Annotated in this window: 55 protein-coding genes, 4 pseudogenes and 1 riboswitch (2 of these 60 only partly in view); of the genes and pseudogenes, 20 read left to right on the forward strand and 39 right to left on the reverse strand. The window is 60.3% G+C overall.

Annotated features, from left to right (window positions below):
• The 6 genes from QA639_RS34570 to QA639_RS34595 form a co-directional block, all read right to left on the reverse strand.
• Positions 1–357 carry the 5' portion of a c-type cytochrome gene (locus QA639_RS34570; protein ID WP_283088333.1) on the reverse strand. Its footprint begins 33 nt before the window's first position, so the window shows 357 of its 390 coding nt (coding positions 1–357); its start codon is at positions 355–357; its stop codon lies off the left edge, out of view.
• Between the two features lie 416 nt (positions 358–773).
• Positions 774–2,363 (reverse strand): IS66 family transposase, encoded by a 1,590-nt coding sequence (gene tnpC, locus QA639_RS34575; protein WP_283088334.1) that lies wholly within the window; start codon positions 2,361–2,363, stop codon positions 774–776.
• Positions 2,364–2,432: 69 nt separating this feature from the next.
• Complete coding sequence (gene tnpB, locus QA639_RS34580) at positions 2,433–2,786, reverse strand: IS66 family insertion sequence element accessory protein TnpB (protein WP_283088335.1); 354 nt, start codon at positions 2,784–2,786, stop codon at positions 2,433–2,435.
• The gene (gene tnpA, locus QA639_RS34585) at positions 2,783–3,205 is read right to left on the reverse strand and encodes an IS66-like element accessory protein TnpA (RefSeq protein WP_283088336.1); all 423 of its coding nucleotides are present in this window, start codon (positions 3,203–3,205) and stop codon (positions 2,783–2,785) included. Before tnpA ends, tnpB begins: the two co-directional genes overlap by 4 nt.
• Before the next feature lie 559 nt (positions 3,206–3,764).
• Positions 3,765–5,843 carry a hypothetical protein gene (locus tag QA639_RS34590; protein WP_283088337.1) on the reverse strand — a complete coding sequence of 693 codons (2,079 nt, stop codon included), beginning with the start codon at positions 5,841–5,843 and terminating at the stop codon, positions 3,765–3,767.
• Positions 5,844–7,098: 1,255 nt separating this feature from the next.
• Complete coding sequence (locus QA639_RS34595; RefSeq protein WP_283088338.1) at positions 7,099–7,374, reverse strand: hypothetical protein; 276 nt, start codon at positions 7,372–7,374, stop codon at positions 7,099–7,101.
• Between the two features lie 187 nt (positions 7,375–7,561).
• On the opposite strand from QA639_RS34595, the gene QA639_RS34600 reads away from it, so the two are divergent.
• The 13 genes and pseudogenes from QA639_RS34600 to ahpD all read left to right on the forward strand — a co-directional run bounded on the left by QA639_RS34600 (position 7,562) and on the right by ahpD (position 22,621).
• The gene (locus QA639_RS34600; RefSeq protein ID WP_283088339.1) at positions 7,562–8,359 is read left to right on the forward strand and encodes a glycoside hydrolase family 12 protein; all 798 of its coding nucleotides are present in this window, start codon (positions 7,562–7,564) and stop codon (positions 8,357–8,359) included.
• Between the two features lie 543 nt (positions 8,360–8,902).
• Positions 8,903–9,122: riboswitch (cobalamin riboswitch) on the forward strand.
• Between the two features lie 108 nt (positions 9,123–9,230).
• Positions 9,231–11,582, forward strand: a complete 2,352-nt coding sequence (metE, locus tag QA639_RS34605) for a 5-methyltetrahydropteroyltriglutamate--homocysteine S-methyltransferase (protein WP_283088340.1) — start codon at positions 9,231–9,233, stop codon at positions 11,580–11,582.
• 17 nt (positions 11,583–11,599) lie between these two features.
• A complete protein-coding gene (locus tag QA639_RS34610) occupies positions 11,600–11,797 on the forward strand; it encodes a hypothetical protein (RefSeq protein WP_283088341.1) in 198 nt (65 codons plus the stop codon).
• Between the two features lie 484 nt (positions 11,798–12,281).
• A pseudogene (locus QA639_RS34615) lies at positions 12,282–12,749 on the forward strand (cytochrome P450); the annotation flags it as partial.
• Positions 12,750–12,836: 87 nt separating this feature from the next.
• Complete coding sequence (locus tag QA639_RS34620; RefSeq protein ID WP_283088342.1) at positions 12,837–14,126, forward strand: cytochrome P450; 1,290 nt, start codon at positions 12,837–12,839, stop codon at positions 14,124–14,126.
• Between the two features lie 13 nt (positions 14,127–14,139).
• A pseudogene (locus tag QA639_RS41815) lies at positions 14,140–14,265 on the forward strand (ferredoxin); the annotation flags it as partial.
• 168 nt (positions 14,266–14,433) lie between these two features.
• Complete coding sequence (locus QA639_RS34625; protein ID WP_346283746.1) at positions 14,434–15,276, forward strand: SDR family oxidoreductase; 843 nt, start codon at positions 14,434–14,436, stop codon at positions 15,274–15,276.
• A 5-nt stretch (positions 15,277–15,281) separates the two neighbouring features.
• A complete protein-coding gene (locus QA639_RS34630) occupies positions 15,282–16,619 on the forward strand; it encodes a cytochrome P450 (RefSeq protein WP_283088344.1) in 1,338 nt (445 codons plus the stop codon).
• 99 nt (positions 16,620–16,718) lie between these two features.
• On the forward strand, positions 16,719–17,720 hold the full coding sequence (locus tag QA639_RS34635) for a polyprenyl synthetase family protein (RefSeq protein WP_283090667.1): 1,002 nt from the start codon (positions 16,719–16,721) through the stop codon (positions 17,718–17,720).
• Positions 17,721–17,870: 150 nt separating this feature from the next.
• Entirely contained in the window at positions 17,871–19,415 is a 1,545-nt protein-coding gene (locus tag QA639_RS34640) for a hypothetical protein (RefSeq protein WP_283088345.1), read from the forward strand.
• Positions 19,412–20,315 (forward strand): annotated as a pseudogene (locus QA639_RS34645) (terpene synthase family protein). The gene QA639_RS34640 and the pseudogene QA639_RS34645 overlap by 4 nt, the downstream one beginning before the upstream one ends.
• A gap of 1,196 nt (positions 20,316–21,511) precedes the next feature.
• On the forward strand, positions 21,512–22,066 hold the full coding sequence (locus QA639_RS34650; RefSeq protein WP_283088347.1) for a peroxiredoxin: 555 nt from the start codon (positions 21,512–21,514) through the stop codon (positions 22,064–22,066).
• A 6-nt stretch (positions 22,067–22,072) separates the two neighbouring features.
• Positions 22,073–22,621, forward strand: a complete 549-nt coding sequence (gene ahpD, locus QA639_RS34655; protein WP_283088348.1) for an alkylhydroperoxidase, AhpD family — start codon at positions 22,073–22,075, stop codon at positions 22,619–22,621.
• A 693-nt stretch (positions 22,622–23,314) separates the two neighbouring features.
• Here ahpD and QA639_RS34660 read toward each other — a convergent pair.
• From QA639_RS34660 to nifH, 9 genes are all read right to left on the reverse strand, one after another.
• Complete coding sequence (locus QA639_RS34660) at positions 23,315–23,524, reverse strand: hypothetical protein (protein WP_283088349.1); 210 nt, start codon at positions 23,522–23,524, stop codon at positions 23,315–23,317.
• A 458-nt stretch (positions 23,525–23,982) separates the two neighbouring features.
• The gene (locus tag QA639_RS34665) at positions 23,983–24,282 is read right to left on the reverse strand and encodes a ferredoxin family protein (RefSeq protein WP_283088350.1); all 300 of its coding nucleotides are present in this window, start codon (positions 24,280–24,282) and stop codon (positions 23,983–23,985) included.
• Positions 24,283–24,332: 50 nt separating this feature from the next.
• Positions 24,333–25,640: an FAD-binding protein gene (locus QA639_RS34670; RefSeq protein ID WP_283088351.1), complete on the reverse strand. Its 1,308-nt coding sequence runs from the start codon at positions 25,638–25,640 to the stop codon at positions 24,333–24,335.
• A 9-nt stretch (positions 25,641–25,649) separates the two neighbouring features.
• A complete protein-coding gene (locus QA639_RS34675; RefSeq protein WP_283088352.1) occupies positions 25,650–26,759 on the reverse strand; it encodes an electron transfer flavoprotein subunit alpha/FixB family protein in 1,110 nt (369 codons plus the stop codon).
• 14 nt (positions 26,760–26,773) lie between these two features.
• Complete coding sequence (locus QA639_RS34680; protein WP_283088353.1) at positions 26,774–27,328, reverse strand: hypothetical protein; 555 nt, start codon at positions 27,326–27,328, stop codon at positions 26,774–26,776.
• A 458-nt stretch (positions 27,329–27,786) separates the two neighbouring features.
• The gene (gene nifW / locus QA639_RS34685) at positions 27,787–28,143 is read right to left on the reverse strand and encodes a nitrogenase stabilizing/protective protein NifW (protein ID WP_283088354.1); all 357 of its coding nucleotides are present in this window, start codon (positions 28,141–28,143) and stop codon (positions 27,787–27,789) included.
• 199 nt (positions 28,144–28,342) lie between these two features.
• Positions 28,343–29,713, reverse strand: coding sequence for a homocitrate synthase (nifV, locus tag QA639_RS34690; protein ID WP_283088355.1), 1,371 nt, complete (start codon positions 29,711–29,713; stop codon positions 28,343–28,345).
• Positions 29,714–29,882: 169 nt separating this feature from the next.
• On the reverse strand, positions 29,883–30,599 hold the full coding sequence (locus QA639_RS34695; RefSeq protein WP_283088356.1) for a nitrogen fixation protein NifQ: 717 nt from the start codon (positions 30,597–30,599) through the stop codon (positions 29,883–29,885).
• 157 nt (positions 30,600–30,756) lie between these two features.
• The gene (gene nifH, locus QA639_RS34700; RefSeq protein ID WP_283088357.1) at positions 30,757–31,641 is read right to left on the reverse strand and encodes a nitrogenase iron protein; all 885 of its coding nucleotides are present in this window, start codon (positions 31,639–31,641) and stop codon (positions 30,757–30,759) included.
• A gap of 434 nt (positions 31,642–32,075) precedes the next feature.
• Here nifH and QA639_RS34705 point away from each other — a divergent pair, with 434 nt between their 5' ends.
• The 3 genes from QA639_RS34705 to QA639_RS34715 all read left to right on the forward strand — a co-directional run bounded on the left by QA639_RS34705 (position 32,076) and on the right by QA639_RS34715 (position 34,020).
• Positions 32,076–32,492, forward strand: coding sequence for a hypothetical protein (locus QA639_RS34705; protein ID WP_283088358.1), 417 nt, complete (start codon positions 32,076–32,078; stop codon positions 32,490–32,492).
• Between the two features lie 7 nt (positions 32,493–32,499).
• Positions 32,500–32,913, forward strand: a complete 414-nt coding sequence (locus QA639_RS34710) for a thioredoxin domain-containing protein (protein WP_283088359.1) — start codon at positions 32,500–32,502, stop codon at positions 32,911–32,913.
• A gap of 354 nt (positions 32,914–33,267) precedes the next feature.
• Positions 33,268–34,020 carry an OmpW/AlkL family protein gene (locus tag QA639_RS34715; RefSeq protein WP_428841099.1) on the forward strand — a complete coding sequence of 251 codons (753 nt, stop codon included), beginning with the start codon at positions 33,268–33,270 and terminating at the stop codon, positions 34,018–34,020.
• 659 nt (positions 34,021–34,679) lie between these two features.
• Here QA639_RS34715 and QA639_RS34720 read toward each other — a convergent pair.
• The 3 genes from QA639_RS34720 to QA639_RS34730 all read right to left on the reverse strand — a co-directional run bounded on the left by QA639_RS34720 (position 34,680) and on the right by QA639_RS34730 (position 35,727).
• Positions 34,680–34,931: a hypothetical protein gene (locus QA639_RS34720; protein WP_283088361.1), complete on the reverse strand. Its 252-nt coding sequence runs from the start codon at positions 34,929–34,931 to the stop codon at positions 34,680–34,682.
• Positions 34,932–34,944: 13 nt separating this feature from the next.
• Complete coding sequence (locus QA639_RS34725) at positions 34,945–35,145, reverse strand: YjzC family protein (protein WP_346283711.1); 201 nt, start codon at positions 35,143–35,145, stop codon at positions 34,945–34,947.
• 141 nt (positions 35,146–35,286) lie between these two features.
• The gene (locus QA639_RS34730; protein ID WP_346283747.1) at positions 35,287–35,727 is read right to left on the reverse strand and encodes a helix-turn-helix domain-containing protein; all 441 of its coding nucleotides are present in this window, start codon (positions 35,725–35,727) and stop codon (positions 35,287–35,289) included.
• A gap of 86 nt (positions 35,728–35,813) precedes the next feature.
• Here QA639_RS34730 and istA point away from each other — a divergent pair, with 86 nt between their 5' ends.
• Together istA and istB are read left to right on the forward strand one after the other, a co-directional pair.
• Positions 35,814–37,337 carry an IS21 family transposase gene (gene istA / locus QA639_RS34735; protein ID WP_283088363.1) on the forward strand — a complete coding sequence of 508 codons (1,524 nt, stop codon included), beginning with the start codon at positions 35,814–35,816 and terminating at the stop codon, positions 37,335–37,337.
• Positions 37,338–37,346: 9 nt separating this feature from the next.
• Positions 37,347–38,125 (forward strand): annotated as a pseudogene (gene istB / locus QA639_RS34740) (IS21-like element helper ATPase IstB).
• A 219-nt stretch (positions 38,126–38,344) separates the two neighbouring features.
• Here the strand turns inward: istB and QA639_RS34745 are convergent.
• From QA639_RS34745 to QA639_RS34800, 12 genes are all read right to left on the reverse strand, one after another.
• A complete protein-coding gene (locus QA639_RS34745; protein ID WP_283090669.1) occupies positions 38,345–39,544 on the reverse strand; it encodes a DegT/DnrJ/EryC1/StrS family aminotransferase in 1,200 nt (399 codons plus the stop codon).
• Positions 39,544–39,813 carry a DUF6129 family protein gene (locus tag QA639_RS34750; RefSeq protein WP_283088364.1) on the reverse strand — a complete coding sequence of 90 codons (270 nt, stop codon included), beginning with the start codon at positions 39,811–39,813 and terminating at the stop codon, positions 39,544–39,546. Before QA639_RS34750 ends, QA639_RS34745 begins: the two co-directional genes overlap by 1 nt.
• 31 nt (positions 39,814–39,844) lie before the next feature.
• Positions 39,845–40,204: a DUF3024 domain-containing protein gene (locus QA639_RS34755; protein WP_283088365.1), complete on the reverse strand. Its 360-nt coding sequence runs from the start codon at positions 40,202–40,204 to the stop codon at positions 39,845–39,847.
• A 15-nt stretch (positions 40,205–40,219) separates the two neighbouring features.
• The gene (locus QA639_RS34760) at positions 40,220–40,459 is read right to left on the reverse strand and encodes a nitrogen fixation protein NifZ (protein WP_283088366.1); all 240 of its coding nucleotides are present in this window, start codon (positions 40,457–40,459) and stop codon (positions 40,220–40,222) included.
• A complete protein-coding gene (locus tag QA639_RS34765; RefSeq protein WP_283088367.1) occupies positions 40,456–40,779 on the reverse strand; it encodes a nitrogen fixation protein NifZ in 324 nt (107 codons plus the stop codon). The genes QA639_RS34760 and QA639_RS34765 overlap by 4 nt, the downstream gene beginning before the upstream one ends.
• A gap of 425 nt (positions 40,780–41,204) precedes the next feature.
• Positions 41,205–41,429, reverse strand: coding sequence for a 4Fe-4S binding protein (locus QA639_RS34770; RefSeq protein ID WP_283088368.1), 225 nt, complete (start codon positions 41,427–41,429; stop codon positions 41,205–41,207).
• A gap of 11 nt (positions 41,430–41,440) precedes the next feature.
• The gene (gene nifB, locus QA639_RS34775) at positions 41,441–42,988 is read right to left on the reverse strand and encodes a nitrogenase cofactor biosynthesis protein NifB (protein ID WP_283090670.1); all 1,548 of its coding nucleotides are present in this window, start codon (positions 42,986–42,988) and stop codon (positions 41,441–41,443) included.
• Between the two features lie 337 nt (positions 42,989–43,325).
• Entirely contained in the window at positions 43,326–44,189 is an 864-nt protein-coding gene (locus tag QA639_RS34780) for an SIR2 family NAD-dependent protein deacylase (protein WP_283088369.1), read from the reverse strand.
• On the reverse strand, positions 44,186–44,410 hold the full coding sequence (gene nifT / locus QA639_RS34785) for a putative nitrogen fixation protein NifT (protein ID WP_283088370.1): 225 nt from the start codon (positions 44,408–44,410) through the stop codon (positions 44,186–44,188). The genes QA639_RS34780 and nifT overlap by 4 nt, the downstream gene beginning before the upstream one ends.
• Positions 44,407–45,600 (reverse strand): cysteine desulfurase NifS, encoded by a 1,194-nt coding sequence (gene nifS / locus QA639_RS34790; protein ID WP_283088371.1) that lies wholly within the window; start codon positions 45,598–45,600, stop codon positions 44,407–44,409. The genes nifT and nifS overlap by 4 nt, the downstream gene beginning before the upstream one ends.
• A gap of 12 nt (positions 45,601–45,612) precedes the next feature.
• Positions 45,613–45,900: a NifU family protein gene (locus QA639_RS34795; protein ID WP_283088372.1), complete on the reverse strand. Its 288-nt coding sequence runs from the start codon at positions 45,898–45,900 to the stop codon at positions 45,613–45,615.
• A gap of 17 nt (positions 45,901–45,917) precedes the next feature.
• Positions 45,918–46,238 (reverse strand): HesB/IscA family protein, encoded by a 321-nt coding sequence (locus QA639_RS34800; protein ID WP_283090671.1) that lies wholly within the window; start codon positions 46,236–46,238, stop codon positions 45,918–45,920.
• A gap of 271 nt (positions 46,239–46,509) precedes the next feature.
• Between QA639_RS34800 and QA639_RS34805 the strand changes: the two genes are divergently transcribed.
• Both QA639_RS34805 and QA639_RS34810 read left to right on the forward strand, forming a co-directional pair.
• Entirely contained in the window at positions 46,510–48,240 is a 1,731-nt protein-coding gene (locus tag QA639_RS34805) for an ATP-dependent Clp protease adaptor ClpS (protein ID WP_283088373.1), read from the forward strand.
• 389 nt (positions 48,241–48,629) lie between these two features.
• Positions 48,630–49,220, forward strand: a complete 591-nt coding sequence (locus tag QA639_RS34810; protein WP_283088374.1) for a hypothetical protein — start codon at positions 48,630–48,632, stop codon at positions 49,218–49,220.
• A gap of 10 nt (positions 49,221–49,230) precedes the next feature.
• Here the strand turns inward: QA639_RS34810 and QA639_RS34815 are convergent, their stop codons facing one another.
• From QA639_RS34815 to nifK, 9 genes are all read right to left on the reverse strand, one after another.
• Positions 49,231–49,659, reverse strand: a complete 429-nt coding sequence (locus QA639_RS34815) for a Rieske (2Fe-2S) protein (protein ID WP_283088375.1) — start codon at positions 49,657–49,659, stop codon at positions 49,231–49,233.
• A 270-nt stretch (positions 49,660–49,929) separates the two neighbouring features.
• On the reverse strand, positions 49,930–50,568 hold the full coding sequence (locus QA639_RS34820; protein WP_283088376.1) for a nitrilase-related carbon-nitrogen hydrolase: 639 nt from the start codon (positions 50,566–50,568) through the stop codon (positions 49,930–49,932).
• A 9-nt stretch (positions 50,569–50,577) separates the two neighbouring features.
• Positions 50,578–50,904, reverse strand: a complete 327-nt coding sequence (fdxB, locus tag QA639_RS34825; protein ID WP_283088377.1) for a ferredoxin III, nif-specific — start codon at positions 50,902–50,904, stop codon at positions 50,578–50,580.
• Positions 50,905–50,918: 14 nt separating this feature from the next.
• Complete coding sequence (locus QA639_RS34830) at positions 50,919–51,119, reverse strand: CCE_0567 family metalloprotein (protein ID WP_283088378.1); 201 nt, start codon at positions 51,117–51,119, stop codon at positions 50,919–50,921.
• A 9-nt stretch (positions 51,120–51,128) separates the two neighbouring features.
• A complete protein-coding gene (locus tag QA639_RS34835; protein ID WP_283088379.1) occupies positions 51,129–51,599 on the reverse strand; it encodes a NifX-associated nitrogen fixation protein in 471 nt (156 codons plus the stop codon).
• A 7-nt stretch (positions 51,600–51,606) separates the two neighbouring features.
• A complete protein-coding gene (nifX, locus tag QA639_RS34840; RefSeq protein ID WP_283088380.1) occupies positions 51,607–52,002 on the reverse strand; it encodes a nitrogen fixation protein NifX in 396 nt (131 codons plus the stop codon).
• Positions 51,999–53,405 (reverse strand): nitrogenase iron-molybdenum cofactor biosynthesis protein NifN, encoded by a 1,407-nt coding sequence (gene nifN, locus QA639_RS34845; protein WP_283088381.1) that lies wholly within the window; start codon positions 53,403–53,405, stop codon positions 51,999–52,001. The genes nifX and nifN overlap by 4 nt, the downstream gene beginning before the upstream one ends.
• 9 nt (positions 53,406–53,414) lie before the next feature.
• Complete coding sequence (nifE, locus tag QA639_RS34850; protein WP_283088382.1) at positions 53,415–55,088, reverse strand: nitrogenase iron-molybdenum cofactor biosynthesis protein NifE; 1,674 nt, start codon at positions 55,086–55,088, stop codon at positions 53,415–53,417.
• A gap of 95 nt (positions 55,089–55,183) precedes the next feature.
• Positions 55,184–56,709, reverse strand: the 3' portion of a protein-coding gene (nifK, locus tag QA639_RS34855) for a nitrogenase molybdenum-iron protein subunit beta (protein WP_283088383.1). The gene runs 31 nt beyond the window's last position; 1,526 of the gene's 1,557 nt are visible here — the last part of the coding sequence; its start codon lies off the right edge, out of view; the stop codon is at positions 55,184–55,186.

Raw genomic sequence — 56,709 nt, forward strand, 5'->3', positions numbered from 1 at the left:
AGTGTGCAAGTAGTCGATTATATCGGAAGTTGCCTGCTTATCCTTCAGTCCACTGAAAGCCATCTTATTGCCAGGAACCTTCGCCTTCGGATCGAAGATGTATTCGGCGAGGTCCATCTCGGTCCAAGTGATCCCAGAGTTCTTCATGGCTTCTGAATAGCTGTAGCCCTCGACCGATCCCGCCTTCCGTCCGATCAGCCCGTTAAGGGTTGGACCGATGGTGTTCTTAGCGTTGTCGCCCACCTGGTGACATGCCTTGCAGGCATTGAACTTCACTTCTCCGCGCGCCACCATCTGGGCGCTCACCTGCCCAATTCCGGCGGCAAACAGCAGAGTTGCGAGAACGATCACTTTCATCAACTTATCCTTTCTTCTCCAGCCTGACATGGAAAGGGCTGGTTTGTCGCCAAACCTACAACTTGACGCAACGTAGGATTCAAGCCTGTTCTAACCGTTCACGCGTCGCTTGAGCCCGCTCAAGCGAGGTGAGAACCGGCAGGCCATGACAATCCCGCGTGATAAATGGCTCGAACTCAGCTGGACGTGGGTGTCCTGAGCGCCACGACTTGGTGCTGCTGCGCCGGGTCAAAAGAAAATGAGCGACCCACGCCGTTGCGCCTCCGGGGAAAGACGGCTGACGCCTTAGCTATTTTGGGAGCACAGTTGCCTCAAGGTCAGGAAGCGGCTGCGAACAAAGCCCGTTCAGTAGCGCACTGGAGCCGATCACACTGGTCGATCGACCCGGGTTCGACCGTAAGCGCTCGGCCGGGGCCCTATTGAGGCTGGCTTGACGCCTTGCGGAAGCGCCACGGCATGAGGTCGCCGATTCTGCTATGGGGATGGCCGTCGATGATCGCCTCAAGTGTTTCGGCGATGTAGGCTACCGGGTTGACGTAATTGAGCTTGCAGGTGGCGATGATCGACGCGAGCAAGGCCCAGTTTTCTGCCCCGATTTCATGTCCTGCGAAGAGAGCGTTTTTCCTGGTCAGGCAGATTGGCCGGATCGCGTTCTCGACCGGGTTGGTGTCGAGCTCGAGACGTCCGTCTTCGAGGAAGCGGGTCAGCCCCTGCCAATGATTCAGTGCATAGCGGATGTCCTCGGCGAGTGTCGAACCGCTGGAGATCATCGACAGCTGTTTCTCGAACCACGACTTTAGCGCGGCTACCATGGGCAGCGAGTGCTCCTTGCGCGCGGCCAGCCGGATGTCCGGCGATGAGCCGCGCACCATGGCTTCGATGGCGTAAAGCTGCGCGATGTGCCGAACGGCAGCTTCGGCGATCGGCGACTTGCTGTTGCGTACCAATTTGACGAAGCGCCGGCGCAAATGGCTCCAGCAATGCACGAGCGTCCACGGCCCTTGCGGTCGAACGACTTCGTTCAACCGGTCATACCCGTCATAGGCGTCGCATTGCAGGTAGTGTCCGCCAAAGCCGTTCAGGAACTGCTCAGCAAAGGCACCGCTGCGACCGGGGGCATATCGGAACAGCACGATCGGCGGACTTGGACCACTGTGGCCGCGGTCGTCTGAGGCGATCGCCCAGAAGTAGCCTTTCTTCGTTTGGCCGCGCCCCGGATCGAGTACTGGCGCCTTGGTCTCGTCCATGAACAGCCGATCCGCCATGGCCAAGTGGTGGCGCATGTGGTCCGCGATGGGCTGAAGATGGAAGCAGGCGCGGCCCGACCAGTTGCCCAGTGTCGTCCGATCAAGCCGGATGCCCTGGCGCGCATAGATCTCGGCCTGACGGTAAAAAGGCGTATGGTCGCCAAATTTGGAGACGATCACGTGCGCGATGGCCGCTTCGGTCGGCAGCCCGCCGGGCACGACGTGCTCCGGTGCATGCGCCTGCACGACGGGGCCCGAGCAGCGGCGACAGATGTATTTCGGGCGGCGCGTGACCAGCACGCGCCATTGCGCCGGGATCACGTCAAGGCGCTGGCTGACGTCTTCGCCGATCTTCGTCATGGCGCCGCAACCGCACGGGCAGAGCGTGCTCGCAGGCTCGATGACCCGCTCCACCCGCGGCAAATGGGCAGGCAAGCAGCCGCGATTGCGATGAGAGCTTTGATCCGTCGCGTTCCGTGACCGGCCCTGGATCACCGCCTCGGCTCTCTCCTGCGCGGCATCCAGGATGCCTTGCGCGATCTCCACGTCTTCGAGCGGCAAATGATACTGATCTGGTCGCAGCTTCTCGGATTTCGCGCCGAACCTGTCGCGTCGTAATTCGCCGAGAATGACCTCCAGCCGGCGTCGGGCTTCTTCCGACGCCGCCAGTGCCCCCTGATGCTCGCTCAAGGCCGCCTGCGTTTGCGCCAATAGCGCCTTAAGGTGTTCGTTTTCGTCGCGCAGCGCCGCGATGCTCATGCGCTATTTCGAGCACATCGCCGCCGCGTGTACCACGTTCAATATAACTGCCGAGTCATTCTGCCGCAGTTATCCCGCCGCCTGCGGGCGCCGTGCTTCTTCCGGGCGGACCAATCTCCAATCCAGCCCTTCGAACAAGGCCGCGAACATCGCCGGCGATATCCGCATCACGCCGTCCGCGATCGTTGGCCAAACAAACTTGCAACCTTCGAGGCGCTTGTGCACCAACACCAGGCCCGTTCGATCCCAGACCAAAATCTTGATCCGGTCCGCTCGCTTCGAGCGGAACACGAAGGCTGCGCCGCTGAACGGGTCGAGATGAAGCATCTCCTGCACCTTCGTCGCAAGCCCATCGTGGCCACAGCGGAAGTCGATCGGCCGCGTGGCAACGTAAATCTTCAGATCAGCACCGGCCGCGATCATCGTGACGCTCGCACCGCACGGATCACCCGGGATAGCTCGTCAGCATCTATGGCCGTATCCGTCCGCAGCACGACATCACCGATGGCGATCTCAAGCTTGATCGCCGGAGCCTGACGCTCCTCCAACGCATGGTCCACGACCAGCGGAGCAAATGTCGGCGGGGACGCCTCGCACGGCGGCAACATACCTCGCTGTCGAAACCGCCGTCGCCAATCGTAGATCTGCCAGCGCGTCGCTCCGTGCTTGCGCGCCACCTCGGACACCTGAGCACCGGGTAACAGACTCTCGGCAGCGATCCGAGCTCTCTCAGCTTCCGAACGCACACGACGTCCTGACGGCCCTTCGAGGATCTCCAGCCGGCTCACCGACCCCGCAGATGAGCCGTCTAAATGGACGTCCTTTTTGCTGTCCAATCCCATCCCAAACCTCCGTCCAACCCGGAGGCTTCTTCGCACGGCTATCCAGATCCCGAAGCAAGGGTTCTGGCTTAGCGCTTACGTTCGACCACGTGTGGGAGCTCTCACTTCCTGCAGATGTAGTTCCACTCGTCGACGAAGGCCCTTGCGGCCGTTTCGGAGTGCACAGAGAACTTCTGAAACATCCATCTCGCGCACACAATTTGCCTTGCATCTCTCAACTGGCAATCACTCGTGAATATGAATGGAGACCGCGCTCTCAGGACTTCGGCGGGCCCACTCGCATCAATCGGCGCTACCCGTCGCCAAGCAGCTGCGCCCGCTCCCTCAATACCGGCGGCTCGCCATCCAATCGACATTACCGACTGAGGGATCATCACTGTCTCTTGGATTTTGTGATCTGAACACAGCTGAGCTCCGCACTGACCCGACGCAGCTGGAGTCGCTTAATATATAGATTTGGGCGATTTTCGCTATCTCATCGTAACTCGCGTGCTCGTCTAGCCAGGTTCTGGAAGCTGCACTGATTCCTTCAGATCCTGGCGAGTAAACTCGGAGGCCGCTATCTGCGATGGGCGCGGCGAACGACTTCCGTCGCAATCGCGACTGTGGCTTGGCGACATGCCGGCTCTCTCGACCACTTGCAGAAGCCGATCACCAAATTCTCCAATCCCTGCTCGGTAAAATCAGACAGACGAGCGGCGCGACGCGTGACCTCTCCAGCAAGTGCGAGCGCGGCCTGGCAAATGGTCGCTTCTTCAGGCCACTTGCTGAAACCGTTCACCAGATTAGCAAGATCCTGCGGAATGCAATCAGAGAGGCGATCAGCGCGACGAAGGACTTCACGAGCGAGTTCGACTGCCGCTTGGCATAAGGTCGCCTCGTCAGGCCACTTGCTGAACGCGTTCACCAGATTAGCCAGCGCCTGCTCAGCATAGTCAGAGAACTGAGCAACATCAGAGCGAAGGACGACTTGCGCGAGTGCGACTGTCGCTCTGCGACAGGCTTGCTCTTCAGGCCACTTACTGAACCCGTTCGCCAGATTTGCCAATCCTTGCTGGGTACAATCCGATAGTTTGGTGGAGTGGCGAAGAACCTCCTCAGCGATCGCAATCGTGCCTTGGCGAGGAGCCACCTCGTTGGGCCATTTGCTCAAACCGTTGACCAGATTCGAAAGGTCCTGCGGCGCTAGATTGGACAGCCAACCGGTACGGCAGAGGGCCTTACTCGCAATCTCAACTGTCGCGTCACGCAAGACTGCCTCTTCCGGCCACTTGCTGAAGCCGTTGACCAATTTGGCGAGCTCTTTCTGATTGAAATTGGAAGGCCAGACGTCATGGCGAACGAGATCGCTCGCGATCGCGACCGTGGCTTTCCGAAGTTCGACCTCTTCAGGCCACTTGCTGAAGCCATTCACCAGGTTTGTTAGCGCCTGTTTACCAAATTGAGAGAGACGGGGACGGCGAATGACCTCGCGCGCAATCTCAATTGTTGCTTCCCGAGCAGCCGGCTCTTGCGGCCACTTACTAAGACCATTCACCAAGTTGGCCAATGCCTGCTCAGTATAGTGGGATATTTGAGCGGCCACGATTTCACCGGCAAGTGCGACTGCCGCTTGGCGACAAGCCGCCTCTTTCGACCACTTGCTGAAGCCGTGCACCAGGTTGGTCAGTGCCTGCGGAGTGTACTGTGAGCGTCTGGCATCATGGGGGTGAAGGACTTGCCGGGCAAGTGCGACCGCGGCCTGCCGACAGGCAGCCTCTTCTGGCCACTTGCTAAAACCATTCACGAGGCTCGCGAGGTCCAGCTGATTGAAATTGATGCTTCGGGTGGCTCTACGATCGATCTCACCCGCAATTGCGATTGTGGCTTGCCGAGAGCTTTCGTCCTCCGACCACTTGCTGAAACCATTCACCAGGTTCGCCAAATGCTGTTGGGTATATTCAGAGAGCTCGATGGAACCATGGAGAATCTCAGCGGCGATCATCCCTGTGGCTTCGCGCGCGACCGCCTCTTTCTCCCATTTGCTGAAACCATTCACCAGGTTTGCGAGTCCCTGCGGAGCAAAATCCGAGAGGCGACCGGGGCGATCCGCTCGGCGGATGACTTCACTTGCGATTGCGACCGCAGCCCGACGGCAAGCCGCTTGTTTCGGCCACTTGCTGAAACCGTTCACCAGCGACGCCAGACTTTGACTGTTCAATTCCTGAAACGCAACCCCGTGATCGCCGCAGAATTCGGCCAACCGGACTGTTCCATTACAGCATTCCGTCACCCTGAAGTGCCGACTGAAAGACGATGCGAGGAGCGAAATGGCCCTGAATCCGACCTTCTTGATCAACGCATTATCAAGCCGCGACACGCGAGCAGCAATGCGCTCGCAGGCTCTTATGCCAGCCTCACCTCCACCCGCCCGGCTTATCGCATTGCAGGTGGTGGCGTAGTCCCACGATTTCCCAGCGAGTATGTTTTCCTCGAAGCATTCTACAAATCTACGTTGGAACTGCGAAGCTGCCTTTTGCAGGAACGCTGCTTGATCCGCCTGCCGAAGCTGCTTTGCGTGCTTGAGCACGGCGATTGAGAATTCACGTATCTGATGCGAACGATCGATCTCGGTTAGTGCTGCGTCAAGTGCCGACATCTGCATAATCACTCCTGGGTTCCGCCGCAGGCGCCTCGCGTCTATGAAGAGGAATGCTGATCCGCACGGTCCAGCATCAGGGCATGTAAAGTCCCATGCAGCCGGAGCTGCATTTATTTGCAGTTCGCGTTGTTTGTGGCCGCGACGCCCAGAAGGTAGACAATGAGACTGAGAGTTGGGTCGCCAAGCATTCTCCCCCTTCACCTCATCCGCCGATCTCTTGGCACGATGCCCCGATGATCGTTTATTGCTCGGAGACACCGAGACTTACGCCGTGGCCGCTCACATTCCGCTTGCCGATGGCACGATGCGCTCCGGCGAGATGACTTATGATTTTCCGAGCCTACAACCTGACGCTGCGTGAGATTCAAGCCGTTTATGTTGATCTGGCCTTGAAACGGCACCGTCCGTGATCTAAGTGACATCATCTCAGCGATCGGCTTTCCGAGCTGCCCGTTGGCGCGCTCGCTCACCGCCATGCATCAGATTGAACGCTCGCTAAGCGACATCGTTGTTGAGATTTCACCTGCACGGCTGGTCTCGCGGACAAAGAGGAACTTGTCTTGCAGTTCGCGCGCACCACGACGCCTGAGGCTGCTAGGCAGCTATTTGTTGCGTTACAGTTTCGCAGACACCGTCCAGTTCGACGCAAGAAGCCCAACCACTTTCTATGTCAATTGAAGCCGGTTTGGCTGCCCGCCAGAACGTGGGAATATGAACACGTCACCATAGATATTGAGGGGCCGTTCGATACTGGAGGACGTGCGGCAGCAACGACCGCCAACGTGCGCGAAGTCGAAGATTCGAAGGCACAGCCTCTAGCGCGCATCGCGCGCAGCGCCTTTCAGGCACTCTGGCTCAGGGATGAGATGAAATGGACATATGCGCCGAGACTGGACGCACAGTCCTGGCCGCGACCTCTGATTGGCCCCTGCACGCCATTGCGGCTTCGCGCGTATTGGCGGATGCTGGACCGGCAAGCGGCACGAAATGCGACGAGAATAGGATTAAGCCCAAGATCGCTAACTTGTCCGAAATCGATCCGAAGCGCGTAGCAGTCTTCTCTACCGGCGGGATGCGACAAGACAGCGATATCGTGTTCGCCGATCTCCCCAAACTTCTCGCGCACCAAGACCGAGCGCCGCGATGGCTTCGGTTCACGCGGACCTGCCCCGGCCCTCCGCCTGGAACGTGAGGCAATCCGCGAGACTGGTACGGAGTTTCGACATCAAGAACGTAAAGAACGCGAATGCGTCTATTCTTCAATGTAAGGCGGCCAAACGATCGCCGGCATATGCAAAATCCAACCGAAAATGTTCATTTTTACAAATCCTGCCTCAAAGTCCCCGCGGGGCTTTCCAGCTGACTGGAATCCAACGCGTGACTTGGTAGGCGCATCGATAGTCTTCCCCGGCTCGTCGCCCGGAGAAACGAACGCAATGTCAAGCCCGCCCGCGTCAACTGGATGCTCACAACCGAGAAGGCGCGCGTAAAAATGGCGTGCGCCGTCCAAACCCTTCAGCCAAATCAAGTCAATTTCAACGATTCAACTGCTCAGTGCCGCGGTTCTAGTCAGCTTCTCGAAAGCTAACCTGCCTACATTCGACCTTGGTCTGTAGACGCAAATGCCGGCGATGACTGAGCTTGGTCGCGAACCCAGGTAGGCGATGAGCCGATCGGCAAGAGGCTTTGTCGCTTATAAGAGCAAGGAGAGCCCCATGGAATCCAATCGGATAAACGGTGCCGGCTCGCGCGGGCCGGAATTTTGGGACGTCAGCACACAGGAGAATCATGACTTATTTAGCCAGACTGTGAATGAAATCAGGTCATCGTCCGCCGCGCCTGTAGCGGCAAAGCCTCCGATTTGGAGTTCGAGCGCTCCGTACGGGAACTTCTCGCGCAACGGGTATTCCTGGAACAACGATGTATGGGGCGCTGGCGCTGGGCATCAAACGATTTCGGTGCGTGACTCGAACCAGTGGAGCGTATGGTCGAACCAGCCGAATACGAAAGGCATCAAGAGCTATCCGCACGAGTCCTTCAATATCGGGAAACCGCTCAGTTCAATCAACACTCTGAGCTCGAACTTCAATCAGGAGGTTCCTGCTGGTGGCGCTTGGGACGCCGCCTACGATATCTGGGGCAACTCAAACCAGCAGGAGATCATGCTCTGGACAAACTACACCGGAAACTCGGACGGTAGCGGCAACGTAAAGCCGATTTCATATCACTATGCCCCTTCCGGGGCAGCGATCCCGGTTTACCGCAATATCAATGCAGGCGGGGCGACTTGGAACGTGTTTGAGGGCTTCAATGGTCACAAGGTCATCTCACTCCTGTGCACTTCGAAGACCAACAGCGGGACAGTAGACATCAAGAGTATCCTGCAGTGGATCAAGTCGACGGGCTATTTTGGCGACATAAACGTCGGTAGCGTCCAATACGGAGTCGAGATCACCTCCTCTCCTGGGGGAATGAACTTCAATTTCAACAACTGGACCGTGACCTCGAAGTGAAGATCCGCGTGCCGGAGATGATCTGAAGGGCACCAGCCGCAAACGGTTCGAACGCCTTGTTATGGAACATAAGCCTGCCTGGATACTCCGCCTCTGGGTCGACAGCGTATCCGAGCGCTTCGAGCCGAATTTTAGTTCCGCTCGGAATGAGCTGGTCCGGCTTTCATACTGAGGCGTGGGAAGGCCGCCAGCACCGGCGGGCGCTCCATCACTGCTTCCGACATCGGCAGGATAGGGCCCTCTCGCCCGCAAGACGCCCTTCTGCACGGCCGCCGAGTTTGAGGCCATCGGTTGCGCGACGGTCATTGGCCAGTGTCCGCGTTGGGGGTGCCAGCAGGGTGCAACAGACTTTATGCCGCTATTTCACGTGATGGCGACGCGCACGAGATTGTCGAAAGCATGCAGAAGCGCGCAGAACTCTATGCGATCGTTGGGTTTGCACCACTACAAGTCACTCTATTCTTCGGTTGTACCGAGCATCATTCCCGTTGGGATGCCGCAACAACCATAGTTTCTGAGGGTTGACGCACTCCCTCCGTTGCAGGTAATCGAAACCGTTGAGGTTCTCCAGATCACGATTGACCTGGAGCTAAGAGGGAAGCCGGTGCGCAGGTTCTTCGGAACGAAGCAATGCCGGCGCTGCCCCCGCAACTGTAAGCGGCGAGCCATCGTCCATTTCAGCCACTGAAGCGCAAGCTTCGGGAAGGCCGGACGATAGCTAGGACCCGCGAGCCAGGAGACCTGCCTCGGCAACATTAACGTCCACGGGCGGGGTGTCCCGGTGGTGCGGTTGCGACCCGTTTGCGCTCAACGCGCCTTGCGGAGTCCAGACGTGTCACCACGGCCTTTGCCCCCATTTGGGGTTAAGCCAATGTCCTCTACATCTATCTCCTCACTTGCGGTCGCAACTCTTGGTACGGCGCGCATCGGTCCACGCCGCGAGCTCAAGCTTGCGCTCGAAAGCTTCTGGTCCGGCACATCGGACGAGAAGGCATTGATCGAAGCCGGGATCGGATTGCGCACCGCCAACTGGGCGCGGCAGAAAAAGCTCGGTGTCTCGGTGATCCCGTCGAACGATTTCTCGTTCTACGACCAGGTGCTCGACACCTCGGTGATGGTTGGAGCGATTGCCCCGATCTATGGCTGGACCAGCGGCTCGATACCGCTTGCGACCTATTTTGCAATGGCGCGTGGCACCCAGGGTGATGTCCAAGGCGACCCGCACGATGCGTCCCGCGGCAACGCCCATCATGGCCAAAGCGTGCCGGCGCAAGAAATGACCAAGTGGTTCGACACCAACTATCACTATATGGTTCCGGAACTTGCGAAGGATCAGCAATTCCGTCTCGTCTCGCGCAAGCCGATCGAGGAATATGAGGAAGCCAAGGCGCTGGGCTACCAGACCCGACCTGTGCTGGTCGGTCCCGTCACCTTCCTCAAGCTCGCCAAGAGCAAGGATGCCGGCTTCGAGCCGCTGTCGCTGCTGGACCGACTGCTGCCGGTCTATGCCGAGGTGCTGCGGGAGCTTGCCAGAAGCGGCGCGGAATGGGTTCAAATTGACGAGCCCTGTCTGGTGCTGGATCTCGACGAGGCAGCTCATGACGCGCTGCGGCGTGCCTACGCCGAAATCGCCAGGGCTGTGCCGCAGATCAAGATCATGCTGACGAGCTATTTCGGCGGCCTCGGCCAGAACCGCGACACGGCGTTCGCGCTTCCCGTGGCCGGTTTGCATTTCGACCTGGTGCGCGCGCCCGAGCAGCTCGACGACCTCGCTCGCCTGCCCACCGACCGCGTCGTCTCGCTCGGTGTGCTGGACGGCCGCAACATCTGGCGTGCCGATCTGAGCAGAATTCTCGACCGGCTTGAGCCAGTCGTCGCAAAGCTCGGCAACGACCGCGTGCAGATCGCGCCCTCGTGCTCGCTGCTGCATGTACCGATCGATCTCGCGCTGGAAGTCAAGCTCGACGCCGAGGTGAAGAGTTGGCTGGCCTTCTCCGTGCAGAAGATCGAAGAGCTGGCCGCGCTCGGCAGGTCGCTCGCAAGCGGGCGCAGGTCGATCGCAAAGGACTTGAAGGCATCCGACGCCGCCGCGTTAGCGCGCAAGACCTCGCCGCGCATTCACGACGCGAAGGTGGCAAGCCGTATTGCCGGGATCGACGAGGCAGTGCGCCGGCGCGCCAGTCGGTTCGAGAAACGAGCCGCAGTGCAGCATGCGCGCTTCAACCTGCCAGCTTTCCCCACGACAACAATCGGCTCCTTCCCGCAGACCCAGGAAATCAGGAAGGCGCGCGCCTCGCACGCCAAGGGAGACCTGAGTGATACCGCCTACAAGACTTTCCTGCAAAACCAGACGGCACGCACCGTGCGCTGGCAGGAAAGCATCGGCCTCGACGTCCTCGTCCATGGCGAGTTCGAGCGCAACGACATGGTGCAGTACTTCGGTGAGCAGCTCTTAGGATTCGTCTTCACCGAGAACGCCTGGGTGCAGTCCTACGGCTCGCGCTATGTCAGGCCGCCGATCCTGTTCGGCGACGTGTCCCGTCCGAAACCGATGACGGTCGAATGGTGGCAGTATGCGCAGTCGCTCACCACAAAGCCGGTGAAGGCGATGCTGACCGGCCCGGTCACCATCCTGAACTGGTCCTTCGTCCGCGACGACATGCCGCGCAGTCAATCCTGCCGCCAGATCGCGCTCGCGATCCGCGACGAGGTTACAGACCTCGAAGGCGCCGGCGCCGGCATGATCCAGATCGACGAGGCTGCCTTGCGCGAAGGCCTGCCGCTACGGCGCTCGGAGTGGGCGACCTATCTCGACTGGGCGGTAGAATGCTTCCGCATCTGCTCGTCGGGTGTCCGGGACGAGACCCAGATCCACACCCATATGTGCTACTCGGAATTCAACGACATCATCGACGCGATCGGCACGATGGATGCGGACGTGATCTCGATCGAGACATCGCGATCGAAGATGGAGTTGCTGGACGCATTCCACAACTACCGCTATCCGAACGAGATCGGACCCGGCGTCTACGACATCCACTCGCCGCGTGTGCCTGAGGTGACCGAGATGGCCGCGCTGCTCAAGCTGGCGCGGCAGCGCCTGTCCGACGACCAGCTCTGGGTCAATCCGGATTGCGGCCTGAAAACTCGTAAATGGGACGAGGTCCGACCGGCGCTCGCCAATATGGTTGCGGCCGCGCGCGAGCTGCGGGCAGCAGGCTGATCTCAGGGAGGCCGCCGATGCAATTCTGGATCAAATGCACCCGCTACGGCAACGCGGAACCCTACTATGTCAATATCTCGCTCGTTGGCGGCATGTCGCGCGAGCGCGACAAGACGATCCTCGAATTCGTCGGCGCTCAAACCATCGAGGTGAACGAAACGCCAGAAGAGATTCTGGCGCTTCACATCGGTACGTCTGCCGGACAACGCATCTGACTCGCAGGGCTGGAGCATGATCGTCTGAGGCCGATTCGATTGGGTATTCCCGGTGGGTTCTGATTCAAGGTGCCGACCGGGCTGGAGGCCAGCATCGCGTGGGGCAAACCTATTCGCTCCATTTGGACGAGATGGGCGTTGCCGCCCGCGCTAAGCCAGTGCGGTAGTCTTTCGCGCCGCATGCGCTGTCGTCGAACAGGTGACGCTAGTCAACACCGGCGGCGAGCAACGCATCGCGCCTTCAAGTCCGTGGTCCGGCGAAGGGGCGCGATACGTCGCATGCGGCCAACCAACATAGGCGGATCCCCATCGGAAGTAGGTTTCCGTTTGGCAGCGCATGGCGAAGAGTTTTCCGCACATTTTGCGCCACCAAGCTTTTGGCTTAGGGGCTACTACAAGATTAGGTAGATGGCTAAAGCCAAATTGAGGCCCTAGGGTCCGGCCGCGTTCCCCGCCTGTCATCATATCATCGACGAACGAAAGTGAATTCGGCCTTTTGGCTATGTTCCGCCATCCGCAACAGCGCAAACGCCTGGTCGGCGATCCATCCCTAGTGGACAAGGCGGTGGACGAAATCCTGCGCATGTACCCGCCGGGCGCCGGCTGGGACGGCATCATGCGCTATCCGAGGACCGATGTGACCATCACGGGCATGCATATTCCCGCGGAGAGCAAGGTGCTGGTCGACCTGCCGGCGACGTCGTTTGATCCACGCCATTTCGGCGTCCCGGAAAACTTCGACATCGGACGCGACGAAAATCCGCACCTGGCGTTCTCTTACGGACCGCACCACTGCATCGGCGCAGCGCTGGCAAGGCTCGAACTCAAGGTCTTGTTCGGTTCGATCTTCCAGCGTTTTCCTGCGCTGCGCCTGGCCGTGGCGCCCGAAGAACTGAAGTTGCTCAAGGACATCATCACTGGTGGGTTCGAGGCGTTTCCGGTGCTCTGGTGATGCGCGGACGCCACCGGGTATCGCGATCTTCTATGCAATTTACCAGCGCGCGCTCCCGTCAGATCAGCCAGCCAATTGGTAACCAAAATGGACGTGCAAGAAGCCACGGCAGTATGTCGGGACGCCTTCGCCGAACTGGCGTCGCCAGCGTGCCTCTACGACCCACATCCGTTCATGCGGTGGTTGCGTGAGCACGATCCGGTGCATCGCTCAGCGTCGGGCCTCTTTCTGTTGAGCCGCCACGCCGACATCCTCTGGGCGCTCAAGGCCACGGGCGATGCGTTTCGGGGACCGGCGCCGGGCGAACTGGCGCGCTATTTTCCGCGTGCGGCCACCAGCCTGTCGCTCAATCTACTGGCGTCCACGCTAGCGATGAAGGACCCGCCGACGCACACGCGTCTGCGCCGGCTGATCTCGCGCGATTTCACCATGAGTCAGATCGACAACCTGCGGCCGAGCATCGCGCGCATCGTCGCAGCGTGTCTGGACGGCATGACTCCCGCGCTGGAGCGCGGGGAGGCAGTGGACCTGCATCAGGAATTCGCGCTGACCTTGCCGATGCTGGTTTTCGCCGAGCTGTTTGGCATGCCGCAGGACGACATGTTCGGGCTCGCCGCCGGCGTCGGCGCCATTTTGGAAGGCCTGAGCCCGCATGCCAGCGATCACCAGCTCGCCGCGGCGGACGCGGCCAGCGCCAGGGTGCAGGCCTACTTCGGCGACCTCGTACAGAGCAAGCGCACCGATCCCCGCGACGATATCGTATCGATGCTGGTCGGTGCCCACGACGACGATGCCGACACGCTGTCGGATGCGGAGTTGATGAGCATGCTGTGGGGCATGCTGCTGGGCGGCTTTGCTACCACTGCCGCGACCATCGACCATGCGGTCCTCGCGATGCTGGCGTATCCCGAACAGCGACACTGGCTCAACGGAGACACCGAGGGGGTGAAGGCATTCGTCGAAGAAGTCCTGCGCTGCGACGCGCCGGCCATGTTCAGCTCCATTCCGCGTATTGCCCAGCGCGACATCGAACTGGGCGGCGTGGTGATCCCGAAGAACGCGGACGTGCGCGTGCTACTTGCGGCCGGCAATCGCGACCCGGACGCCTTCGCCGATCCTGACCGCTTCGATCCCGCGCGGTTCTACGGCACCAGTCCTGGCATGTCGACCGACGGGAAGATCATGCTCAGCTTCGGCCACGGCATCCATTTCTGCCTCGGTGCGCAACTGGCCCGGGTGCAGTTGGCCGAGAGCCTGCCGCCGATCCAGGCGCGCTTTCCCACGCTCGCTTTGGCCGAGCAGCCGATCCGGGCGCCCTCCGCGTTCCTTAGAACGTTTCGCGCCCTGCCGGTGCGGCTGCATGCGCAGGGGGGCTGAGATGCGGGCTGAGATGCGCGTCGTGATCGACCAGGATCTGTGCGGAACAAGCGGGCAGTGCGTGCTGACGTTACCGGGCACCTTTCGCCAGCGCGAACCGGACGGCGTAGCCGAAGTGTGCGTGGCGACGGTCCCGCAGGCACTGCACACCGACGTGCGGCTCGCGGCCAGTCAGTGCCCGGTCGCCGCCATTCGGGTCATCGAAAGCGACGCTGGCGATGAGGAGCGCGCCAGCGCCGACCCCGCACCTTTCCGGCCGAGCTGGAGCGGCATGCCGCGAAAGACCAACGCAATCCGGGAGGACACGATGGGACGATTTGAAGGCAAGGTGGCCGTGGTGACCGGCGCCGGCGCTGGTATCGGCAAGGCATGCGCCCTAGCCATCGCGCGCGAGGGCTGCAAAGTGGTAGCGGCCGACATTGATGGTTCGGCGGCCATCGCTTGCACCGCGCAGATCGCGTCTGAAGCTGGTCACGCGCTGGCCCTGGCCACGGACATCGCCGATGCGCAGGCGGTGGCAGCGCTGTTCGAGACGGCGGAGCGGCAATTCGGTGGGGTCGACCTGCTGGTGAACAACGCGAGCGCCATGCATCTGACCCCGCGCGATCGCGCGATCGTCGACCTGGACCTGACGGTCTGGGATCAGACCATGGCGACCAATCTGCGCGGCACGCTGCTCTGCTGCCGGGAGGCCATCCCACGAATGATCGCCCGCGGCGGCGGCGCGATCGTCAACATGTCGTCGTGCCAGGGGCTCAGCGGTGACACCGCGCTGACGTCCTACGCCGCCTCGAAGGCGGCGATGAACATGCTATCGGCCTCGCTCGCCACTCAGTACGGTCAGGTGCAGATCCGCTGCAACGCGGTTGCGCCGGGTCTCATTATGACCGAGCGTCTCCTCGCCAAGCTGGACGAGCACATGCAACGGCATCTGCGCCAGCACCAGCTCCTGCCGCGCGTCGGCCGCCCCGAGGACGTAGCGGCGCTGGTGGCGTTCCTGCTCTCCGACGATGCTGCGTTCATCACCGGCCAGGTCATGTGCATCGACGGCGGCATGCTGGCGCATGTGCCGACATACGCCGAGGGTGGCAACAGCGCCGCAGCGCGGCCTGCCGGCCACATCGCCGCGGTCACGGTGCCGCGCGGCTGACAGACATGCTGCTCAACCCACTGAACCGTCGGCACCGGGTGCGGCACGACATCCCGGTCGCGCCCGGCGCCTTCCCCCTGATTGGACATCTTCCCGCCATCGTCTGCGACCTGCCGCGCCTGCTGCGCCGCGCCGAACGGACGCTGGGCAGCCATTTCTGGCTGGATTTCGGCCCTGCTGGACGGCTGATGACCTGTCTGGATCTGGATGCGTTCGCACTGCTCCGGCACAAGGACGTGTCCTCGGTGGTGATCGAAGAGATCGCGCCCGAATTGTTTAGCGGAACGTTGGTTGTCCAGGACGGCCGCGCTCACCGGCAGGCGCGCGATCCCCTTAAGGCGGCGCTCCTGCCCAAGGGGCTGGCCGAGGCCGGCATCGGCGAGCTATTCGCGCCCATCATCTGGGCGCGGGTGCAGGCGTGGCGGGATCGCGGCAACGTAACCATCCTGCGCGAAACGGGCAGCCTGATGCTCAAGCTCATCTTCAGCCTGATGGGAATCCCCGCGCACGACCTGCCGGAATGGCAAAGCAAGTACCAGCAATTGCTGCAGTTGATCGTGGCGCCCCCGGTCGACCTGCCCGGATTGCCTTTGCGGCGCGGCCGCGCCGCAAGGGACTGGATCGACGCGCAGTTGCGCCAGTTCGTCTGCGACGCGCGCGCGCATGCCCCGCGCACCGGGTTGATCAACGACATGGTCAGCGCCTTCGATCGCAGCGACGATGCGCTCTCCGATGATGTCCTGGTCGCCAATATCCGCCTGCTGCTGCTTGGGGGTCACGACACAGCCGCCTCGACGATGGCCTGGATGGTGATCGAACTGGCGCGACAGCCTGAGCTGTGGGACGCCCTGGTCGAGGAGGCGCAACGTGCGGGCGCGGTGCCGACCCGGCACGCGGAGCTGGCGCGGTATCCGGTCGCCGAGGCGCTGTTCCGCGAGACATTGCGCATGCATCCGGCTACCACGCTCCTGGTGCGTCGCGCGCTGCAGGATCTGCAACTTGGTCAACGGCGCATTCCCGCGGGCACCGATCTGTGCATCCCGCTGCTGCATTTCTCGACTTCGGCGCAGCTGCACGAGGCGCCGGATCAGTTCCGCCTGGCGCGCTGGTTGCAACGCACGGAGCCGATCCGACCGGTGGACATGCTGCAGTTCGGTACCGGCCCACACGTCTGCATCGGCTACCACTTGGCGTGGCTGGAACTGGTGCAGTTCAGCATTGCCTTGGCGCTGACCATGCACAAAACAGGGGTACGCCCGCGGTTGCTGAATGGGGTCGAAAAAGGTCGGCGCTACTACCCGATCGCACATCCGTCCATGTCAATCCGCATCGGATTCTCATGAGCAGGAATCGCATCACATGCCCGGTGTGGCGAGGCAGCGGCGTCGGCGGCTCACGGCTCGCCGTGGCCGTCTCCTGTCGGGTACAAGGACATGAACAACATGCAGACCGGTTCCAGGCTACTTGACCAGCGGATTGGCGTTTGCGCGCTTGGCGGATTGGGCGCGCGAGTGCACGACGAAATCGGCAGGCCGCCGCCGGAGATCTGGATGCAGGACGGCGCAAAGCGCGTCGAACAGGCGCTGGCGCGTCGTCTCTGCGCCGAATACGACGGTGAGACCGAGCTGATGGCGGCGATGCGCTACGCCACGCTGCAAGGCGGGAAGCGCACCCGCGCCTTGTTGTGCATGGCCGCAGGCGCGCTGGCCGGCACCTCATCAGCACGCGTGCTCGACGAAGTCGGCGCCGCCATCGAGATGATGCACGCCTGTACCCTGGTTCACGACGACCTGCCCGCAATGGACGACGACGTGCTTCGCCGCGGTCTTCCGACCGTGCACGTCAAGTTCGGCGAAGCCACTGCGATCCTGGTCGGCGATGCGCTGCAGGCGCATGCCTTCATGATCCTGGCGAGCCTGGAAACGCCGGGCGACCAGCGTATCGCGCTCGTGCGCGAACTAGCGCAGGCGGTGTCAGCCGAGGGTGCCGCAGGCGGACAGGCCATGGATCTGTCGCTGGTTGGAAAGCACGTCGAACTCGACAAGATCGTGGCGATGCACCGGATGAAGAGCGGAGCGCTCGTGCGCGCGTCCGTTCGTATGGGCGCGCTATGCGCGATCTCGGACGATGCCGCGCACGCAGCGCTGTACGGTGCGCTCAATCGCTACGGCGACTGTTTCGGCCTGGCGTTGCAGGTGATCGACGACATTCTCGACGCGACAGCGGATACCGCAACGCTGGGCAAGACTCCCGGCAAGGACGCGGCGGCGCAGAAGCCGACCTGTGCGTCGATCATGGGGCTGCAGGCGGCGCGCCAGTTCGCGTCGGATCTGTTGCGCGACGCCGGGGAGACCATCGTCCCGCTGGGGCCGCGTGCGGAACGGTTGGCGCAGATCCTGCAGCGTGCGAACGCGCTTCTGTTCAAGTACACGCCATGCGCATGAGCGCGCCCGTCCGCATGGAGGCCCCCAGTGCCGCTGCGATCGGCAGCGGTGAATGCTGCATATGACCGAGTTCACGGGGCCGATCGCAGCGGTTGCCCAGCACGGCCGCGCTGTCTGCCTCGTCAACCGTCTGCAGAAAGAACATCCCGCGTGAATGCGCTGTGTGAACAGATCCTTTCCGAATTGCGCCACCTGCTGAGCGAGATGAGCGATGGCGGCAGCGTCGGTCCGTCCGTCTACGACACGGCGCGAACTCTGCAGTTCCACGGCAACATCACCGGTCGGCAGGATGCATACGCGTGGCTCATCGCGCAGCAACAGGCCGATGGCGGATGGGGAAGCGCGGACTTCCCGCTGTTCCGCCATACGCCCACATGGGCGGCGTTGCTGGCATTACAGCGTGCCGATCCTCTTTTCGGCGCTGCCAACGCAGTCCAAGCTGCAACCCGGTTCCTCCGGCGAGAGCCCGATCCTTACGCGCATGTGGTGCCGGAAGACGCGCCGATCGGCGTGGAGCTGATCCTGCCGCAGCTTTGCGGCGAGGCCGCATCCTTGCTGGGCGGCGTGGCGTTTCCGCGCCACCCGGCGCTATTGCCGCTGCAGCAAGCGTGCCAGGTCAAGCTGGGGGCGGTGACGAGGTTACCGAGCGGCCATCCGTTGCTGCACTCCTGGGAAGCCTGGGGGACGTCGCCGACCTCCGCATGCCCGGATGACGACGGCAGCATCGGCATCAGTCCGGCGGCCACCGCCGCGTGGCGTGCGCACGCCGCAATACAAGGGAGCACGCCGCAGGTCGGGCGCGCCGACGCGTATCTGAAGGCGGCTTCTCGGGCGACGCGCAGCGGCATCGAAGGCGTGGTTCCCAACGTCTGGCCGATCAATGTGTTCGAGCCAAGCTGGTCGCTATACACCCTGCATCTGGCCAGGCTGTTCGCGCATCCCGCGCTCGCCGATGCGGTGCGCGTGATCGTCGCGCAGCTCGACACCCGCCTGAGCGTGCGCGGTTTGGGCCCGGCCTTGCACTTCGCTGCCGATGCGGACGACACCGCCGTTGCGTTGTGCGTCCTGCGCCTTGCGGGCCGCGACCCGGCGATCAATGCGTTGCGCCACTTCGAAATCGGCGAGCTGTTCGTCACCTTCCCCGGCGAGCGCAATGCCTCGGTGTCGACCAACATCCATGCCCTGCATGCGTTGCGACTACTGGGAAAACCCGCCGCCGGCACGAGCGCCTACGTCGAGGCCAATCGCAACTCGCACGGTCTATGGGACAACGAAAAATGGCACGTCTCGTGGCTGTATCCCACCGCCCATGCCCTCGCTGCGCTGGCGCAAGGCGAGCCCCAGTGGCGCGACGAGTATGCGCTGGCGGCGTTACTTCAGGCGCAGCGCGACGATGGCAGCTGGGGCGCCGGTTATGCGTCCACATTCGAGGAAACCGCATATGCGCTGTTCGCGTTGCACGTGATGGACGGGAGCGAAGAGCCGACAACGCGCTGGCGCATCGCGCAGGCGGTGGCGCGAGCGCTGGAGTGGATGCTTGCCCGCCATCGGGCGCATGTATTGCCGCAGACGCCGTTGTGGATCGGCAAGGAGCTTTATTGCCCCACCCGGGTCGTGCGTGTGGCCGAACTCGCCGGGTTATGGCTGGCACTTCATTGGGGGCGGCGCGTCCCGGCCGAGGGAGCGGCGCCATGAGCCAGACCGAAAGCGCGCTGCAGCAGGTGCTGGAGTGGGGGCGCTCCCTGACCGGGTTCGCCGATGAGCATGCCGTGGAAGCGGTTAGAGGCGGCCAGTACATCCTGCAGCGCATCCAGCCGAGCCTGCGCGACAACAGCGCCCGCACCGGCCGCGATCCGCAGGACGAAACCCTAATCGTGGCGTTCTGTCGCGAGTTGGCGCTGCTGTTCTGGCTCGACGATTGCAACGACCTTGGCCTGATCGCGCCGGAGCAACTCACCGCGGCGGAGCAGGCGCTGGGGCTCGGCATGCCGTGCGAGCTTCCCGGATTCGAGGGGTGCGCCGTGCTGCGCGCTTCGATGGCCACGCTCGCCTACGATCGTCGCGACTATGCTCAGCTTCTCGACGATACCAGGCGCTATTGCGCGGCGCTGCGCGCCGGACACGCGCAGGCGGCGGGGGCGGAACGCTGGTCCTACGCCGAGTACCTGCATAACGGCATCGATTCGATCGGCTACGCGAACGTGTTCTGTTGCCTGTCGTTGCTATGGGGGCTAGACATGGCGATCTTGCGTACGCGTCCGGCGTTTCGCCAGGTCATGCGGCTCATCTCTGCGATAGGGCGCCTGCAGAACGATCTTTTTGGACGCGACAAGGACAGGTTGGCCGGCGAGGTCGACAATGCGGCCATCCTGCTTCTGCAGCGCTATCCGGGTATGCCTGTGGTAGAGTTCCTCAACGACGAACTGGCCGGCTACACTCGCATGCTGCACCGCGTGATGGCGGAAGAACGCTTTCCCGCGCCGTGGGGACCATTGATCGAGGCCATGACGGCCATCCGCGTGCAGTACTACCAGACCTCGACCAGCCGCTACCGGTAACAGCGCTGCGAGGAGAGGCCGGCATACGCCGGACTGAACTCGCTGGAATCGCGGCGTACGCGCGCTGCCGTCGGTTGGATCCGACGCAATGCCGCCGCCCGATAAGAGCGATGGAGCGAGCATGACCGACACCGCCCCTTGAGACACTCAAAGTAATTAAGACGACATCAATGCCGCTTGCTCCGTGATTTGAATATCCGACGTCTTCTCGGTCGGCTTCTTCTCTGCCGTCGTGTTCTAATCGGTCTTTCCATCAGTCGGTTGCCCATCAGCTGCTTCTTTTGCTGCTGTTTCTTCACCACCACTCTGCGACTGTCGTCTCCGCAACAGCTTCGCTCTGCTCAATCATGGTAATACCCGTCAATCGTCTCAAAACGTGAGTACAACTGTTTCTACACGCCAAGGAACTAGCTGGTCGTGCTCACCAGGCTGATCGCTACACGCGCGGAAGGACGTGATTCTATTTGCGCCTAGCGGCGAACCAACCCTCGCCGCCTGTCATTGCTTGCGGCCAGTCCACTGTCTGCGTCGAGCAAAACTGAATGCGCTGCATTTTTGCCGCTTGTCGGCTCTAAGTTGGAGAATGGAAGCATGCGCCTCGCCCTTCCATTTTGCTTTGGCCAAGCGGCAAGCATCTTTGCAAATTCGGCAGGAGCGCGTTGTGAACTTTTCGACAATAGTAGGCGCTCTCGTCGTGCGCTTCATGCTCGTCGTCGGTCGCAACGCAAGGCCGACCGCGCGAAGTCAAAAATCAGCATCGAGCCTGGAAACAATATATGGAAGTCTCTACCAGACGCTTTGAATGTATTGCATTCGGCATGTCACGCTAAAGCCTCGCCGCCAAAGCGGTCAATGTTAGGCTGTCCAAACGTATGCCTCGTGCTGCCCAACCAAGCGCGAGGCCAGCGCATCCGCTTGCACCGAAACCAACACCAGGGGCGGCTCCTCTGCCCGCATCCTCGACCGCCGCCACTCAACAAAATTTGTCGGCCGCCCGTGCTCGTCGGCTTCGACTAACGGTGCATGAACTCCCCGGTCAATAGCCAAGCGGCATGAAGCAGCTGGCGAAGACACCGCGACGGCGATGCTCGAGAAACCAACTTATATACCAATGGCATCAGATGCCCCAACAGCAACCATCCCGTATGCTGCTCGACCAACTCCATCGCGAGATTACGTGGCACACGCCTTGCTTCGCCCATAGCGGAAGCAGGGGGACCTTGGGAGCACGATATGCTTGGAATTGGAAGTAAGTTGCCGTCGTTCGAAATCACAGGCGTAAAGCCTGGCTTTCACGCGCCACAGGAAGACGGACAGAGCGCATTCGAAACTTTGACCGAAGACAGCTTTTCCGGGAAATGGAAGATCATCTTCTTCTATCCGAAGGATTTCACCTTCGTCTGCCCGACCGAAATCGCCGAGTTTGCCCGGCTATCCAAGGATTTTGCCGACCGCGACGCGATCGTATTGGGTGGTTCGACCGACAACGAGTTCTGCAAGCTCGCTTGGCGCCGCTCACACCAGGACCTGAAAAATCTGCCGATCTGGCAATTTGCCGATACCACAGGAGCGCTGGTCGATGGCCTTGGCGTGCGTTCGCCAGAGGGCGTCGCTTACCGATATACCTTTATCGCTGATCCTGACAACACCATCCAACACGTCTATGCGACGAATCTCAATGTCGGCCGCAGCCCCAAGGACACGCTTCGCGTCTTGGACGCACTGCAGACCGACGAACTCTGCCCGTGCAACCGCGAGATCGGCGGCGAAACGCTGGACGTTGCTTGAGGCAGCATGTCGTCGATCGAGCAGTTGAAAGAACAAATCCCCGACTTTGCGAAGGACATCAGGCTCAACCTGATGTCGATGGTCGCCGACGAGACGCTGTCGCCGCAGCGCCAGTATGGACTATTGTTGGCGAGCGCGATAGCCACCCGTAATCGGAACGTGATCGCAGCGATGGAATCGGCTGCCGCCGCCGTGATGACCCCAGTTGCGATCGCGGCAGCGAGATCCGCAGCTTCCGTGATGGCGATGAACAACGTCTATTACCGCTTCGTCCACCTCGCCGCCAACCCGGAGTACAAGACGATGCCTGCGCGGCTGCGCATGAACGTAATCAGCAATCCCGGCGTGGACAAGTCAGATTTCGAACTTTGGTCCTTGGCGGTGTCGGCCATAAACGGCTGCGGCGCCTGTATTGACGCCCATGAGAAGACACTGCGTACGGCAGGCGTTAGCGCCGAAACAATCCAGACTGCGGCGCGTTTTGCCGCCATCGTACAGTCGGTCGCAGTTGCGATCGAAGCGGCCGGGCATGATGCCGCGCCGACGACGGAGTGATCTATCCTCTGTGCCAGTTCTTTGCATTCGGGATGAGAACCTCACGCGAGCCGCCCGCTTGCGGAAGGTTCTCACCCAAAGCACATACCTTCCCGTATGTCGTGTTTCGGCGCAATTGTCGGGCGGCGAACTGAAGCTGCGGAGGGATTCCTCGATCAACGGCCATCACAGGCCTGTCGCTCGGCCGTCCTCCGCAAAATCCAATATCGCCTCACACCCCCCGATTAGCCTCATTCAATAGCGCCAGCGGTTCTGTCGATGACAAGACAGTGTCGCAGTCGATACCAGTCAACGCTGATCGCGATCTGTCCCTGCTTGTAATCCCCATCGTATTCACATACGCCGATGGCTTCGAACCTCGGCCACGGCAATGGTTCGCTCCGCGGCGCAGCAAATTCGGCGTAGCAGGCGTCACGTGCCGAACCGCTCACGACGTGATCGAATTCGCCAGTCGAGGGTGAGGGCAGGATCCGTAAGCGGTGCTCGCCCGAGCCTGCCCCACCCCCACGTTGTGAGCAGGGGCAAAATCGCTAGGGCGGATTGGTCGTCCGAGAGAACACTGAAGATGGCGCCTCCCCTCCATCATCTTGGCGGTGTGTATCGGCACGCCAAGAGGACGGAGCCGCTGTGCCCGCAAACGGCCAGGGTATTGGCGGCCCATCCTCTATCCGCTCAATTTGTTCTGTCGGTTGTTTAGTGCATTATTGTCTTTCTGCACTCCGGGTCGCATAAGCAAAAAAAGGTTTGGCATACCCAAGCCATCTCCGGGCTGGCGCTGCAAGGATCTGACGTATCGGCGACCGGCGTATTGTTGTCGACCGGTGCCGTGGCTTCAGCCACGATATTCGGCACCGTCGCTGCAAGCGCGATGGCGGTCGCAGTCACAAACAACATTTTTTTCATTCGCGCGTCACTTCCTCAGATTGGCCCCCGCCGTCACTACCTAACAGCAGCAACGCGAAATGCAAATCTCACGTTACGTCAGGTTTGTAGCTCACAGATTGTTACCAGGGGGCGCCACAGCAGGTCCCGATGGCGTGTCAGGCTTGGCTTTCGATCGCGTTCGCCGATCTGGATCTCGACCATTAAAGCCGGACTGCGGCCGCCGCTGGTTGAGCCGCGCAAATTTGCAGCACTCTGTGATTGCTCTGATGTCGTTGTTGAGAAACGTCTTCGGCCGCTATCTGGCTGGAAGAACTAGGGGACCGCGCGTTGAGCACAATGGATCGCAGGTAACGAGGATTTTCTGCCACCCTGGTCTCGCGACGGCCTTACTGCCTTTCGGATATGAGTGAGACGCGAACTAAAGTCGTAGCGGGATCGTCTTGCTCAAAGGCGGTCGGACCGCGATCTTTCACCACTCACCCGAACTTGAATAACACGCCATATCCACCTCGCGGATAGCTCCACTCGATGTCGCCGGTTGGCCCGGCAATTATGCGGCAGGTGCCACACTCTATGCAACCGTCGACGGTGACCTCGACCTGTCCCTTGTCGTTGAGCTCGTAGCAACGCGCGGGACAAGCTTTTAACAGTGCAAGGAGCTGCGGCGAAGGCGTCGCGTGCGCGCGAACCTTGACGTGGGGCCGGCCGACGTCGACAAGATAGCGATTGTAGTACAGTTTGTCCTCGACGCGCATTGAGGGCAGCTCGGCATTCATGTGTTAGCCTCCTTTTTTCGGATCGACTTTGTTTGTTCGACTGACTTTGCTCAGCGCCATGCGCGAGCGAAACGGAATGCATCACCGAACAGACCTGCCCACGACCGCGCTTTTACAAAGGATTTCAATGTCATCTTCTCCTTCTCGGCCTTCGGCATACCGTCGACACGCACGAAGTTCTGCATCGCCCTTGAGAGCAGTTGCGGGTAGGTAAGGAAGAAGTTTTGCGAATTGGTGTGCATCAGCGTTGGCAAATCCTTATACTTCTTCAGATCCTTGATGACGAAGGAATCATCCAACATCTTCTTGTAGAGCGACAGATTTTTCGCGGTCATGCGATCGCCGCGCGATTTCAGCTGGAAGATTGCTTCGGCGGCGATGCGGCCTGAAGTCATCGCAAGATTGGAACCTTCGCGATGGACGGCATTGTTGAGCTGCGCCGCGTCGCCTGCCACCACCCAACCCTCGCCATAGAGCTGCGGGATCGCCTTGTAGCCGCCCTCGGGAATGAGATGTGCGGAGTATTCCTTGACCTCGGAGCCTGCGATCAGGGGCGCCACGGATGGATGCCTCTTGAACTGATCGAGCAACCCGTAAGGCGTCTCACCGGTGCGCTGGAAATCGGCGACAAGGCAACCGATTCCGAGCGAAATGCACTCCTTATTGGCATAGATGAAACCCATTCCCGTCATGCCGCGGGATATGGTACCTGCGGCTTCAATCACGAGACCCTCGTCGCCCTCGAGATTAAAGCGAGCCTCGATCGTCTCGCGCGGCAAGAAGTGCATTTCCTTCACCGCCAATGCCACCTTGTCGGGCTCCGGCCGCCGGCGAAGGCCCGCACGCGTCCCAAGCAGGCCAATAACCCCTTCGGCCAGCACCACGACGTCAGCATGTATCTCGCCGTCGCGGCGATCTGTACGAACGCCAATCACTCTTCCATGGTCGTCTCGTGCCAGGTCGGTGGCTGTCGTCTCGCATAATACGGTCGCGCCAGCCTCCCGCACTTTTGACGAGAACCATTTATCAAACTGCGCGCGAATGATGGTATAGCGGTTCGGCCGCTCCTCGTTGAAGTCGTCGGAGCGATACTGCATGCCAAGGTGGGACCGATCGTCCATTATCCAGAACCGCTGCTCGACCAGATGACGTTCGAGCGGCGCCTCCTCGCGGAAGTCCGGTATCAGCTTTTCCATCATGTCGGCATAGAGGATCGCACCCTGCACATTCTTCGATCCGGCATATTCGCCACGCTCGAGTTGCAGGATCTTCATGCCGCGCTTGGCCATGGTCAGTGCCGCCGCGTTGCCTGCCATCCCGGCGCCGACGACAATTGCATCAAACCTCTCATCGATCATGACAATCTCCTAGCCCGCGATCCGGGCGCGCGATTGCGGCAAGAGCCGCGCTCGGAATGCAGCCGTCAGCGCCGGCAACAACTGCAGGGCGTCGTTGACAATGGCGATATGGGCGAAATCAAATATCGGCGCATTCTTGTCGGTATTGATTGCGACAATCAGATCGGCACCTTCGACGCCGACCCGGTGCTGAATCGCGCCGGATATGCCAGCTGCAATATAAAGCTTTGGCCGAATGGTCTTGCCGGTCTGGCCAATTTGCCGGTCAGTCGAGACCCAGCCTTTTTGCACCAGAGGACGCGAGCAACCATACTCGGCGCCGAGGGCCGTTGCGAGCTCTCGCACCAGGTGGAAGTTGTCCTGCGATCCCAGCCCCAAGCCGCCGGCGACCACGACATCGGCATAGGCAAGATTGGACGTTTCGGAATCGCGGTCCGGAATGAATGACAGCACCTTGGTGACGATATCGTCCTCAATGAGACCAAGCGGGTGGATAATGATCCGGGACGCATCGCGCTCGACGCGCTCGGGCATCGGCATGACGCGCGGGCGGACGGTTGCCATCTGCGGCCGGTAATTCAAGGTGTAGATCGTGCAGAGCAGCGAGCCGCCAAAGGTCGGACGTGTGGCCGCAAGCGAACCATCAGCGTCGACATCAAGCTCAGTGCAGTCGGCGGTCAGGCCCGTCAGAAGCGTCGTCGCGACAGATCCCGCCAGGTCGCGACCGAGCGTGGTGGCGCCGAGCAGCAGGATCTCTGGCTTGTAGGCGTTGACCAGCTCTGTCAGTGCCTTGGTATATGATTCATTGCGATACTCCGACAGAATGTTGTCGGCCACGAGATAGCTCAGATCCGCGCCATAGCAGAACGATTCAAGCGCGGCATTGCGCGTCGCCTCTCCCTCCGGACCGATTACAATTGCAGCGAGATCAACCTTCAGCTTGTCGGCAAGCCTGCGTCCCGCGCCCATCAGCTCCCACGAAACGGGATGTACCTGCCCGCGCTCCTGCTCGACGAAGACCCAGACGTGCTTGTAGGCCTTAAAGTGCTCCGGCAATTCTCTTTTGGCTGCGGCACGGCCGCCCACGGCCGGCCTGGCAGCTTTGGTGACGTTGCTCATAGCTATGAATCCCCTCAGAACCAGCGCCGCGCCACAGCATCGCGCTCTAGCTTCGATTGCTCCTTGAAGATGGATTGATCAGTGCCGGAGCGGCTTCGCGGCTGCCGCCCCCGGCTTCGCCTTCCCGGCGTGGCCCCGGCGCAAAAATGAGCGCTCGCCGATGGCCGGTTGCCGCACAGGTCACGTTTCGACAGGTCTTGTTTGAAGATGTCCTTGGCTCCAGCATTCTCCACGCTCCATCTCGCGGCCGGCGCCCGGACCGGCCTCACCGCGTCGGCCGTACCGGCGCGGCCAGCTCGGCTTATCGCTTCCAGCACCGTTGACCAGGCAGGTTCGATTTGTGTGCAACACTCGCGCGCGGCGTTCGACGTGGCGCTAGGCGCTGATTGTGGCGAGCGCGGCACTCTTGCCGCCGAACCTGTCATGTAATTCGTACGCGCCTTCCAGCGCAAAGAAATCCGACACCAGCATGACGATATGTCCTCCTGACACATGAGGCCGACGGTCATGGGGTGTTGGAAGATCAGCGCGAACTCGTTGACCTGCTTGATGCAGACGTCAGTATGCATGCCTTCTCCAGATGCTCGCTTGGATGCTTGGGTTAGCTTCGGATCGCCATCTCCGGTCAATCCCTGACCTCAATCGTATCGAACGCGATTCCGAACGCCGCTCGCGTGAGCATGAGCCATGAAATGATCGCGGCGCTGGGAATGAGCAGCAAAGGCGACGTCATTGTTCTTCCTCCAAATCTCATCTGGAACAAGGGTCGGCAGGGCGTCGTCAACGACAGACGTAGCAGCAGAACAGCAAGTGTCGTACCAGTCCCGGCGCCATCGAAAATCGACTGTCAAAGCAATGGCTTGGTGTGATCTGGTGGAGATTCAACACACGACACTTCCGACGTGGTCGCGAATCCAACAACGCCGCTTTGCGCAATGGCGCAGCGAGTTGAGCTAAATGAAGACGAAGGCCCGCCTGGGCGCCGTAACAACAACGTGGCGCGGAACAAACCGAGGCGGCGACGCAGCTACTTCATCAGGACACTCAATGGCACGAAGGCGGCGGGCCTCCTGGGGTCTGTGTTCTTGGGCTCTGCGACCGCATCCTTCAAAACCTTGAATACTCTCTGGTCGATTGGGGAGGACACCACGAAATCGGCATAGGCCTGCTCCAGAATCGCCTTGCACCGTGCCTTGATCTCTGGTTCCGAAACGCCGACGAATTGTTCCTTGGCGAGATGTTGCCCCATGCGCCCCAAGATATGCAGGCGTGCGACGTGGAGAATCTTGGAGTCGTAGTCGACGCCAAGAAGCGAAAAAAACTCCTCTGCTGAGGCGGCCGCGTTGAGCCGCTCCATGATACCGCTCACCGGTGTGTCGCTCATCGAAAACTCTCCCTTCGCTCAAGCCCCCGGCATCCAGCCGGGAACTGGTACAGCCGCACCATCCCGGCGCACTTTTAACCTCGCAGAGCCCAACGTATCGCCCAACCAACGCTTCAGAAAACGCGGGGCGGCCGAGCAGCTCCGCATCGCGCCAATTGGACGCTGGCAACGGCCGGTGGGCGCAATGCCGGACATGACCTCACGCGCGATGGCTCAATGAGCGTTCACAGATGTCGCGCCAAATCGCCACCAATGTCTCGCGCTCAACCGGCAGCTTGTTCTCAACGGCATATTTCCGCGCCCGCGACAGAATCTGTCTTGCCTCATCAGGGCTGGCGGCAAGCTGCAATTCGCCGAGCAGCGTTGTGATAGCCGAAAGTCCAGAATGTTTGCCGATCACAAAACGGTTGGATCTGCCTAGCAAATGCGGGTCAAGCCACTGATAGGTGCGTTGATCCTTCAACAGACCGTCGACATGAATGCCGGATTCGTGGGTGAATACGTGCTCACCGACGATCGCCTTGTTCAGAGGAATCGCACGAGCGGCCGCCGCCGCGACCACCGCAGCGACGTTCTCGAGCTCCGACAGTATGATGCTGGTCTGCCGTCCGTAGAGTTGTTTCAGCGCGACTGCAACCTCCTCCAGCGGCGCGTTCCCTGCACGCTCGCCGAGCCCAATGACCGTCACCGAGGCGTGGCTCGCACCGGCCTTGATGGCAGCGAGCGTGTTCGCGGTCGCGAGCCCGAGATCGTCGTGGCCGTGAAACTCGAGCTCGAGATCGGTGGCCGCACGCAGATGTCCGACCAACGCGCAAGTTGAATCTGGATCAAGGACGCTGAGCGTATCGGCAATGCGAAAGCGCCGCGCACCTGCCGCCTTTGCAGTTGCGACCAGCGTGATGAGAAACTCGATATCCGCGCGGGAAGAGTCCTCGCCGCCGACAGCGACCTTAAGCCCACGCTCACAGGCGTAGCCAACCACTCGCTTCATTCGCTCCAGCGCTAATTCGCGGTTGCCGCCAATCTTGGCCGCGATCTGCACGTCGGAGGCGGGGATCGATATGTTGACCATGGATACCTCGGCCTCGATCGCCGCATCGACATCGGCCTCTCGCATCCGGCACCAGCCAATGGTGGTGAGCGGGAGACCCGCTTCGACGATGCCGCGGATGGCAGCGATCTCCTCACTGCCCATGGCGGGCGTCCCGGCCTCGACTTCGGTGACCCCCGCCCTCGCCAGCGAACGCGCTATCGCCAGCTTTTCGTCGGCCGTGAACGCAACGCCAGGAGCCTGCTCGCCGTCGCGCAATGTCGTGTCGTTGAGCACGATCGGTTTGGTCGTGGCCAATTCGGACCACGACGGTTTGGCGACGGTTGCGACGGTAGCGATCACGCGAATCTCCTGGCTGGGTTTGACCACGGAGTGCTCCAGCAACCGGCATGCCACACCGGCAATGACATCAACCGATTGGCAGATATTTTTCGTCCCAATTGGATTGTCGCAAACGCGACAGGGTTGCAGAGCGCACGCGTCAAAATTGACTTTCTGCCCTGCCGAGCTCTCGTTCATCTCGGCTTTCCTTACAAATGGACAGTGGGATCTCCGCGAACAAGCCTGCGCTCGCTTGCAGCCTATCTGCGACAAAGCCCGTCAGGACAAAGCCCACCAGAATTAAGCGATTCGGCCCGCTCGCCCGCTCATTGCGAAGCCTATGGAAAGATGGCCGACGACGCCCGGCTCAGATGGGCCAGTCGCCGGCGACGATCTGGCTCTCCGCCTGCAACAGAACATCACGCCGGCGCTCAGCCATCCGGCTCTCGCCGCTTTCATCGCCAAAGCAGACGTCGAAATCGTTACATTGGGTGCACACCGGCGTCGTACACATCACGAGGCCCTCGTCCTCGCATAGCGTGCGATAGAAGAACCGCTTCCATCGCATATTGTTGATATTGCACGCCGCGAGCGGCGCGAAATGGCGACTTAGAAGCCGAGAGAGTTCGGCTCGGTTGCGCAATCCGAGGTCTTCCCATAAGTGGTCCGGCTCAATGGCGCGGCGCGCGATCATTGCAGCCAGCCAGCGGCCAATATCCCCTTCCGTTGACCGTCGCGAGAGCAAGAGATCACGCACCATTGCGACCTCGTCGGTCACATTGGGCTCAAAACACGCGGCCGACTGTTCGATTTTGATCTCAATCGACGGGAAGTACTGTTTCAACAGCGCTGCAACTTCATGAGCTGCGAGGCCAGCTTTCTCGGGAAGTGGGCCATCGTCCATCGAGGCCGCTGCCAGAATAGATGCCAGCACGTGGCGATCGAAGTCGCTGTCGGCAACTATCTCGGCGTCCGCGGGGGACACTCCAGTGAGCAAGTGGTAGGTTGCAATACCTTTATGCACGCCTTCGCGCGCGGCGGTCGCACCGCCAATTAATGGCGGACGCAACTTCGCTTCAAACATGTGGTCCTTTCTATCGCAGGTCCAAATATGCTACGCCTGCCGCATCCCATCCTGGTGAGACGTCTTTCGTCGGAATGCCGGTCTCCCGGGATGGGGGGGGAAATAGGGGAGACCGGCACCCGCTCGCGCGCCCTTGCGAGGCCACGAGTCGCCACCTTTACGAGGCAGCGAGCTCGGCGGCGGTCTTGCCGACAATCGATTCGTCAACCGCCTTCATGATGCCGTGCTCCATCAGCATGTCCTCGAGCTCGTCCATGGAGATAGGCGTGGGGATGACGCCTTTGCCGCCGTTGTTGTGGACCTTGGTCGCGAGGTTGCGATAATGATCGGCCTGCTGAGAGTCCGGCGCATACTCCAACACCGTCATCCGACGCAATTCCGCATGTTGGACGATGTTGTCGCGCGGCACGAAATAGATCAGCGTGGTTCCGAGTTTCTTCGCCAGCGCCTCGGCCAATTCCAGCTCCTTATCGGTCTGTCGCTCGTTGCAGACCAGGCCGCCCAGCCGCACACCGCCAGAGTTGGCGTATTTCAGAATGCCCTTGGAGATGTTGTTGGCGGCGTACATCGCCATCATCTCGCCGGACATCACGATATAGATCTCCTGCGCCTTGTTCTCGCGGATTGGCATCGCAAAGCCGCCACAGACAACGTCGCCGAGCACGTCATAGGAGACATAGTCAATGCCCTCGTAAGCGCCATTCTCCTCCAGGAAATTGATCGAGGTGATGACGCCGCGCCCTGCACAGCCGACACCCGGCTCGGGTCCGCCCGATTCCACACAGCGGATGTCCTTGTAGCCGATCTTCATCACGTCCTCGAGTTCGAGGTCCTCCACACTGCCGGCGTTCGCTGCCAGACTTAAGATCGTGTCCTGCGCCTTGGCATGCAGGATCAGGCGAGTCGAGTCCGCCTTTGGATCACAGCCCACAATCAGGATCTTTTGACCCATCTCGGCGAGTGCTGCCAGCGTGTTCTGCGAGGTGGTCGATTTGCCGATACCACCCTTGCCGTAGAATGCGATTTGTCTCAGTGAAGACATGTTGCTCTCCATCAACCGATTTGCCGACATTGCGCGCTGCTCTGCGCGCGATTGTTTCTTTCTCAGAAACGGGGTCCACGGGTTCAAGGGAAGGAGCGCATCGCTCGTCTTGCGCGTCTGCGTGCACTCAGCCCTCACTCAGTGTTGCGTCCCCCCTATAGCAACAGCCGTGCCAGCAATTGTCCGCGCTTGTAAGCGTCTGAATACGTTTTGCAAACTCACCCGCCGACTGAGGATCCCTGCTTATCCGGCGGCAGATCCACGCTGTTTTTTACCTGACAGGACTTAAGCCACCCTGTCGGAAACCGAACAGGCCTCTCAAATGTCAGATGCGTCAAGGCCGGCTTACCGCGGGCTATTTCGATGCGTTCGAGCCTGGAACGGGAATTGCCAATCGACCTTTTGCGGTGGGCCATTGGCGGAGGAACGCGACGATGCAGGTTGGGAGTGAAACGTCAAAGGGAATGGCCAAGCGGCCGGTGTGCCTGATCGATGACAACATCGCCCACTCGGCCCTGCGGTGCATCTCCCATGATCGGATCGAGGCGCACCAGCTTGCAACGCCGGAAAAGGCTGTTGGCGGAGGCATCGATTGGCCGGTACCGGATGTGGTGCCGTTCGGCCGCTGGGAACAGCCGGCGCTGGTCGGCGAAATGGCGGGCCAATGTCCTGGCGCAGGAATCCCGATCGTCTGCGACGCATCAGGCGGGGCCACGACGGCCGGCCGCATCACGGCTGCCGCCCCTGCCGTGCACGGCAGGCCACCGAGCTTGGCAACAGTTCGCAAAAATGTCGATGTTCGCGGCTACGGCGGCATCGCACCGATCGTTCAGCCAGGCGCGCTCGAATAGGTGCACCATGGCAACGATCATCTTCTATCAAAAGCCCGGTTGCGCCACCAACGCCAGACAGATCAACGCACTGACGGCCGCAGGGCATCACGTGATTGCCAAGGACATCTTGAAAGAGCCGTGGCGTACGGAGGAACTGCGCTCGTTCTTTGGACATACACCGGTCGTGTCCTGGTTCAACCCCTCCGCGCCGCGCATCAAGTCGGGCGAAGTCAATCCCGGCGCGATCGATGCGGCGGGCGCAATTGAGCTGATGCTCGGCGATCCACTTTTGATCCGACGCCCCCTGATCGACGCCGACGGCGCAAGATGCGCGGGATTTGATCGTGAGCCCGTGCCGTCGCTGCTTGGGCGGACTCCGCAAGATGATCTTGACGGATGCTCGCGCGAGGGAACGTTCATGGACTGTCCGTCCGAGTGAGAAGTTGCACAACTAAGGCCATGCGGGGAGACAAGACGACGCTCCCTCTCTTCGTTCTTTCGGGCGCGCGACGAGCAACGCGCGCGTTGAGAATAAGATGAGAGGTCTATCAACCGCTGCAGTCGGTAGAGGCCCCTCGGGGTGGCTCTTTCCGTCGCGCAAAAGCGCACTTTACGCGCATGCGGCAGGGCATGGCCGCAGCGATGCGATCTTGAAAAACTTCAACCGCGCATGACCGACGTGACTTAGCGACTTAATTACGTCGATGACCAACCCGATTTGATCCGCATCAAATCCATCGCCATTCCAATCATGTGACAGAGGGTTCGCGTGACTATCCACGCGCATTTTGGAATGGAGACTTTGATGAGAGCAAGAACAACTCTGACGAAAGCGTCCCTGCTCGTGCTTGCGGCGATGTTCGACGGAGCTGCCATGTCGTCGGTACAGGCCGCGGACCTCGCACCGGCGCAGGTCTACGCTAGACCTCCACTGGTCGAACCCTTCAATCCGTGGATGATCCGCCTGCGCGTGCTCGGCGTATTGCCGGATTCCGAAGGCAGCTCGGTCAATGTCGGCGCCGTACCGTCGCTGTCATCACCGAATTCCGGCCTCTCGACCAGCGATCGGGTCGTACCGGAGCTCGACATCACCTATTTCTTCACCCCCAACATCTCCGCTGAACTCATTCTCGCCGTGACCAGACATCAGATCAGCGGCACTGGCGCGCTGAGTGGGCTTGATATCGGCAAGATCTCGCTGTTGCCGCCGACGCTGACCCTTCAATACCACTTCACCGATTTCGGCCCCTTCAAGCCGTATATCGGCGCCGGCATCAACTACACCGCGTCCTTCCACCAATCCGCAGCCAAGACGCCGTTCGCCAGCCTCGCGGTGACGGATTTGCATGTCAACAACACAGTTAGCCCCGCGGTTCAATTCGGCTTCGACTACATGCTCGATCGTCATTGGGGCCTGAACGTTGACGTGAAGAAGTTGTGGCTGCGGCCAGATTATTCGGCGACTGTAAACGGTGCGATCCCCGTCACCGGGCGCGCTAATATCGACCCATGGCTGGTCAGCGGCGGCATCACGTATAAGTTCTGATAAGCACGCCCCGCAACCGGCTCGCCAAACCAAGAGGTCGAGCGAGATGGCGTCTCGAGTAAGGGTCTTCACACTCAGTGCCGGGCGCCGGGCCCGGCGCCGCAGGCAATCCTTGTAAAGTCTTGCGAAGCCAGTATGGCTGACGGACGCCTCGGATGTGGTCAGGAGAAATGATTCAATCGCTTTCTCGAGCATGTCCGCCAATCAGTGTGGATCGTGACGCCTATGGTCTCGCTCGAAAACCACGTATCCCGCAGCAGCTTGATGCCACAGGCAGACGCGGATTCGATCAAGACGAGCGCCAGCGCCTCAAGGGCTTCGCCATGGCATGAGCGTGCATGCAACTCCCGCTGTCGACCTCGAAGGTCGCACCGTACCAGCCGCGTCTAAGAAATGGATGCTCAGTGGAGAAGAAAACTCGCCGGAAGTTGAGCTGGAAGTTGTCGTGCGGACGGCGCTGATTAAACGGAAAAGTCGCTGCGGGAGCTCCGTACCAGACAATCGGGCCGGTTCTCGCCGCTTAGCCGTCTGTCAGCGACGGGCTAACGCCTTGGCCCCTCCGCGCACGGGCTCAACCAGTCCTAGACTTGACGGGGCCGGCGCGGCCGCCCAAAGCTTAGAGTGGAGCCTTGAGAACCGAGAGACTCCACTCCTTGCTATCAGTTGATAGTCACTTGGCGCCAGGGAAGTCGAGCAGGATCGACGCTGCTTAGCCAATTGACAATGTCATGACGGCCATAAGTCTGGTGTCGACGGCCGCCCAAAAGGACGACAGGCCGTCCCAACTCGGCCACCCACATCCTCACGAGATTGTCACGTTCGCTCGGATTGCTGATGACATGGTCTTGAACAGCAACCACTCCGAACTCGACGCCTTGTTCGCGGACGAGTGCCACTTCCCAAGTCGACATGGTGGCTCCTCCCTTACCGGCCAGTGCGATGCTTGGTGGGATCTACCAATACATACTGCATTCCCGGTGCAGGCGTAGGTGGAAGCGGCTCGCCACGGGTTACCGTGCGTTCCTCTCCGGTTCGACCGCCTCGAGGCCCGACCTGCTCGTATTGCCCGGAGCGGGGGGCCTCTTGTCCTGGTTTAAAAGTTTTAGCCATAAGGCTCTCCTGCATGAGAGCCGGGGTTGACCGCGGGCAACGATCTGATTCATGATCAGACCGCCTTACCAGGCCCGTCCCGCGTCGGCTCTCGACCACGGGGCGGTTTCAAGCCGCCGGGTCTGAACCACCCGGCGGTTTTTGATTATGAACTCACTACCCGCACGCGACCTTCTGTTCATCTTCGTCCATCATGCCGAGAGCACGGCGGACGTAACCGGGATCTTTGTCAATCAAGGTTAGAAGTACGCGAGCAGACATTTCCGGAATGCGGCTGCCTTGTTCCCAATGACGAACAGCCGCCAAGCTAAATCCGAACTGCAACGAAAACTCTTGCTGGGTCAGCGAGAGCTTCTTCCGGATATTTCTCACATCAACACTATCCTCAATATGGATCGTGCGCTCACGAGCCTGAGTATTCTCTCCTCGTGCATGAGCTACAGCCTGTTCAAGGCCTTTGATGATTTTGCGACCAGACTGCGGATTCCGAGATGATGGTGCGCAGCGTACCGACTTGATGGCGCGCAGGGTTCCGAAATGATCGCGCGCAGCATTCCGAGCATTCTCCGCGCAGCATTCCGATTTGATCGCGCGCAGTTTCGGATGGTGTGAGGCCTGATCGTTGGGCCATTTCTCCGGCTGGAAACAGCTGGGAGAATTGGATGCCGACGAGGAGGGTTGTCATGCGCCAGGTGCGCGAGATTGTGAGGTTGAGCCTTGAGGCTGGGCTCTCGACGCGCGTGGTTGGCGAGCGGGTCGGCGTCGGGCCGACGACGGTACGTGACACGCTGAAGCGGTTTGCGCGCGCGGGTCTGGCATGGCCAGTCCCGGAAGCGACAAGCGACGCGGAGCTGGAGCAACTGCTGTACGGGGTGCCTGGCGTGAAGCCGGGTCGCCGCAAGGTGGTCGAGCCTGACTGGTCCGCTGTTGCCCGCGAGCTCAAGCGCAAGCACGTGACCTTGCAGGTGTTGTGGGACGAGTACATTGCGGACCATCCGGACGGGTACCGGTATAGCCGTTTCTGTGACTTGTTCCGCAACTGGGAAGGCCGGCTGCCGCTGGTGATGCGCCAGCACCACGGCGGGGGCGAGAAATTGTTTGTCGACTATGCCGGCGACACGGTGCCGGTGGTTGACCGTAAGACTTGCGAGGTGCGCGACGCGCACATCTTCGTGGCGGTCATGGGCGCGTCCAGCTTGTCGTTCGCTCTGGCGACGTGGACCGAGCAGCTCGGCGACTGGATCGCGGGACACAACGCGGCCTACAGCTTTTTTGGCGGCGCGACGCAACTGCTGGTGCCCGACAACGCCAAGGTCGCGGTGATCAAGGCCTGCCTCTATGACCCTATGGTCAACCGCAGCTACAGCGATATGGCGCAGCATTACGGCACGGCGATTTTGCCGGCACGGCCACGTCGCCCGAGAGATAAGGCGAAGGTTGAGGCCTGCGTCGGAATCGTCGAGCGCTGGCTGCTGGGGCGGCTGCGCAACCGAACCTTTTACAGCCTGGCCGAACTCAACGGCGCGATCGCCGAGTGGCTGGCCAAGCTCAATGACGGACGGGTGCTGCGTCAATATGGCCGCACACGGCGCCAGCTGTTCGAGGAAATTGATGCGCCGAATCTTAAACCGCTTCCCGGCGAGCCGTGGGTCCATGCCGAATGGCGCCGATGCCGGGTCGGCCTCGACTATCACGTCGAGATCGAACGACACTACTACTCGGTGCCCTATCGCTTCGCCCGTCGGGAGGTAGAAGCGCGGATCTGCGCGCGAACCGTTGAAATCTTCCTGGGGGGCGAGCGTATCGCCGCGCACATGCGCGGCAGTGGCAACGGGCGGCACACGACGATCAGCGCCCACATGCCTTCCAGCCACCGGCGCTATGGCGAGTGGACGCCGGCAAAGATCCGCAGCGAGGCAAGCCGGATCGGCCCGACGCTGCGCCAGCTGGTCGACCGGATCATCGAGGATCGGCCGCATCCCGAACAGGGCTATCGTTCTTGCCTGGGCATCATCCGGCTTGAGAAGCGCTTTGGCGCCGAGCGCCTCGAGGCGGCCGCGTTGCGCGCGCTTGAGATCCAGGCTCGCAACTACCCGAGCATCAAATCGATCCTCGAGAAGGGGCTCGATCGCGTCCCAACGCCTGCGTCGCCTGAGCGCGAGCCGATCCTACACACCAACATCAGAGGCTCGAACTATTACCACTAAGGAGAGAAAATGCTGACACACCCCACACTCCACCTGCTTACCCGGCTCGGCCTTACCGGCATGGCCGAGGCCTTCACGAGCCTCACCGACAACGAGGATGCCCAGGGTCTCGCTCATGCCGAATGGCTGGCGCTGTTGCTGGACCATGAAGCGACTTGGCGTAACAACCGGCGCCTGGCGCTTCGTCTTCGCAAGGCAAAGCTGCGTCATCATGCCGTGCCCGAGGACATCGACTACCGCGCTCCCCGTGGGCTCGACCGCCGCCTGTTCGACATGCTGCTCAAGGGAGACTGGATCAGGAACCATGAGAATTGCGCCATCGTCGGGCCAACCGGCGTCGGGAAAAGCTGGCTAGGCTGTGCGCTCGGCCACAAGGCCTGTCGGGACAACCACTCTGTGCTTTACACCCGGTTGCCGCGGTTGATCGAAGAACTGGACCTTGCCCGGGGCGATGGCCGACTCGCCTCGCGGATGAAGAGCATCGCCGCCGTCGAGCTCCTCATTTTGGATGACTGGGGCCTCCAAGCCATCGACGCCAATGCCCGTCATTATCTGCTCGAAATCCTCGAAGACCGCTACGGCCGTCGGTCAACACTCGTCACCAGCCAGCTTCCAATTGCCAAATGGCATGAGCTCATAAATGACCCAACTTACGCGGATGCCATACTGATCGCCTGCTTCACAACGCTCACCGGCTCGATCGCGCGCAGGTGAAGTACCCGATCGTCAAGGCAATTGGCACTTTCGTTAGCCGGCGGTCAAGCGGCCGCCGAAGAGATCACGTCTGATGTTTGATCGTGGTCGCTCGAGGGAGCGAAGCTGACCGGACGCGCACCCCCAACAGTGCTGTAGCGGCCGGTCAGCTTCGCGGGCTGCAGTCTCGGTCTTCATCGGCCGCCCGCGTAATCAAGGCCGAGGAAGAACGGGGCGGGCGACGCATGGAGTCAGAGCAAGCAGTCACTATGGCCATTCAATCTCCCTTTGGGTGCATGGGAAACGCTGAATGTTCAATAGATCGCGGCGCCAGCGCCGACGTTGGTCGACGCATCCTTTATCGTCTCCACGATGAATTCGATCTGGTTGCTCGTGAGATGAGCGTGAAACGGCAGCGCCACGGCGCGATCGGCGACCTTCTCCGTGACCAAGAACTCGCCACGCCGATAGCCGAGTTCAACGTATTGGCACTGCAAATGCAATGGATGGCAATAAGCGGCGGCTTCGATCTGCTCGAGGCGCAGATCATCGATAATGGCATCGCGGCTGGATCGCGTGAAGCGAGTCCCGAGATGGACGAGATAGAGGAACCAGTTCACCTCGGTCACATCGGGGCCGATATAGGGCGGCTTGATGCCCTCAAATGATTGCATATGCGCATTGTACAGCTGCTCGATCAGCCGGCGTCGCTCCAAGATGTCATCGAGGCGCTTTAGCTGCGCAAGTCCCAATACTGCTGTGAGATCGCTCATGCCGGCTTGGTAAGGTGCCACGCTGCCGACGACAACGGACGAACGCTCATCCAGCCGGTGCGCGCGATGCCGACGCAAGCCAACGACCACCTCTATATCGTCGCTCACCACCATTCCGCCTTCGCCACAACTTAAGCCCAGCGGCTGGGCAAAGTCGAACACCGCGATATCGCCAAAACGGCCGACGAGTTCGCCCTTGTATCTCGATCCGATCGCCTCGGTGGAATCCTCCAAAAGCGGCAGCTGATGGCGCTGCGCGATCGCGCGCAGTTCCGACCATGGCGCCGGGTGGCCGTTGGGATTGCCGGCGATGATCGCTCCTGTACTGGAGGTGATACGCTCTTCCACCTTCGCCGGAGCCAATGCGCCGGACCAATAGTCAACGTCGGCAAATACCGCCCGTGCGCCCGCAAGACGGATGGCGTGGACTGTTTCACGCATCGAATAGGGCGATGCGATCACCTCCTGTCCGGGCCCGATGCCAAGTGCTTTCAAGGCAATCAGAAGCCCAAGCGTGCCGCTCGGGACGGCAACGGCATATTTGCGGCCAAGATAGCTGGCGAAAGCTTGCTCGAATGCCTCGGTGACCGGCCCATTGGAAATTCGAGGCGAACACAGCAGCGTTTCCACGGCAGAGAGTTCCGCAAAGGTGATATCGGGGTCGGAGAGCGAGATGAAGGATTGATCCGCCACCGCCAGGCGCGTGGCCGCGTTGTGATCCCTTGCTAGTCCAACGCCCATCACCACCCAGCATTCCTTTTGGCCAGCACTATGCCGATTGCCCGCGCCGGGTCGGCCGTAATCTGCATGCAGTGGTCGGATCCATCGACCAGATGCAGGTCAAAACCCGGAAAGCGGCGGAACGGCTGCTCCGTCACGTCGGACGCATCACAGCGTACGCAGGCGAGCTGCGGAAAGCGGCGCCGCAGTTCAACGACCGGGCCTGTATCGGCCTCAGCCGCCGCAATTAGCCGTTCGATTTCGATCAGTTCGTCAGGGCCGAGTGCCATTATGGCTCCTATAACAGGTCCGAAACGGGCGTCATTGCCAGAACAGCCGCTCAGGATCCGCATTCAATTCGTCGAGTGCCGAAGCCAGCCGATGGTAAATGCTGTAAAATTCCCAGATTCCCTGCGCATGATTTTTGAAGAATGTCTTCCAGGCCCCGCTCGCGACATCGTAGAGGATCAGCGCGACATCGATCAGGCCACCGTCCTTAGCAATATTGCCCGAGCAGCAGGGGCTCTCGATGAGGTAGCCTCCTCTTACCGGCGTCACATTCGGCGAGACAAAGCGATAGCGCATGCGCGAACTCAGGGCGCGCTCGATCCGCTTGCGATCGAGCTCGTTCGGGTGTGGGATCGGCCCGGTCACTACCTTTCTCATTACCGCGGCATTCATCGCCAACGCCTCCTTTCAAAGCGCTTTGATTTCGTCCTCAAAGCAGCCGATAATCAGCCGCTCGCCAAAATCAACGATATAGATCGGCACGCTCTCGTCCGTATGCATGGAGACCCGGATGATTTCGCCGATCTGTCCAGCGCCGATCAACACCCCATCGGGCGGCGCATTGGGGAACGACTCGTCATTGATGATGTCCATCGCGGTTTTGATACGCTGGCCTGATCGATATTTCGGAACCTCTGGCCCGATCATGATATGCCCTCTTCTTCCGGCAACGGCGGATCATCGACCTCTGCGCCCGCGCCAGCCGAATCGAGTTCTTTGCGCTTCATGCCGACGCGATAGCCGCTTTCCAGAAATGCAACGCCATAGATATAGAATTGCTGGAGGAACGTGCCGATCGAGACGACGTAGCCAATCTCGCCTTTTCTGACCAAGACCTCGCCGATCTCTTTGCCGGGATAGGTACCATCATTGCGGACCGAACGATTGGCGCGCACCTTTTCACCAAAGCTGAAGCAAGGAGGCTCGCTTAGCTCGACCACGTCGTGGTCGCGGACGATGTTGCTCATGCAGCCATCCCTTGCGGACTTTTAAGAAAGAGCTACCACGCGAGCGCAAGCCTAGCGATTGCCCGCTGCGCCAGCTTCATCGGCAGCTTTCTTGTTCGAATGGACGACCTGTGCGATTGTCGGACGGAATGCCTGGTTCAGGGAAAGGCAGGTCGATTACCGGGAGCAATGTCGGCCAAATCCAGGGGGACACCGCCGCGCAGCACGCAGCGTTCGGCATTGAGAAGTAATTTTCGGCCATTGCGCTCGGCGACTTGCTCGCCGGGCTTGGCGTACCGGCGCAACGTCGATATCGGCGAACAATCCGGAACGAGCGCGTTCTATGACGGCGAACGAAATTTGGAATTTTGGTGCCAGCAAGGCGCAGCCAACTCGTAAGCGTTTCAGCGCCCGGTCCAAGCGTGACGTTCATGGGGCTCTCCCATTTAAGCCGACGCCTGGCGGCGCGGCCATGAAGTGTCGACGACGCAGGTGTCGTCGACCGGACAAACCGCAACACATTGCGGCTCGTCGAAATGGCCGACGCATTCGGTACATTTCTTCGGATCGATCGTAAACGTTCCGCTCTTCTCGGAGATTGCAACGTTCGGACATAAGGGCTCGCAGGCTGAGCAGCCCGTACATTGCGAAGCGATGATCTTGAACGGCATTCGCCATCTCCTCACGCCGCCGAGGTGAGAACTTTCCGGCGGATTGCCGCATCATCTTGCTTGACGTGCATCGTCTCACCGCTTCGCAGCTTGTCGAGATAGCAGCGGAACCAGCCGATCACCGACTTCTCGATGAACTCATGCGCGTATTGGTCGACCGGCTCGATGCCGGCCTTGAGCAGATTTCTCTTCGGGCAGTCGCCGATCTTGGCTACGAACACAGCATGGCAATCCTTGATGGCGCCGGTGATGTTTGAAAGCCTGTCCTCCTCGCCGTGTCCGCCCTGGCAGTAGACCTCGGCTCTGCGGTGGCCGACGAATTTGGCGCCGGAGGTCGAGAGTTCGTAGACTTGGAACTCCTTGGCATGGCCAAAGTGCTCATTGATCAGGCCCGAGCCCTTGGTCGCGACCGCGACCAGAAGTGTGATCTCGCTCTTCTGTCCAGCGAGCTCCGCAAGCTCCTCCCGCCCGGCCGCGATCTTGGCCGCGCGCTGATCCTCGACCTTGGCCTGATAGGCCCGGCGCATTTCAGCGTCATAATTGACGTCCATGGCCATGATCCTCTCGGTAGTGAAGTCCGCGCGGCGATCCTCGCCCAGCAGGCCGACCGCGTCGGCGCGACACTGGCGGCAATGCCGCATCACCCTCGTCTCAGCTTCACAAGCATCTTGCAGCGCTTTCAATTCCTGCGCCGTCGGACCCCGCTGGCCGCTCAGGCCGAATACCGTGCCATGCTCAGATGCGGAGATCAGCGGCATGATGTTGTGCAGGAAGGCACCCCGTGACTTCACCGTTTTGTTGACCTCGACCAGGTGCAGGTCGTTGATTTCAGGAATCATCACCGAATTGACCTTGCACAGGATGCCCCGTTCCGTGAGCATCTGAAGGCCTTGCAGCTGACGATCAATGAGTATCCTGGCGGCTTCGATTCCAGTGTGCCGCTTGTGGTTGAAGAATATCCACGGATAGATCTTGGCGCCGATTTCGGGATCGATCGTGTTGATTGTAATGGTGACATGGTCGACATTGGCGCGAGCGATGCTATCGACGTAGTCTGGAAGTGCCAGTCCGTTGGTCGATAGACAGAGCTTGAGGTCCGGCGCCGCCTTGGCGATCAGTTCGAACGTCTTGAAGGTCTTTTCCGGGTTGGCCAGGGGATCGCCGGGTCCGGCGATTCCAAGTACGGTCAGCTGCGGAATGCTGGTGGCGACGGCAAGTACTTTCCTCACGGCCTGTTCAGGAGTGAGCTTCTCGCTCACCACTCCCGGACGCGACTCATTGGCACAGTCGTATTTGCGGTTGCAGTAATTGCACTGGACGTTGCAAGCCGGCGCCACGGCGACATGCATGCGCGCGTAATGATGATGCGCCTCCTCGCTGTAGCAGGGATGGTTCTTCACCTTTTCCCAGATTTCTTTCGGTAGATCGCCTTGACCAGCCCGCGATCCGCAGTTGGTGCTGGGGCCGCTGTGCGGGGTGCGGCAACCCTTATGCTCGGCGATCTCACCGATATACTCCGCAACTCCGGCACGTCCTCCGCGCCCCGCGACCGCGTCCATCATCAGTTCTCCCTGCACGGCAAATAGGTTTCTCAGGACGAGCCCTGAGCGAACCACAAGGAGGGAGTAGCAACCTCCGTGCCATCGCGACGGACGATGCCATTTCTGAACGGTGTCAATGATTTGGCGCACGCGATCCGCCTCGTTGCAGGTACCGCAGTGATGTTCCCGCATGTAGGAAAACCGACACTATCACTGGCCGCGAGAGATGCCATTGACGCACCTATTCGTTCACGGCCTGAGGGCGTGCAGAAACCGCTCTCACCCACGACCGCATTTGCTGACCATCTCTGCCCGCCAAACCGGCCGGCGCCGTCGGCTTGAATTGGCAGCGCCACTAGCTGGCGAGCAATAGCTCCACCGCGCGCGGGAGCTCAATTGCGAGCGGCATCAAGCCTTGCTCGACGAGAAAGCTGAGTTCGTTGCGCGAAAGCGCTTGCGGATCGACAATCACGTAATGGACCTCGGACGAGCGCTTGGTGATCTGCCGTGCATAGGTGCGCAACAGCTGGTCATTGAAGCGACATCCGATGAACAGAAAACTCCGCCGGGTCCGTCTTTCCTTGATAATGTCGGGAATCGGCGTTTGGATGTCGATCTGCGTCAGCACCTCGACATAATCGGCGTCAGATATCAGAAAGTTCTTTGCCGGCTCTACGCTGCCATGCGGCTTGTACAGCACCGTCGCCCAATTGCGAGCCGCGGCGCCGTCGACCTCTTGGCCTGCCGATTCATAGAAGCGATAAAAGTGGTCGGTATAGAGGCCGGCGCGGCTGATACCCTGCACCTCGCCCCATCCATCGCGCTCGCCGAGCGCCGCACGCATGGCGCTGTCGTACCAGGTATCGACGATCATCGGCGGCGATAGAGACGCAAGATGATGATGCAGCGCCGTCGGCTCGACCGGTACAGCAAAGGCCTGAGCCATTAACCTCGTCAGGGTGAGACGATGTTTGTTACTCTCGATATACTGCGCCGACGCCCACGCATTGCCCTTGGCCCGTCGCGGCAGTGCAACCTTGGTGGCAAAGAAGGCGGCCAATGCCTCAGGTGTCGTCGGGACATCCGGCCGGGACAATTTGGCAAGGCCAGGCCCAAGGTAGGGAATAACGCTGCCCGCACTCAGTCTGGCCGCGAGTTCAGTGAGAATCGCCTCCGTATCGGCTGCACTGGCAAAATCGATGCGCGGAGGCGCCTTCATCGCTCGTCGCCGCTTTCGCCGCGCTTCCTAGCGTTGATCGTGATCGGCAAGGGAGTGTCGCTTGCCATCTTGGGCAGGTCGAGTACCCAACCATTGGCGATCCTGATCCAACCGCCCCAAAGCGTCTCATACTCGGACTCCACGATTGGCTCTTCGAGATCTTTCTTCGGCACGTAAATCGACAAACCCGTGTCCGGAGAGCGGCGTATCATGATTTTCATGACGTCAACTCCCTGGACTGCGACGCATCGCGGGGTGCACTGGAATACTCCCGCGACATGGCGCGCAGCCGAGCCACGATGTCAGACAGCATGTGCGCGACCCGAGTGACCTCTTCGACGGTAGTTTCACGCGACAGGGAGAATCGCACCGCCCCGCGCATGCTGCTTGCCGGCACGCCCATGGCGCGCAGAACATGAGATGGCTCCAATGAGCCGGAGCTGCAGGCCGATGCGACGGAAGCGGCAATGCCGACACGATTGAGATGATGCACAATGCTTTCGCCCTCGAGATGGTCGAAGGCGACGTTTGTCGTGTTCGGCAGCCGGCTATTGAGATCGCCGAGCACTGAGCAACCGCCGTTATGCAAGATGGCCTGCTCCAGCCGATCGCGCAAGGAGCCAATGCGAGCGCGCTCCGGCTCGAGCCGTTCCGCCGCAAGCTCCGCAGCTTTGCCGAGACCGACGATGCCGGGGATATTCTCAGTTCCCGCGCGGCGCCCTCGCTCCTGCGATCCGCCCCAGATCAGCGGCCTGAATTTTGTATCTTTGCGCAAATAGAGCGCACCGACGCCTTTGGGACCGTGCAGCTTGTGAGCGGACAGCGACAGCATGTCGATAGCGCTGTCGCTCAGGTCGATGGCCACCTTGCCTATGGCTTGCACCGCATCGGTGTGAAACAGGGCGCCCGCCGCGCGCGTCAAGCCGGCCAGGAACTCAACAGGGAAAATCGTGCCGGTCTCGTTGTTGGCCCACATGACCGACGCAATCGCGGTGCGTGGTCCAAGGGCCCTGCGGAACGCCTCGATGTCGAGCCGGCCCCGCGAGTCTACGCCGATCACATGCGTCGTGACGCCGTTTGTCGCCAAATGCTCGACCAGGGTAAGAATAGCCGAATGCTCAACGGAGGTCGTGACGATCTCGTCGCGCCCGTCCTGCGTTGCAAGCGCAGAGAGGATGGCAGCGTTGTTTGCCTCGGTTCCGCCGGAGGTGAAAATGATCTCGTGATCGTAGGCACTGCCTAACAATCCCTGCAGGCTGCGGCGCGCCTGTTTCACGGCCTTCGCGACCTCGCTGCCAAACGCGTGCGCAGAAGAGGCATTACCGAATTGCCCGGTCAAGAATGGCAACATGGCTTGGACGACGGCGGGATCCGCTCGCGTGGTGGCATTGTTATCGAGATAAATCTGCATTCAGGGCCTCGCTCAAACCCGTGACCTGGCCGCGGCGGCAAGTGGGATGAGGCCGACGAGTTTGCCTATCCTTTCGATCAGGCGCGCCTGAATGCGTTCGAGCGTCCGGCCGGACAGCTTGCGGAGCACCGAGACGCCAGTCAGCTTGACGATGCTCCTTCCGCGGCCAATCTCGACGAAACGGCCATCGCTGCCATCACATCGCAGATGGGGCCGGGTCTTCTCGGTCACAGCGCGGATGGATTGCTCACGATTCTTTTTGGCAATGAGCGGGTGCCTCAGTGGCTCGGGGACAAGCATGATTTGTTCCCTTGTCATCAGCTGAATGATTTGCCGCAGGAACAGATCGAGCCGGCATTCGGATTATCGAAGATAAATCCCGAGCCTTCCGGCTTAACCACGAAATCGATCGTCATGCCGGCGAGATGATCACGACTCATATTGTTGACGAAGACCTTGATGCCGTCGCGCTCAATCACGGTCTCGTTGGGGTTCGCCTGCTCAGCCAGGTCCATTGCATATTTGAATCCGGCACATCCGCCGGCTTCAACCATGATCCGCAGGCCGCGCGCTGGCTGCGCCGACGTTCCGAGCACGCTCTTGACCGCATTCAACGCGCTGTCAGTCAGATTGATCATCACTCATCCTCCACTTAACTGAGTTGAGCTTGCGAATTGGCAATTCGCATGCCAGCGACTCCAGCCTTTGACAACACTGACCTTTTCGGGCCGCTCCGTTTGCTTTGCAACACATGTCGGATTCCTGACAAGGGTATGGACAGCGCGGCGGCGAGCCGGCTTCCTTGTGTATTGCGCTGACACGGCATGAGGCGCGTCACGGCAACGAATTTGCATCACGCCTTGTGCCGCCGGCCCCGTCCGGCGATCCCGTTCGACGAGGCCGACCAGCATGCAACATACGCCCCAAGAACCAGAATGCTCACCGCGGGTTTTGATGGACCCGGTCTGCGCAGACGCTGACTTCATTCAGCTTGTTTTTCATAATGATGACGACACGCCTGTCGGTTTCGTCGTGCGCCTGCTGCGCGAGGTGTTCGGAAAGCAGCAGCGGGATGCTGTTGCACTTGCCGAGTTCGTCTGGCAGCAGGGCAAGGCCGTCTGCGGCCCCTACCCGCCCTCAGTTGCGAAAGCGCTGATAGAGGAAGCACAGAAGCGCATTCGCGCCGCAGGATTTCCCTTGCTGATCACGACTGAAGCCGCAGGCAAGGCGGATACAGCCGACCTGTCCGATGTGCAATTTGAATATGCCTGTGATGCGCTGGACTGGCACTTTGCAAACTTCTTGCCGGGAGAACTCGCCACCACGGCGCGGCATTTGCCGGCCTATATGCGCGCCGATGTTCAGGTCGCGATCGACAAGCTTTTTGCTGACCCAATCCGCTTCTTTGGCGCGTACGAGCGGCATTGGGACGAGGCACTTTCATTCGCTCGAATGAAACGCCGTGGATCTGATGCGATTTCACTTGTGCCGCCGCAATTCGACGAGATCGATACGGGCGAGCTGGCGCCAGCCAAATGTTTGCGTAACGGCTTGTGGCTTTGCCAAGCGAGCGAATTCCCATACGCCGTCGTGCTCTCGCATGATCGCGAGTTTGGCCGCGAGACCCGGATCCGCATTGAAATAATCGTTCCTGCGCGCGATACCGGCGACAGCTTCGTACAATGCTGCTTTGATGAACTGGAAAAGACCATCCGCTCTGCGTGCGCATATCGTGGCAAAATCATCTCGCTCGACGAAGGTGCGGATTGCGCCGGCCGCATCAGCGGTGTGACGCTACATCGGCTGCCGCAGGTCAAACGTGAGGACGTCATCTTGCCCGAACGGGCACTCAAGTTGCTCGATCGCAGCGTGTTGGGATTCGTCGATGCCCGCGATGAACTCCGCCGTCTTCGCCAGTCGACCCGCAGGGGCATTCTGCTCTATGGCCCGCCCGGCACTGGCAAGACCCACACGGTCCGTTATCTCGCTACTAACCTGCCGGGATACACCACGCTGATCATCACCGCCGAACAGCTCGAGCTGCTGAGCGCCTATATGACACTGGCGCGCCTGCTGCAGCCGACAATGGTCGTGATCGACGATGTCGATCGAACCGCCAGCAACCGCAGCATTTTGGCAGCATGCGAGGTGTCCTTGCTGAGCAAGCTGCTGAATGAAATAGACGGCTTGAAGGAGGATGCCGATATCCTCTTCGTGCTCACCACCAACCGCCCCGACCAATTCGAGGTCACTCTAGCCGATTGCCACGGCCGCATCGACCAAGCGATCGAAATACCGTTGCCAGATGCAGCCAGTCGCGGCAAGCTGATCAGGCTCTACAGCGGAGGCCTACCGCTTGAGGGGGAGATCATTGCCGAAGCCGTACGCAGTACCGAAGGGGTCAGTGCCATCTTCATCAAGGAGCTGATGCGGCGCGTCACACAATCAAGCATTGCGCGTGATGGCGGACATTCTGTGATCACAGCCGATGTCCACGAAGCGCTCGATGATATGTTGTTCGCCAGCGGCCGGCTTAACGCGAAGCTGCTCGGCGGACCCCAGGCGATCGCCGCGGGGGCACGAAGCGGAGCGACTGGCGCAATCGAAACCCCTCGAAAATCAAGGAGAGCGCGGCATTAAGCCGAGTGCCCATTGGCACGTCCGCAGACGCGCAAGAGGAGGACACAGAGCGCTGCCGCCAGGACTGGATAGGATTCGTGGAGGGCCGTTGGCGAACCAAACCACCAAGCGTTGCAATTGGAACACGCCAGCGTTACGACCGAACCGACAAAAGAAGCGGATCCATTTGCGCTGCAGCCCAGGCGGTCCAACAATGCTTACATTTTCGAAGCACTGATGCGGCAACGCGCGTCGCTTTTCTGACGCGCTTGTTCGGCGATCGCGCCTACATGCGCATTTCGCCAGAAATGCCCTATGAACCGCTCCGTTTGCAACGGCAAGACCTTTGCATTGATGGTCCCGCCGGCGAAAACGTGTCCGGCAATCAGCTCAGATTGAGGACAATCTTCATGACTGCAATCGAGAACACCCCGCTCGGCCACCTGGAGAGGGAGGGGCGCCTGCTCAACGCCGTACTCAAAGGCGGGACCACTAGGCCGGGCCGGTTTGGCTTTCGCGGCGATATCGCACTGAAGTTCCAGGTACAGGTCGCGGACGAGAAGCGGCCGCCGGACTATTCGATCGAGCAGGTTCTGACGGTCGCCCAGGAAGGCGAAAGCACTATTCCGGTGCTGGCCGGCTATCTGCACTCCCTCGCTTATCTTGCTGATGTCGCAAACGTGCTGGACGGCGTGCTCGGCCCGAAGGGCCGCTATTTTATATTTTGCAATAACATTGACCTGTTGGCGAAATACCGAACCAAACTCGGCAATGTCACCTTCCACGTGCTGCCATGCGATGAATCCACAGTCTGGAAGGAGATCATGGACCTGGTCGGAGTCAACAAAGATGACATCAAAAAGCTGGACGCGGGCGGCAAGCTCGACTACCTGCTCGACGCGGCAAAGGAGCTCGATGCGTCCTATGAAGAGATCTCCTACGACGACGCACTGAAGAGAATGGCGCCTGTGAAGAACCGTAACGAAAACCGGCCGGTCTGAGCTCGCCGCTTCAGCTCTCGCCGGCGCGATCCTCCTCGGCAAGTCGCACGCCGATGACGCAGATGTCGCCGTCCAGAACCGTCAACGCGACCGGCGTGAGTTCTCTGCCCTTACAAGGGCCGTCGACACAGCGGCCAGTGCCAAGCTCGAAGGTTGAGCCATGCTTGCCGCACATCAGCCGGGTTCCGAATGGATCGAGGAATTCGTTACGCTCCCAGTCCAGATTGACGTCGTTGTGTGGGCATTTGTTGAGATAGCCAAGCACCTTCTTGCCCCAACGCACCACAATGATGGACCACGGCCTGTGCTTGCCGTCCTCACCGACGATCATGAGATGGAAGCCCATGGCCCGGCGGCTTGGAATATCATTGAAGCCGCAAATCGCATAGACGGTATTGGGCTGCACCTCTTGCTTGGTCATAATCATCAGCCCTTTCATTGATCACCCTGCGTCAGGTGCAACCATCATGGCGGTTACCGGATCGACCGCTTTTCTGAGGAACCCAACTCACCGCGCCGCAAGCGACGTCCGCAAGCAATTGGGGCCGGACAACGATCGACGAGTCTGCGCGAGCATTCGGTTCTGTCGCGCGCCGCAGACCCATCTTTCGCGGTTACTGAAGTAGTTTTTCTGTTGGCCTGCCATTTTTCCAAGTCCGTGCTGGACGAGCTAAATCAGCACTTCGGCACTCAAATACGCTCTTCAATGTTAAGCAAACCGGAGGCTCGTGACTGTCATTTCTCTCCTCCAAAATATCTTTCGAATCGCGGATGGGTTGGGCACATCAGGAAGGATCCGTATTGTCACCGACCAACAATGGGCGGTTCGATGGCAAGCATGTACGCGACGGCCCTTCATGCAATCAACGCTCTCTATTGAGTATCGAGGTTTGTCCGAAAAGGCTTGTCGACCAATGCGTCGTATATCCTGCTCAATGACTCGGTTAAGCGAAGTGACATGCGCCTCGGAGACGTGGCTTTGCACGGCTGCCATGTTGAATGCCATCTCGCCAGGGATGATCGGTCGTTTGCTGACCTCGGCGACTGCCGTCTCGTCATACGGTAAAGTCAAAACCTGATAGGTTTCAGGACGGCGATCTGCGAATTTGTCCGAACCGAGCGGGTGCCGCTTGTTGCCGGCAAGGGTCGGATCAATGTCGCTGACGGCCATGCCATGAGTATCGTAGGCAACCTTTGCCCGGAGATTTCCGGCAGAGTCGACAATCATGCTTCCGCCTGGATAGTAGATCGAGCGTTCCTGGCCGGACTTGGTGGCCGCACAAATCCAGACGCCGTTCTCAAAGGCCCGGGCCGGACGCCACATGTCGGCCTGATCGACGTAGTCCACTCATCTGGTTCACGATGGGCCTAAGAATGGAGAGGCGGACATATGCGCTCCAGCCGCGTTTTCACAAACGTGGGTCTGACAATTGGTCGGACAAACCCTGGCGCAGGCGCCGCAGCCGATGCAGGCGCCCTGGTCATTCATGACCATGATTTTCTTCTCGACCTCATCATCGTCGTCGAGTTCAACAAGTTCGCCGTCCTCATTGACTCCCTTCAATGTCATGACGTCACGACCGCAGACCTTAAAGCAGCGGCCACAGCCGATGCACTTCTTTGCATCGATCGCGCTCAGATAGTCCGGCGTCCAGTCGCGCCCGTCGCGCGTTGCAAATGACATGATGGGGATCCCCTCTACGCCTTTTCCAGTGCCTTCAGATCCTGGCTCCTGCGCTCGAGTTCGGCGTAGGCATCGTGCGCCTTCTGGGCCACCGCCATGATCGAAGTCCAGTTGACGGGCAATTCTTCCGAAAGGTCGTGCAGATCCATTTTGGCCTGCAGCGCTTTCGACGACAACTTCTTCAATTCTGCCATCAGTATCTCGCGATCGCTCATGCGCGCCCCTCAATAGTTCGCAACTTCGGGGAATTTCCTGATCATCTTGATTCCATCCCGGACATACTTGTTACCTTCACTCGCAAGCTTTGCGAGATTGTCGAATCCGAAGCGATGCACATCCCGAAGCTGCTTGTTCACCGCGATCAACCGCCCCGCGATCAGCACCATGCGACCAAAGCCCTCATGGTGCATCTTCAGCATCGGTTGGATCATCACATCGGTCGCCTTCTCGATCGAAAGGGCGACGGCATTGAAGAACAGCTCGAGCCGCCAGACCGTATCCGGATCGGGATCGCCGAGGACCGGCAGTGCGCGTCGCTTGTCCTTGTCCAGGATATAAGGCTCGAGGAGGTCGAGATCGCTCTTGCCGGCCCAGGCCCCGCTCATGTCCTCAGCCCGCCAAATCCTGACCAGCTCCTTGACGAACGGTGCATCGAGCCCGCCGGCGGATCGCATTACGTCTGCAGCCTCGGTCATGTGATCCTCATTCGTCTAAATCGAATGTACGCTTCTTGTCCTTGGCCAAGGCTTTTCGTAGCCATGGCGGGGGCGTTCCCTTCAGCACGCGCTCGAGCTTTTCAAGCAGCACCTGAATACTTTCGGGCTTGGTGACTCTGATGGGATGGATGTTTCTGGCCACGACTCGCGCAGCGCCGGAGCCTCCGATGGCACCGACATAGAGGATAGCGCAATCCTTGATCGCTTCGATCTTGGGCGTCAGCTTGTCCTCGTCGCCGTCTTCCTTCAGTTCGCCGTCGAACTGAACCGCTTTCAGAAATACGTGTCCCCCTGGCCCGACATCGTAGACGGCGATATTTTTCGCCCAGCCAAAATGCGCATCGACGCGCCTGAGGTCTTGGGTAGCGAACGCAACTTTCATGCAATCGACCTCTCTGTTGAGTCGATAGGACTTGGTTGGTCGGGTCGCAACGGCAGCGTCGAGCTCCGCCAGCTATCGGGCGTCGGGGCATGATTCTCCTCGCGGTCGGCGATCACCAGATTGGCGATATCGAAGATCAGATCGCGCGTGCCCCGATAGCCGACGGATAGCTGGTGTCCTGCCCCAAGCCGGTCAAACATCGGAAAGCCCGCCCGATAGAATGGAATCTTAAGGCGTGTCGCGGCTTGCCGACCATGCGAATGCGTGATCAAAAGATCGCAATTCCTGGTCCTGGCAAGCTCTTCCAGGTCCTCCAGATCGCCGATCTGCACCTCTTTGGTCTTGATCTGCTCCAGCACCGCCGACTGCGTGGTCGTCACGGCCGCCGTTACACGTGCGCCCAACTCGTGCAGCATGCTGGACAGGTCAAGCAACAGGTCAGGTTCCGCACCGATCGCAAGTCTGCGGCCGCCGATCTGGAAATGCGCGTCCAGCATCGCATCGACCAGCTGCCCGCGCTGGCGCCGATACCTCGCTGGAACAGGGCGGCCGCTGATCTCGCTCAAAAAGGCGATGAAGTCATCATTGGGAACCAGGCCGCACAGCCGCTCAAACAGCCGAAAAGGCACCCCGGCCTTCTCTTGCATGGCCTCTGCCGCCCGCCGCATCTGCGCACCGATCGCAATTGTCCAGCCGGCTCGGCCCATGCGCGCGACTTCATCGACCCCAATGCCGCCGGTCGTCGTCGACGTGAAGCGATCGGGAATATGCCCATCCAGCGAACCCGCCAGGTCGGGCAGGAACGATGGCTGCAGGCCGAAATGCTCAAAGATGATCCTCAGTTCGTCGAGATCACCTGGCGTGAGGTGACATCCTGGAAGCACATTTATCTGCGTAGGATTGCGCTCGGCCTCCATCGCGGGCGCCTCGACCAGCACTTCGACCATACGCGCAACCGCTTTCCCCCAGCCGTCCTGGAATGCGTCCTTGAAATCGGGCGTCGAGACATAGACCAGAGGAAGCTTGTCGAGCTGCGGATGCTTCTCCCGGATCAGCTTGATGTAGGCGTCGACATCGTCGCCGTTGGTTTCGGTCACGCCGGTCGAACAGATCCCGATGATCTCCGGCTCGGCGCGCTTGTGGATATTGAGTATCGCCTGCTCGACATTTTCATAGCCGCCGAGCACCGTCGTCACCTCGCTCATCGCTGTGGTCTGCAGCGGAACCGGCTCCTTGAAATGCCGCACAAACAGTGTGAGCCCAAAGGACGTGCATCCCTGTGGGCCGTGCAGAAGCGGCATCGCTCCGCGAAGCCCCATAAAGGCGAATGCTGCGCCGATCGGCTGGCTCATCTTGAGTGGGTTGACCGCACAGGCCTTCTTTGACGCGGTGACAAGGACCATGACGCCACCCTATCCCGTGGCCTGCAGCGCGGCCGGCCACCAGGAGATCGGCCTGCCTGCCAGGATGTCCTCGATCCGCCGTCTGCAACAGCCACCGACCGCGGCGGTATGCTGTGTGACCGCTTCGACACTGGTCAGGTTGTGCGCGCGAATCGCATCTTCGATCGTGCCGAGGTCGACCGTATTGCAGAAGCAAATCCTTCTCGCGCGCAGGGTCTTCTGCGTCAGTGCCCGGTCGGCGACAATCTCAATCGGCTGCACGTCGAGCTGCGCCATCGCTCGGGTCTGCCTATCGTCGGCCGCACGGTCCCACGGCGCCGGTCGACGCAATTGCTCCCACATCGGGTTGAACAGCGCTTTGTCGATCTCCTCGACCAGCTTGACGATGCCGATATAGCCCATATAGGCGTGGCAGCGCTCCTGGTTGATATCGAGCCATGGCATCGCCGCTTTCAGCGCGACGAACTGCGATTTGCCGCCCGAGAGCATGATGTCTGCTTTCGCGTCCTTCAGCATCGTGTACATTTCGCGCGGAGTCATGTCCTCGATCATATGGGCGTCCTGCCCCATCAAACGCTTGATGCGCTCCTTGTCCTCTTTTGTGGATTTCTTCACGCTGGTTCCGACCAGTTCGAGCCCGGCTTCCTGCAGCGCGGCAACGACCGACCAGGACTTGACGCCGCCGGTCATCAGCAAGATCTTTTTGCCTTTGAAGCGTGGCCTGTACGGTTCGATTGCGGCCCTGGCCCGCGCTTCCTCGCGCACGATCACCGCCTCGGTGCGTCCGATCAGGTCTTCCGGCGCGCCGCGCTTGACCAGGAGCTGCGCAATCTCGCGCAGTGCGTCGCTGGAGTCCTGGATGCCATAGAAAGAGCCCTCGAAGAACGGGATGCCGTAACGCTCCTCCATCTTGCGCGCGACATTGATCATCGCCCTTGAGCACACCATCATCGCAGCGCGCGCCCGATGCGAGGAGGCCACTTCGTGGTATTTGCCATCACCTGCGATGCAGCACAGGATGCGGATACCGAGTTCGTCAAACAGCGGCTTGACCTGCCAAAGCTCGCCGGACAGATTGTATTCCCCGATCAGATTGATGTCGTAGGGTGTAGTGGTGTCCGGCTCTTGCGTTCCGATGACATGCTCCAGCAAGGCCTCGCCGGCCAGCTTGTTGCCGAGATTCTTGGAACCGACAAAGCCCGGCGAATTGACGGGGATAACCGGCTTGCCAAATTTCTGCGAGGCAGCCTTACAGACCGCGTTGATGTCGTCGCCTATCATGGCGGGAACGCAGGTCTGATAGACGAAGATGGCCGGCGGGTCGCACTTGTCGATAATCTGCTTGATCGCCTTGTAGAGCCGCTTCTCGCCTCCAAACACAATATCGGTCTCGGCCAGATCGGTCGTAAATCCAGTGCGCCACAAGTTCGGTCCTGATGATGCCGAGCCGCGATTGTCCCACGAATTGCCTTCGCACGCGATCGGGCCATGCACCAGATGGGCAACGTTGGTAAAAGGTTGCAGTGCGACCTTGGCGCCGTCGAAGGCGCAGCCGCCGGCGGCGCTGCCGGGCTGCAGCTGCTTGGCGCAGCCCTTGTTCCGCTCGGCCTGCGACTTGTTGGTATTCTTGGCGCAGCCCGGCTCGTTGAAGACGTCTTGGAGCGTGGCTGGTAGCGAACTCATCCGGCTTTTCCTCTCACGCTATCTGGAAGGCTTGCCCACGCCGCGCTTCTGCCACCGCCGATATTGTCCGGCGATGGCACGCGCGTTGATCCTCATCAACGAATGATGTCGAAGCTAAAGTCGGTCTTGCCGAGGACGTTCGTCTTCTTGTCGATCTCATCGAAGATCTTGTCGAGAATCTTCACCAGCGCGTTCATGCCGCCCTGATAGCCCCACACCGGCGAGCGGTGATGGTGATGGCGATCAAAGATCGGGAAGCCGATCCGGATCAAGGGAACGCCGGTGTCGCGTTCCAGATACTTGCCATAAGTGTTTCCGATCAAGAAATCGACCGGTTCGGTGAACAGCAGCGAGCGCATGTGCCAGAGGTCTCGACCGGGATAAGCGTGGCAGTTTTTCCCGTAAGGCGAGCTCGCAAATAGCGTCTGCATTTTCTCGTCCCAGGCCTTGTTGCCGTTGGTGGACAGCACATGCGTTGGTTCGGCGCCGAGTTCGAGCAGGAAAGTAGCTAACCCATGGCAGAGGTCCGGATCGCCATAGATCGCGAACTTTTTGCCATGGATATGCGCGCTGGAATCAGCCATCGCATCGACCAGGCGACCGCGCTCACGAGCGAGCTCCTCCGGAATCTCGTTGCCGCTGATGCGCGACAACGCCATGAGGAATTCATCGGTTGCGGATACGCCCACTGGATAGTTGAAAGCCAGGACCTCCTGGCCATGGTCGGCAATGAACGGCAGCGTCTTTTCCGTGCACCACTGCTGCATGGAGATCGTTGCCTTGGCGTGAAGGGCATTCGCGGCGTCTTCCAGCGAGGTGCCGCCGTCATACATGCGGAAGTCGCCGTCTGTCGGTGTATCGAAAACGTCGGAATTGTCGGCGAGGATGGTGTATTCGATCCCCATCAGCTCGAAGATGCGCTTGATCTCGCGAAGGTTGCCGACAGTATAGCCGTCGAAGCCTCCGATGAGGTTGATCTTGCGGTTCGGCTTGCGCTCAAGCTTGTCTGCTGTTCCGGCCTTGCCGTCCCAGAAATGCTCCAGGATTCCCTTGAGTGCATTGTCATAGCCGGTGACATGACTGCCGACAAACGCCGGGGTGTGTGCGAACGGGACGTCGAAATCCGCTGGTACCGAGCCTTTTTCCTTCGACGTTTTGATGAAGGCGTTGAGGTCGTCACCGATCACCTCCGCCATGCAGGTGGTGGAGACCGCAATCATCCTGGGCTTGTACATATTGTAGCTGTTGGCGAGCCCATCGATCATATTGTTCAGGCCGCCGAATACCGCAGCGTCTTCCGTCATCGACGAGGAGACGCAGGAGCTCGGCTCCTTGAAGTGCCGCGACAGATGGCTGCGGTAATAGGCCACGCAGCCTTGAGAGCCATGTACGAAAGGAAGCGTACCCTGGAAACCGACGGAGGCGAACACCGCGCCGAGCGGCTGACACGCCTTGGCCGGGTTTATCGTCAGAGCCTCCCGCGCGAAGTTCTTTTCGCGATATTCAGATGTCTTCGTCCACTCCTTGATGCGTTCGACCTCGGCAGGATCGCGCGGATTCTCAAACATCTTCTTGTTGTCCAGCATCTGCTGGTATTCCGGCCCGCGAAACAGGTCGAAGT

Source organism: Bradyrhizobium pachyrhizi (genome assembly GCF_029714545.1).
GTDB lineage: Bacteria > Pseudomonadota > Alphaproteobacteria > Rhizobiales > Xanthobacteraceae > Bradyrhizobium > Bradyrhizobium pachyrhizi.

Bases quoted from the DNA above. Each gene is read 5' to 3' on its own strand.
- QA639_RS34835 (WP_283088379.1), bottom strand. From the start codon at position 51,599: ATGACCGAGGCTGCAGACGTAATGCGATCCGCCGGCGGGCTCGATGCA.
- QA639_RS34675 (WP_283088352.1), bottom strand. From the start codon at position 26,759: ATGAGCAACGTCACCAAAGCTGCCAGGCCGGCCGTGGGCGGCCGTGCC.
- nifN (WP_283088381.1), bottom strand. From the start codon at position 53,405: ATGGTCCTTGTCACCGCGTCAAAGAAGGCCTGTGCGGTCAACCCACTC.
- QA639_RS34610 (WP_283088341.1), top strand. From the start codon at position 11,600: ATGCAATTCTGGATCAAATGCACCCGCTACGGCAACGCGGAACCCTAC.
- QA639_RS34780 (WP_283088369.1), bottom strand. From the start codon at position 44,189: ATGAAGGCGCCTCCGCGCATCGATTTTGCCAGTGCAGCCGATACGGAG.
- QA639_RS34830 (WP_283088378.1), bottom strand. From the start codon at position 51,119: ATGAGCGATCGCGAGATACTGATGGCAGAATTGAAGAAGTTGTCGTCG.
- QA639_RS34625 (WP_346283746.1), top strand. From the start codon at position 14,434: ATGGGACGATTTGAAGGCAAGGTGGCCGTGGTGACCGGCGCCGGCGCT.
- QA639_RS34665 (WP_283088350.1), bottom strand. From the start codon at position 24,282: ATGAATGCCGAGCTGCCCTCAATGCGCGTCGAGGACAAACTGTACTAC.
- QA639_RS34765 (WP_283088367.1), bottom strand. From the start codon at position 40,779: ATGAGCAACATCGTCCGCGACCACGACGTGGTCGAGCTAAGCGAGCCT.
- nifX (WP_283088380.1), bottom strand. From the start codon at position 52,002: ATGAAAGTTGCGTTCGCTACCCAAGACCTCAGGCGCGTCGATGCGCAT.
- QA639_RS34805 (WP_283088373.1), top strand. From the start codon at position 46,510: ATGCAACATACGCCCCAAGAACCAGAATGCTCACCGCGGGTTTTGATG.
- QA639_RS34600 (WP_283088339.1), top strand. From the start codon at position 7,562: ATGGAATCCAATCGGATAAACGGTGCCGGCTCGCGCGGGCCGGAATTT.
- nifV (WP_283088355.1), bottom strand. From the start codon at position 29,713: ATGAACGAGAGCTCGGCAGGGCAGAAAGTCAATTTTGACGCGTGCGCT.
- nifB (WP_283090670.1), bottom strand. From the start codon at position 42,988: ATGGACGCGGTCGCGGGGCGCGGAGGACGTGCCGGAGTTGCGGAGTAT.
- fdxB (WP_283088377.1), bottom strand. From the start codon at position 50,904: ATGTCATTTGCAACGCGCGACGGGCGCGACTGGACGCCGGACTATCTG.
- QA639_RS34815 (WP_283088375.1), bottom strand. From the start codon at position 49,659: ATGAAAGGGCTGATGATTATGACCAAGCAAGAGGTGCAGCCCAATACC.
- QA639_RS34725 (WP_346283711.1), bottom strand. From the start codon at position 35,145: ATGCAGGAGAGCCTTATGGCTAAAACTTTTAAACCAGGACAAGAGGCC.
- QA639_RS34760 (WP_283088366.1), bottom strand. From the start codon at position 40,459: ATGATCGGGCCAGAGGTTCCGAAATATCGATCAGGCCAGCGTATCAAA.
- QA639_RS34590 (WP_283088337.1), bottom strand. From the start codon at position 5,843: ATGTCGGCACTTGACGCAGCACTAACCGAGATCGATCGTTCGCATCAG.
- QA639_RS34650 (WP_283088347.1), top strand. From the start codon at position 21,512: ATGCTTGGAATTGGAAGTAAGTTGCCGTCGTTCGAAATCACAGGCGTA.
- QA639_RS34710 (WP_283088359.1), top strand. From the start codon at position 32,500: ATGGCAACGATCATCTTCTATCAAAAGCCCGGTTGCGCCACCAACGCC.
- tnpC (WP_283088334.1), bottom strand. From the start codon at position 2,363: ATGAGCATCGCGGCGCTGCGCGACGAAAACGAACACCTTAAGGCGCTA.
- QA639_RS34720 (WP_283088361.1), bottom strand. From the start codon at position 34,931: ATGTCGACTTGGGAAGTGGCACTCGTCCGCGAACAAGGCGTCGAGTTC.
- QA639_RS34770 (WP_283088368.1), bottom strand. From the start codon at position 41,429: ATGCCGTTCAAGATCATCGCTTCGCAATGTACGGGCTGCTCAGCCTGC.
- QA639_RS34695 (WP_283088356.1), bottom strand. From the start codon at position 30,599: ATGTTTGAAGCGAAGTTGCGTCCGCCATTAATTGGCGGTGCGACCGCC.
- nifE (WP_283088382.1), bottom strand. From the start codon at position 55,088: ATGAGTTCGCTACCAGCCACGCTCCAAGACGTCTTCAACGAGCCGGGC.
- QA639_RS34705 (WP_283088358.1), top strand. From the start codon at position 32,076: ATGCAGGTTGGGAGTGAAACGTCAAAGGGAATGGCCAAGCGGCCGGTG.
- ahpD (WP_283088348.1), top strand. From the start codon at position 22,073: ATGTCGTCGATCGAGCAGTTGAAAGAACAAATCCCCGACTTTGCGAAG.
- nifS (WP_283088371.1), bottom strand. From the start codon at position 45,600: ATGCAGATTTATCTCGATAACAATGCCACCACGCGAGCGGATCCCGCC.
- QA639_RS34680 (WP_283088353.1), bottom strand. From the start codon at position 27,328: ATGCATACTGACGTCTGCATCAAGCAGGTCAACGAGTTCGCGCTGATC.
- QA639_RS34635 (WP_283090667.1), top strand. From the start codon at position 16,719: ATGCAGACCGGTTCCAGGCTACTTGACCAGCGGATTGGCGTTTGCGCG.
- QA639_RS34630 (WP_283088344.1), top strand. From the start codon at position 15,282: ATGCTGCTCAACCCACTGAACCGTCGGCACCGGGTGCGGCACGACATC.
- QA639_RS34670 (WP_283088351.1), bottom strand. From the start codon at position 25,640: ATGATCGATGAGAGGTTTGATGCAATTGTCGTCGGCGCCGGGATGGCA.
- tnpA (WP_283088336.1), bottom strand. From the start codon at position 3,205: ATGGGATTGGACAGCAAAAAGGACGTCCATTTAGACGGCTCATCTGCG.
- QA639_RS34660 (WP_283088349.1), bottom strand. From the start codon at position 23,524: ATGAAAAAAATGTTGTTTGTGACTGCGACCGCCATCGCGCTTGCAGCG.
- QA639_RS34620 (WP_283088342.1), top strand. From the start codon at position 12,837: ATGGACGTGCAAGAAGCCACGGCAGTATGTCGGGACGCCTTCGCCGAA.
- istA (WP_283088363.1), top strand. From the start codon at position 35,814: ATGCGCCAGGTGCGCGAGATTGTGAGGTTGAGCCTTGAGGCTGGGCTC.
- tnpB (WP_283088335.1), bottom strand. From the start codon at position 2,786: ATGATCGCGGCCGGTGCTGATCTGAAGATTTACGTTGCCACGCGGCCG.
- QA639_RS34745 (WP_283090669.1), bottom strand. From the start codon at position 39,544: ATGGGCGTTGGACTAGCAAGGGATCACAACGCGGCCACGCGCCTGGCG.
- nifH (WP_283088357.1), bottom strand. From the start codon at position 31,641: ATGTCTTCACTGAGACAAATCGCATTCTACGGCAAGGGTGGTATCGGC.
- QA639_RS34715 (WP_428841099.1), top strand. From the start codon at position 33,268: ATGGAGACTTTGATGAGAGCAAGAACAACTCTGACGAAAGCGTCCCTG.
- metE (WP_283088340.1), top strand. From the start codon at position 9,231: ATGTCCTCTACATCTATCTCCTCACTTGCGGTCGCAACTCTTGGTACG.
- QA639_RS34810 (WP_283088374.1), top strand. From the start codon at position 48,630: ATGACTGCAATCGAGAACACCCCGCTCGGCCACCTGGAGAGGGAGGGG.
- QA639_RS34755 (WP_283088365.1), bottom strand. From the start codon at position 40,204: ATGAATGCCGCGGTAATGAGAAAGGTAGTGACCGGGCCGATCCCACAC.
- QA639_RS34750 (WP_283088364.1), bottom strand. From the start codon at position 39,813: ATGGCACTCGGCCCTGACGAACTGATCGAAATCGAACGGCTAATTGCG.
- nifT (WP_283088370.1), bottom strand. From the start codon at position 44,410: ATGAAAATCATGATACGCCGCTCTCCGGACACGGGTTTGTCGATTTAC.
- QA639_RS34795 (WP_283088372.1), bottom strand. From the start codon at position 45,900: ATGCTTGTCCCCGAGCCACTGAGGCACCCGCTCATTGCCAAAAAGAAT.
- QA639_RS34800 (WP_283090671.1), bottom strand. From the start codon at position 46,238: ATGATCAATCTGACTGACAGCGCGTTGAATGCGGTCAAGAGCGTGCTC.
- nifW (WP_283088354.1), bottom strand. From the start codon at position 28,143: ATGAGCGACACACCGGTGAGCGGTATCATGGAGCGGCTCAACGCGGCC.